The following is a 57,671-nucleotide window of genomic DNA, read 5'->3' on the forward strand; positions in this document are numbered from 1 at the left end:
CGTAGCAGGTCTTGCCAAGCAACTCTAATAATAGCGTCCGATCTTCAGAAAACAACTGAGTATTTTTGTCGGGAATACGGGAAGTGGTAGGAACCACTATCCTCCCCGAGCGACCTTCGCGATACGCACCCGCAGCCGTTGTACATGGCTTTCGACAATGTTGAGAGCGCGCTCGCCCAGTTGTTACGTCCTGCGCTGATTTAGAGCCCTCGGCCCAAGCTTTTCGAGGTTGAAACGCTGGCCGAGTCCCACGCTGCGACGGGAACATCTATCCCGGCGGCAGCGTGGGATGAAGGCGCTACCGAGGCGGCAGCGGCGGGGTCCGCCAGGGGGCTTCGGGATCGTACAGATTCATCTGCCGCTGGTGGTAGCGGCGCAGCTGTACGAAGTAACGGCTTTCGCATGCGACGGCGAGCTGGTTAAGGAATTCACTGAGCACTGCCGCGCTTTCATCGGAGAGCCCATCGGGGAACAACGGGAGAGCAGAGCGGCGGCTCATCGCAATTCCTCGATCGCCAACTGCAAGAGATCGTCCGGCAGATGATTGAGGCCGCGTGGTACCGCTAGGCGCATCGCCGTGCGCAGAATTCTCCCGGCGTGCCGCGGTAGCCCCTTGCTGGCCTGCCGCAAGATCTCCAGACCCGAATCGCTGAGCAGCGTATGCGTGCAACCGGCGCTCTTCAGGCTGTGCTGGATCAGTTGCGCAAAGCGCTCGCGTTCGAGCACCGGTTTGAGCTGCACGCGTACCTGAACGCGCCCGGCCAGCGCCGCATACGGCGCCCGCTCCAGTGTTTGCGCCAGTGCCGGATGGCCGATCAACCAGACCGACATCACATCGCGTGTATCAAAAGCGAAGTTGAGAAAGGCCGGCAAATCGCGGAAGAACTCCAGCGGCAGATTCTGCGCCTCGTCGATGATCCATACCGGCACCAACTGGCGGCCATCGACCAGTTGCAGGATGCGCTCCTTCAGATCGCGCCACAGCTGCGCCCGCCGATAGCCCGCTTCCACTCCCAGAGCGCGCGCCAGACCGCGATAGATATCGAGCCGCCCGAAATCCGTCTCCGCCTGATAGATCACCAGGTGGCGATGCGGATTCAGGCCGCGGGTCAGCTGGCGCAAGGCGGCCGTCTTGCCCACTCCCGGTTCGCCGGTGATCAGGCCGACTCCGGGCGAGTGCAACAACCAGGCGAAGCGCTCCGCCAACAGCCCCAGCGCACCGTCATCCCACAACTCGGCCGCTTCCTTGCCCAGCGGCGAATGCCGCAAACCAAAGTGTTGCAAGTCCATTTCACTCCCCCTTGCAGTCGTAATATTGCTGATAGATCAGCTCGATCAGATTCGGGCCGCTCTTCGTCGGGGGCGCTGGGTCAGTGTTCGCCGGGTCCGGCTGGCGTCGCCGACGTGTGGCGTTGGCCAGTGCATCGAGCGGCGTCGCCGCGCCGATCGCTTTCCCTTCCTCGTCCTCGACGCCGATCACTACCTCGGTATGCGGATCGACCACCAGAGACACCGTTTGACCGGAGAGCTCGAACGGCACCTCGAAGCGTTTGCCGTGATACGACACCGTGCCATCCTTGCGCACCAGACGGCTGACGCGATGCCGGAACAAGAGATCGAGCTTCGCCGCCAACGGCCCGAGCGGGCGAATCCTGGACAGGTCCTGCTGGTAACGTGCCAAAGGGCTGATGCCGTCCAGACTGGCATGCGGGCGGCGGTGATAAACCTGCTCGAGCCAAGCCCACAAACGCGCGTTGAGATCGTCCAGGCTGGCGATATGGCGCTCGTCGAGTTCGCTGAGAAACTGATCGCGGCAGGTACGGTGCCAGCGCTCCAATTTGCCCTTGCCCTCGGGCGCGTACGGCCGGCAGTGAATGAGATGGATGCCCAGCCGGGCGCAGATCCCCTGCAAAGTTTCGGCGCGATAGGCGGCGCCATTATCAACGACCAACTTGAGCGGAATGCCGCGCCTGAGCACCGCCTGCTTGAGCACGCCTTCGATGTCCAGAGCGGTCTCGCCAGGGCAGAAGGCGCTGTGCGTGAGCAACCGGGAAGCGTCGTCGAACAGTGAGACGAGATAGCTCTTGGCGAGTTTGCCGCCGATCGGGACGCGTGGGCCGTGCATCACGTCGCCATACCAGATCGCCCCCGCGGTCGCGGCGACAAAGCTGCGTTTCTCTTCCGGCAGGCTGGCCGAGCCGCTGATTCGTGACAGACCGTGCTGCTGCAGCAGACGGTGAATGGTCGAGCGGGCGAGGCCGCCACGGGCGACGGTGCCGGCCGCTTCGAGCAATTGGCGAATCTGGCACAGCGAGCGCCGCGGGTTGTCGCGCTTGGCGGCAAGAATGGCGGCCTGGGTGGCGGCGGAGAGCTTCGATTGCCCGCGGTCGGCGCGTACCTTGGGCGTCAGCCCATCGAGCTTGTGGAGGCGCCAGGCGTAGTACCAGGCCTGAATCGTCTTCTCGCTCAGATGCCGCCGACGGGTGCCGGGAATGGCGTATTCGCGGCTGGCCAGCTCGCGCAGAATCTGTTGCAGTTCTCCCCGCTCCAGCCGCTCGCGGCTAATCAGCGGACCCAGGACGGACAGGCGAAACAGGGCTTTCGGATCAATCGGGTTCATGACCACTCCTTGTGATAAATCGGAGAGGTGATCAAACCAGAAGGACCCGGATAATGACAGGAGCAAACTGTGTGGGGACCCCGCCCGGGCGGGGTCTGCCCTGTCCGCCGCTCGTTCAGGATCAGGACATCACGGGATGTTCAGCTCTTGATCAAGGAGGGTCATGGCTTGCACCAGGCCCATGGATTCGAATACCCGACGCCAGAAAGCGCCGAAGTCGGCGGCCCGCCCGAGTTCGGCACAGCGGGCGCGCAGGTGAAACTCGAACAGCAGGCTGCTCTTCTGTAGCCAGTCCCACCAGCGACCGGCGGTACGCCGGTCCGGCAGGCTGCCGAGTGCACGGCGCCGATCGGAGCGTTCGCTCAACTGCCGTTCGAGGTGGGCTTGCTGCACCGACCAGTCATACCAGCGGCGCGGTGCGATGCACGCCGGCAGACGTGAACAGGTGCGCCGACAACCAGAGCAACGGTAGCGGCAGATCGGTATCGGGTTGAGGGAAACCTGCCCGGCTCGTCGGTCGGCCTTGCGCTCATAGTGCCCGTGTGGCCAAAGGATCTTGAGCCCGCAATGCGGGCAGCACGGCGGCCGATACACTTCGGGGGCTTGCCTGACGGCCTCAAGATGCTGCTCGATCGTGTCGATGCCGGCTACAATTCGCTGCATGGGCTGGGCTCTCTTCTATCTCGGTTGTCTTGATAACTTCCCACGATAACAGAGGTGTCCCGGCCCATCTTTCGTTCACGTCGTCCCAGCCTCGTTCAGGCAGCACGCCTTCCTTCGCTCTCGCCGTTCATGGGATAGGCGACGCCGTCAGTTACTGGAGAGCGGCGGACGTAACACCAGTGGTGCAGCGTTCATTTGCTTTCTCCCACACTAACGGTTCTCCGAGCTTTCTCGCGACGTGCCACCAATCGGACGTGGGCTCGCTTTCGCGCCAGGAAACCTCAAAACCCGTATCCGTTCGATTACAGAACGGCATTCGATTTTTCCGACATCCTACACCCGCACCGCCATGGGCAGACTTTGCAGCCTGTTGTCCCCGAAGGGAGCGATACGGGGTTTCCACGTTTCCCTGGCAAAGCATATCGGGCTAGGTGCCTGCTAGTGGCCGCGAGCATATGGGTCACGAAAGCGCAGACTTCCGCTGGTTAGGATTCACGACCTTTATCGCAGATTCAAATGCTTTCACCATACCAATTATCTAGCACTCATCCGGCTTGTGGCTGCCAGAAGGGCACGCATCTCACGATTGGTACCATGCACGTTGTCGTGCTTCGTTACGTTGTCAACGCCGCTTCTTGATTCAGGCGTCTAGATTCATCCGATGACACGGGTGGTTCCCTCCTATTGAAGCGGGAACAGTTTTAATCAGCGACTCCGTGTCGCAATAGGTCGTTTCGTGTGGAACCGACCCCGGTGAGGCGGATACTCCTGCCGAGCCCTGCGGGCGCCACCACCCCTAGCCCCGCCCCCGAGGGCGGGGAAGTCCTCTCCGCCGGACGGGCTGGGGTGGTGGCCGCGAAAATCCGCAACCAGCCCCAAGCCCTTGAGCGTATTAGTAGCGTTTCGGCCGCAGTAAAGGGTTCGCTTCGCCGGGCTACGCCCTTGGCAGTGCCCTCAACGCCCACGACGCCGCTTCTCACGGTTGACGTATGCGCATGCTGGCCGAGAGCTGCCGGCGCCTGTTCCACACGAAACGACATAGAGCCCCGAATTGGCCGATGGCCGCTCAACGCAGTACAGCCGGTGCTCAAGGGACATGCCCCCAATGACCGCTTCGGCCGACGAGGGACACTGGAGCCGACTGAGCGTCGAGCTCGTCTACGTCGTACAGCGGACGCTCAGGCCACAATTGACGTTGCGGCACTGCAACCGGCTATTGCCGACGGCCTTTGTTCAGAAGGTGCTTGCCGCTACCCAAGCTCAGCTGCACTGGCCTCGGCGTTTCCTTACTCGCGGCGGCCGCCGGCGATGGCGCGCAGGAATTCGTTGCGCGCCTGTTCGGAGTGTTCGAACTCGCCGCTGAAGGCCTGGGTGATCACTCGTTCGTCGCCGCGCCGATCTTCGCCGAGTAGCAGGCACAGCTGTTCGGCCTCGACGACGCAGGCTGCGCCGCGTGCCTTGCCGTGCCGCATCAGGGCTTCGGCGATGTCGCGGGTCATCCATTCCTGATAGGTGAAGCGGTGGCCGATGGCGTCGACCAGGCGGGCAATGCGGCCAAAGCCGTGCAGCCGGCCGCCGGGTAGGTAGGCGACGTGGGCGAGGCCACGGAAAGGGACCAGGTGGTGCGGACAGACGCCATGCACGGCGATCCCGCGCAGCACGACCATGTCGCCGCGCGGATCGGCAAAGCCTTCGCCGAGCGCTGCGGCGGGGTCGAGGTCGTAGCCGCCGAGCAGGCGGCGCTGCCAGAGTTCGCGCACGCGCTGCGGGGTTTTGCCCATGTGCGGGCCAGCGGCGGCCAGGCCGCAGGCGCTGAGCAGGTCGGCGATGGCGCGCTCGAAAGCGGCCGCGTCGAACCTGCCCTGGCGCGCGATGCCGATGTCTGTGGCGGCGGGGAGTGCTTGATCGTGGCTGCTGCAGTCGGGCATGGCGAGGCTCCGCTTGGCGTCTCCGGGAGTGGGCATGATACACGCCTGCGTGCTTGGCTTCGTCCTGGCGCCTGAGGCTGGCGCCCGTTGCCCTGCGCTGGGTGCTCGCGGATTGCGATTTCCTTGCATCCGGCAAGCCATCGAGGCCCTGGATGAGTGATAATGGCGAGCTCGTGGAAGTTGCCGTGATCACCTGTCGGGCAGGCCGAAGGCGCTTGGCCGAGTTGGGAAGGACATGCATGAAGTGCGTTGATGATTACCGTCTGAAGTTTGGCAGCAAGGAACTGGTGCCGATCATGATCGGCGGCATGGGGGTCGATATTTCGACGGCCGAACTGGCGCTTGAAGCCGCGCGACTGGGTGGGGTCGGGCATATTTCCGATGCGATGGTGAATACCGTTGCCGATCGGCGCTTCAACGCCAAGTTCGTCAAGGACAAACTCAAGCAGTACAAATTCAACGTCGCCAATTCCGACAAGTCGGTCGTCCGCTTCGATCTCGAGCAGCTCGCCGAGGCGACCCGCATGCACGTTGGCAGGACCATGGAGGCGAAGCAAGGCGACGGCCTGATCTTCGTCAACTGCATGGAAAAGCTGACCATGAACTCGCCGCGGGAAACGCTGCGCGTACGCATGCAGGGCGCGCTGGATGCCGGCGCCGACGGCATCACGCTGGCCGCCGGGCTGCATCTCGGCTCATTCGCGCTGATCGAGGATCATCCGCGTTTCCGCGACGCCAAGCTGGGCATCATCGTCTCGTCCTTGCGCGCGCTGCAGCTTTTTCTGCGCAAGACGGCACGCTGCAAGCGCCTGCCCGACTATGTGGTGGTCGAAGGGCCGCTGGCGGGGGGTCACCTGGGATTCGGCATGGATTGGGCAGACTATGATCTGGCGACCATCTTCGCCGAGATTCATCGCTATCTGCAGGCCGAGCAGCTGGATATTCCGCTGATTCCGGCCGGCGGCATCTTCACCGGCAGCGATGCGGTCTCCTTTCTCGAGCAGGGAGCGGCCGCTGTGCAGGTGGCGACGCGCTTTACCGTGTCCCGGGAATGCGGCCTTCCGGAGGACGTCAAGCAACGTTATTTTGAAGCCAGCGAAGATGGGATCGAAGTCAACCAGATTTCACCGACCGGCTATCCGATGCGCATGCTGAGCAACAGCCCGGCGATCGGCGACGGTATTCGACCCAACTGCGAAGCTTACGGCTACCTGCTCGACAGCACCGGCAATTGCTCGTACATCAACGCTTACAATCGCGAAGTGGAAGCGAATCCCGGGGTCAAGCGGATATCGGTCCGGGACAAGACCTGTCTCTGTACGCAAATGCGCAACTTCGATTGCTGGACCTGCGGCCATTACACCTATCGCCTCAAGGATACCTCCCGTCGCTTGCCTGACGGCAGCTACCAACTGCTCAGCGCCGAGCACATCTTCCGCGACTATCAGTTCAGCACCGACGGCAAGATCCTGGCTCCCGAGTAGGGCGCTGGCCATTGACCCCCGCGTTTCCGCGCGCTCGCACGAAAGGGCATTAGTCGATGCTCAGCTATCGTCACGCCTTTCATGCCGGCAACCACGCCGACGTTCTCAAGCATCTGATACTGGTGCAGCTGGCGCGCTACCTTGGCCGCAAGGACAAGGCCTTCTGGTACGTGGATAGCCACGCCGGGGCGGGTTCCTATGCCCTGGATTCAGCGCAGGCGTCCAAGCTTCACGAGTACCGTGAAGGGATCGCTCGGCTATGGGGGCGCCAGGATTTGCCGCCGGCTCTCGCCGAGTATCTGGATCTGCTGCGTGCGATCAACCCCGGCGGCGCTCTGAAAGTCTACCCGGGTTCGCCTGAGCTGGCGTTGGCAACGCTGCGTGCGCAGGACCGCTTGCGGCTTTTCGAGCTGCACAGTCGTGATGTTCTGCACCTGCGCAAGCGCTTCGAGGCCGAGGGAACGCGGGTGATCGTCGAGCACAGCGACGGCTTCGCCGGCCTGAAAGCCGTGTTGCCGCCACCACCGCGGCGCGCGCTGGTGCTGATCGACCCGGCGTACGAAGAAAAGCACGATTACGAGCGCGTCGTGCAGGCGCTCAAGGATTCGTTGCAGCGTTTCCCGGGAGGCACCTACCAGCTGTGGTACCCGCAGCTGACCCGGCTCGAGGCGCACGATCTGCCGGGACGTCTGAAACGTCTGCCGGCGAGCAACTGGCTGCACGTCACGCTGCGCGTCAGGACACCGGCGGCGGACGGTTTCGGGATGCATGGCAGCGGCGTCTTCGTGATCAATCCGCCGTGGACTTTGCAGGCCAGTCTGGAGGAGGCGATGCCGTGGCTGGTCAGGGTGCTCGGGCTGGATGCGGGGGCGGGCTTTACGCTCGAGAGTCAGGCATCGTGAATGTGAATGCCCGGCGAAATAGGGCAGTGCATGAAAGGGCAGTGCATGATCCCGGGTTACTGCCAGCGCCAGGCGATCAGCCTTTGTTGGCCGCCTTGGCCAGATACTTGCGGCTCGATCCGTAGCTGGTTTCGACCGGATATTTCGCTGCGTTTTTGACCAGTTTGGCGTGCGCGGCGGCTTCCAGGTCAATGCCGGCGTGTTCGGCGATCAGCAGCAGATAAATCAGCACGTCGGCGCATTCGTCACGCAGCGCTTCCTGCGCTTCAGCGCTGGCGGCCAGGGCCGCCATGTCGGCGTCGCTCTTCCATTGCGTCAGCTCGAGCAGTTCGCTGGCTTCAAGATTCAGCGAAACGATCAGGTTGCGCAGGCTGTGGAACTGCGCCCAGTTCCTTTGGTCGCGAAACGCCAGGACTTTGGCCGTCAGCGCCGACAGGTCCATGTGCTTTTTCAGGCGAAGAAGCGGCGTTGTGCTTCACCCGGCAGCGTCATGCCGGTGGCCTGGGCACGTGCGAGAAGCTCCCAGTAGTAGCGGTAGGAAGCGCGGTCGTGCAGCAGGCCCTGGTGCTGGATCGGTCCCCAATCGCCATCTTGTGCGGCGATCAGGATTTCGGCTGCGCTTTCAACCTCCGAAAAGTCGGGGCGCATCATCTCGACGATCGGTCGGATCTGGTTGGGATGAATGCTCCACATGCGCAGATAGCCGAATTCGTTGCGCGCGCGGCGAGCATCGTTACGGATGAAGTCGAGATCGCGCAGTTCGGTGGTCACGTTGTGCGAGGGGACGGCGCCGTTGGCCAGCGCAGCGGCCGAGATTTCACACTTGGCGCGGACGATCAGCGGGTGCGCGAACTGCCCGGGGCTGCGCATGGCCGACGCCGGGATGGCGCCGTGGTGGCCGCTGACAAAATCCATCAGCCCGAAATCGAGTGATTCGACTTCCGGAAGCGCGGCGATTTCCCAGACATCACGCAGGGCGCCATAGGTTTCGATCAGTACATGTGCCGGGATCTGGCGCTCGATGCCGGCGGCTGCCGCCGCGCGCCGCAAAGCGTCGAGTTGTATGCGCACGTCCTCGCCGCAACTGACTTTGGGCAGCGTCACGAAGGCCAGGCGCTGGCCGGCGTGGGCGACGATGATCTCGATGTCTTGCTGCCAGCCGTGGTGGGCGATGTCGTGGATGCGCACACCCACCCGTCCATGCCGATTGGCAGCGCTCATGATCAATTCGGCGACCATCGTCGCATGCTCGCGATCGGCGCCTGCTGGTGCGCCGTCCTCACAGTCGCAGGTGATGTCGAAAATCGGGCCCAGCTCGTTCTGCAACAGCAAGGCCTTGTTGATCAGCTTTTCGGAACCCGCGTAGTGGTCGACGGCGGGGATCATCGGAAAGGGCTTTTCGCCTGCAAAGAGGACTTGGCTGGGATGGCGCATGGGCTTGTCGATAGCGTCTGGTTCGTCGGAGAGCTACATTCTACCGCGCTGCGTAGCAAGGTGGCCGGCAAGCTGACCGGCGAAAAAAAACCGCGGCCAGGCCGCGGTTCCTCGTCAACAGTAGAGCCTGCTCAGAGCATGTCTTTTACGGCCTCGGCTTCGTCGGTCAGTTCCTTGAGCGTCTTGTTGATCTTCTCGCGCGAGTAGCCGTCGATCTCGAGGCCCTGGATGATCTTGAAGGAGCCGCCCTTGCACTCGCACGGGAAACCAAAAACGATACCCGCCGGGATGTCGTACGAGCCGTCGGACGGGACGCCCATGGTCACCCATTCGTCGGAACCGAGTACCCAGTCGCGCATGTGGTCGATCGCTGCGTTGGCCGCCGAAGCTGCCGAGGACAGGCCGCGGGCGTCGATGATCGCGGCGCCGCGCTTGCCGACCGTGGGCAGGAAGACGTCGTTGTTCCAGACCGGATCGTTGATCAGGTCCTTGACGTTGTCGCCATTGGACGTGCAGTTGCGGTAATCGGCGTACATCGTCGGCGAATGGTTGCCCCAGACGGTGAGCTGCTTGAAGCTGGCCACTGGCCGGTCGGTTTTTGCGGCGAGTTGCGAGAGGGCGCGGTTGTGATCCAGGCGCAGCATGCCATGGTAGTTGGCAGGGTTGGTGCGACCGACTTTCTTCGCTGCGGAGCCGGCGATCAGGGCGTTGGTATTGCAGGGGTTGCCGACGACCAGAACGCGGACGTCTTCCTTGGCGTTTTCGGCAATTGCCTTGCCCTGAACGGTGAAGATGGCGCCATTGGCGGTCAACAGGTCGGCACGTTCCATGCCCGGGCCGCGCGGACGGGCGCCAACCAGCAGGCAGACGTCGGCATCCTTGAAGGCGACGTTGGGATCGTCGCTGGCGAACATTCCGGCGAGCATCGGGAAGGCACAGTCTTCGAGTTCCATGATCACCCCCTGGCAGGCTTTCTGAGCTTGCGGCAGGTCGAGTAGTTGAAGAATGACTGGCTGATCCTTGCCGAGCATTTCGCCGGAAGCGATCCGGAAAAGCAGGCTGTAACCGATTTGGCCGGCTGCGCCGGTGACCGCGACGCGCATGGGGGCTTTGGACATGATACGGCTCCTGTCGTTAATGGTGAGCGAGAAGAATTGAACGAGAGTAAACAGGCAAGCAAGCAAAACGAGGGATCAAAAAGCGATCGACGATGCCCGCATGCCCGTTCGCTGCGCGGGGCGCCGAATCGGAGTAATCATAAGACCCGGAGGTGTGCACTGTCAAATCAATGGGATCTATCTTATGTCTTATATATGATATCAGTAACAAGAACGGGATGGACGGACGAGCAAAATTGTGCTGAAATAGCTTTCCATGAACCGCGCCTCGTCAATGCACGCTCCGACCTTCAGCCCGCTCTACCGGCAGATCAAGCAGTTGATCATGGGCAATCTGGAGTCCGGGGAATGGGGCCCGGGCGACGCGATTCCCAGTGAGTCGGAGCTCGCCGGCCGCTTTGGCGTCAGTCAGGGAACGGTTCGCAAGGCAATCGACGAAATGGCTGCCGAGAACCTCCTGGTCCGTCAGCAAGGCAAGGGCACTTTCGTTGCGACGCACAAGGATCCCGGCTCCGCCTTCCGTTTTCTGCGCGTGGTTGCCAATGACGGCTTGCCGCGGGTCTCGCAGAGCATTCCGCTCGAATGCTGGCGCGCCAAGGCCGGCCCTGACGTGGCGCGCACGCTGGCCCTCGAGCCGGGAGCGCCGATCACCATTCTGCGCCGTCTCCTGAAACTGGGCGATGAGCCGGTGGTTTTCGACGAAATCTATCTTTCGAGTGAGTTGTTCCCCGACCTGACGCTGGAAGTCGTGCGCGCGGGCGAGTCGCTCTACGGCCTGTTCGAAAGTCGCTATGGTGTTTGCATGGTTCGTGCGGACGAGCGCCTGCGCGCCGTAGCGGCTGACCGCGTCAGCGCCGAGCTCCTGAAAGTTGCTGATGGGAGCCCGCTGCTGTTGGTCGAGCGCGTGACTTTCTCCTATGCTCAGAAGCCGGTCGAGTGGCGGCGGGGCTTCTACTCGACACGCAATCATCATTATCGCAATGAGCTGGGGTGAAGGCCCGTAAACGCCGTTGCGACGAAGTAAGGGGCGCCTGAATGGTTTATAATCGGGCGTGGTTTTCAAGGGGAACGCATGCGGCACGCATGCCGCTGTACTACACATGAGGGATGACGTCCATGGCAGAGATGGCAATTAAGAAAAAGCGTCCAAAGAATCTGGACTTGCCGACGATCAGGCTACCGCTTCCAGGTATTCTGTCGATCATTCACCGAATTAGCGGGGCTGCGCTCTTTCTGCTGCTGCCGCTTCTTTTATGGCTGTTCGAGAGCAGTCTGACCTCGGCGGAGACCTTTGCCAGCTTCAAGGCGGTGGTTGACCACGGCTTGGTGAAGATCATCCTGCTCGGGTTGATCTGGTTCTACATGCACCACTTCTGCGCCGGCATTCGCTATCTGCTGCTTGACGTGGACATCGGTGTCGACCTCAAGGAAGCGATTCTTTCGAGCAAGATTGTCTTCGGCGTCAGCATCGCCCTGACGCTGATCGTGGGAGTGCAAGTGCTATGGTAAATCGTATTCTTGTCGGGGCTCATTACGGCCTCAAGGACTGGGTTATTCAGCGCGCAACGGCCATTGTCATGGCGGTTTACACGGTGATCTTCCTGGTGGTCATCGGTTCCGTTGGTCCCGACTCGCTGGAAAGCTGGCGCGGCGTCTTCGCCGGCGGCTTCATGCGCTTCGCAACCTTCCTTTTCTTCGTCAGCGTTTTCTACCACGCCTGGATCGGCATTCGGGATATCTGGATGGATTACATCAAGCCGGATGGTATACGCCTGCTGCTGATGGTTGCGACGGCGACGGTGCTGGTCGGTTACGCCGGCTGGGCGATTCGGATTCTGTGGAGAACGTAAGTGAGCAATTCAAGCATACCGGTACGTAAGTTCGATGCTGTCATCGTTGGTGCAGGCGGTTCTGGGCTGCGCGCAGCGATTCAGCTATCCGAGGGTGGATTGAAGACGGCCGTGCTGTCAAAAGTCTTCCCGACCCGTTCACACACCGTCGCCGCGCAAGGCGGGGTTTCCGCTTCGCTGGGCAACTCCGAAGAGGATCACTGGCACTGGCACATGTACGATACGGTCAAGGGCTCCGATTGGCTCGGTGACCAGGATGCGATCGAATACATGTGTCGCATGGCGCCCGAGGTGGTCGTCGAGCTCGAGCACTTCGGCATGCCGTTTGACCGCACCGACGAAGGCAAGATCTATCAGCGCCCATTCGGTGGGCATATGTCGAACTTCGGCGAGAAGCCGGTGCGGCGTGCGTGCGCTGCGGCCGATCGCACCGGGCATGCGATGCTGCACGCGCTTTATCAGCGCAACGTGCGCGCCAACACCCAGTTCTTCGTCGAATGGATGGCGCTGGATCTGATTCGTGACGAGTCGGGCCAAGTGCTCGGGGTCATCGCCCTGGAAATGGAAACCGGCGAAGTCGTCGCTTTCCACGCCAAGGCGACGATTTTCGCGACCGGTGGTGCCGGTCGCATCTACTATTCCTCGACCAATGCCTTCATCAATACCGGCGACGGTCTGGGTATGGCGGCGCGGGCCGGCATTGCTCTTGAAGACATGGAGTTCTGGCAGTTCCATCCGACCGGCGTTGCCGGTGCCGGGGTGCTGATTACCGAAGGAGTGCGCGGTGAGGGCGGAATTCTGCGCAACTCGGACAACGAGCGTTTCATGGAGCGCTATGCGCCGAACGCCAAAGATCTGGCGTCGCGCGACGTGGTTTCCCGGGCCATGGTCACCGAAATCAACGAGGGCCGTGGTTGCGGGCCGAACAAGGATTTCGTGCTCCTCGATATTACCCACCTCGACCCGGCAACGATCATGAAGCGCTTGCCCGGCATTCGCGAGATTTCGATCCAGTTCGCCGGTATCGACCCGATCCAGGCGCCGATTCCGGTGGTGCCGACCTGCCACTATCAGATGGGTGGTATTCCGACCAACTACAAAGGACAGGTGGTCGCCGCCGACGGAGTACCGGTCAAGGGCTTCTACGCGGCTGGCGAGGTGGCCTGTGCCTCGGTCCATGGTGCCAATCGATTGGGAACCAATTCGCTGCTCGACCTGCTGGTCTTCGGCAAGTCTTCCGGCGATTCGGTGATCGAGGACCTGGCTTCGGGCAAGGTCGCGCATCAGGACTTGCCGGAAAACTTCGCGGAACGCACCCTGGCGCGCCTGCATCGCCTCAATACTCAGACTGGCGGCAGTGACGTCAACGAAACCCGTCTCGAGTTGCAGCGCACGATGCAGAAGCACTGCGGCGTCTTCCGTTTCAAGGACATGCTGGTCGAAGGGGTCGCCAAGATCGTCGAGATCGAGAAAGCGGTCGCCAGGACCGAGATCAAGGACAAGTCGCAGGTCTGGAATACGGCACGCGTCGAAGCGCTGGAGCTCGACAACCTGATTGAGGTCGCCAAGGCGACGCTGGTTTCGGCAGAGGCGCGCAAGGAATCGCGCGGTGCGCATGTGCGGGACGACGCGCCCGACACGGCAGAAAACCCGAACGGGCGCGATGACGCCAACTGGCACAAGCATACGCTCTGGCAACGCGAGGGTAGCAGTCTCAGCTACAAGCCGGTGACCATGACCCCGCTGACTGTCGAAACCATCGCGCTGAAGACGCGCTCCTACTGATCGTATGCCACGGAGTTAATGATTATGGCCACCAGTACCATGGAGTTCAAGATTTACCGCTACGATCCTGACCGGGACGCTGCGCCCTATATGCAGGACATCTCGGTTCAGGTTGATTTCGAGATCGATCGCAAATTGCTCGACATCCTCACCCGCCTGAAAGGGAAGGACGATACCCTGTCCTATCGCCGCTCGTGTCGTGAGGGTATTTGCGGCTCGGATGCGATGAACATCAACGGCAAGAACGGCCTCGCCTGTCTCACCGACATTCGGGAGCTCAAGCAGCCGGTCGTGTTGCGGCCGTTGCCCGGCCTGCCGGTAATCCGCGACCTGATCGTCGATATGACGCAGTTTTTTAAACAGTACCACTCGGTCAAGCCCTATCTGATCAACGACAGCCCGCGCCCGGAGCGCGAGCGGCTGCAGTCGCCCGAGGAGCGCGACGAACTCAACGGTCTTTACGAGTGCATCCTGTGCGCTTGCTGTTCGACCTCTTGTCCTTCCTTCTGGTGGAATCCGGACAAGTTCGTCGGCCCTGCCGGTCTGCTGAACGCTTATCGCTTCATCGCCGACACCCGCGACGAGGCCACCAACGAGCGTCTGGACGACCTTGAGGATCCGTATCGGCTGTTCCGCTGTCACTCGATCATGAACTGTGTCGATGTCTGTCCGAAGAATCTGAATCCGACGCGGGCGATAGGCAAGATCAAGGAAATGATGCTTCGTCGCGCAATTTGATGGACGAACGCGAGAGAATCAACCGTCTGCGCTGGCGTTGTACCCGGCGTGCGATGCTGGAAATGGATTTGCTGCTCGGGGAGTTCCTCGAGCGCATTTTCCCGACCCTTGGTCCCGCGCAGGCGGATGCCTTTATCATTCTGGCGGATATGGAAGACCTGGAACTGTGGCCGCTGATCAACGGTAGCCGCGAATGTACGGACTCTGTACAGGCCGAAGTCGTTGCCTTGCTGCGCGACGTAAGAGTTAAGTAAGGAAGCTGCCCTAATCTGGCGCTTTTATGATCCATGCTGTGCCTTCAATACCTGAACGGGGATAAACCATGACGACCGAACGTAAAGCAATTGTGAACATCGAAGGGCGCGACCCCGTCGAGTTTCCCATCATGACGCCTACCCACGGCAATGATTGCATCGACATCCGCACCTTGGGCGCCAAGACCGGCTTGTTCACCTACGATTCCGGCTACCTGTCGACGGCGAGCTGCCGGTCAAAGATCACCTTCATCGACGGTGACAAGGGCGAGCTGTTGTATCGCGGTTATCCAATCGAGCAACTGGCCCAGAGCTGCAACTTCCTTGAGGTCGCCTATCTGCTGTGGAATGGCGAGTTGCCGACACCTGCCGAGAAAGCCGGTTTCGAGAAGAACATCAAGAACCACACCATGGTGCACGAGCAACTGGTGAAGTTCTACCAGGGCTTCCGTCGTGACGCTCACCCGATGGCCATTCTGGTCGGGGTGGTTGGCGCGCTGTCTGCCTTCTACCATGAGGCCGAGGATTTCTCCGACCTCGAACACCAGAACATCAGTTTCAACCGGATTGTCGCCAAGCTGCCGACCATCGTCGCCATGGCTTACAAGTATCACGTCGGCGAGCCGTTCATGTACCCGCGTAACGATCTCGATTACACGGCGAACTTCATGCACATGATGTTCGGCAATCCCTGCGAGGAGTACCAGCCGAACCCGGTGCTGGTGCGTGCGCTGGATACCATCTTCACCCTGCACGCCGATCACGAACAGAATGCCTCGACCTCGACCGTGCGTCTGTCGGGTTCTTCCGGCGCCAACCCCTATGCCTGTATCTCGGCGGGCATCGCCTGCCTGTGGGGCCCGGCGCACGGTGGTGCCAACGAGGCCTGCCTGCAGATGCTCGAAGAAATTCACGACGTCTCGCGCGTTCCCGAGTACATCGCTCGGGCCAAGGACAAGAACGACTCCTTCAAGTTGATGGGCTTCGGGCACCGCGTCTACAAGAACTTCGATCCACGCGCCACCCTGATGAGGAATGTTTGCAACGAAGTTCTGCAGGAGCTGGGGCTGGAAAATGACCGCCTGTTCAAGCTGGCGATGGAACTCGAAAGGATCGCTCTCGAGGACAACTACTTCATCGAGAAGAAACTTTATCCGAACGTTGATTTCTACTCAGGTATCGTCCAGAAGGCGCTCGGTATCCCGAACTCGATGTTCACCTGTATTTTTGCCCTGGCACGTACGGTGGGCTGGATGACGCAATGGGAAGAGATGATCAACGATCCGGAGTACAAGATCGGTCGTCCCCGTCAGCTCTACGTGGGGGCAGCACGGCGCGACGTTATTCCGGCTGACCAGCGCTAGAGCTGATATCGACTCCGAGGGGCGGCGACGGTAGCCGCCCTTTTTTCATGCTGTGGCTTTCGGCCACAGGTTTTCGCTCTCCACACCAGGACCGTGACGACAGGTAAAGCCATGATGAATCAGCTTTTTGGTAACTCCCTCCTCTTTGGCGGCAACGCGCCCTTCGTCGAGGAGTTGTACGAAAACTACCTCGATAATCCCGGTTCCGTCTCCGAGCAGTGGCGCGAGTATTTCGACAAGCTGGCGCAGCTTCCCGGTCACGTCGCGCGCGATGTGCCGCACTTGCCGGTGATCAACGCTTTTGCCGAGCAGGCGAAGAAAGGCGGCTACCGCGCAGCAGCGGTGGCGCCGGCCGATGACAAGAAGCAGGTCGGCATTCTGCAGATGATCACTGCCTATCGTTTTGCGGGTGATCGTTGGGCCAACCTGGACCCACTCAAGCGCACCCCCCGTCCGGAGCTGCCACAGCTTGACCCGGCCTACTACGGGCTTTCCGACGCCGACCTCAACACCATGTTCGCCGTCGGTTCGTTCAAGGGCGTGCCTGAGCATGCGACCTTCGGGCAGATTCTCGATGCCCTGAAAGCCACCTATTGCGGCTCTATCGGTGTCGAGTACATGTACCTCAGCACGCTCGCCGAAAAGCGCTGGGTGCAGGATCGCCTCGAGCGCATCCACTCCAAACCCAGCTATACCTCCGAGCAGCGCCTGCGCATGCTCGAGCGCCTGACGGCTGCCGAAACGCTCGAACGCTATCTGCACACACGCTACGTCGGTCAGAAGCGTTTCTCGCTCGAAGGCGGCGAGTCGCTGATTGTGTCGCTCGACGAACTGATCCGGGTGGCGGGAAGCGGCGGCGTTGACGAAATCGTCGTCGGCATGGCCCACCGTGGTCGCCTCAACGTTCTCGTGAACACGCTGGGTAAAGCGCCGTCGATGCTCTTCGACGAGTTCGAGGGCAAGAAGGCGCAGGATCTGACCGCTGGCGACGTCAAGTATCACATGGGTTACTCGTCCGATGTCTCGACACCCGGCGGACCGTGCCATCTGACGCTGTCGTTCAATCCCTCGCATCTGGAAATCGTTAACCCGGTGGTCGCTGGCTCGGTGTTTTCACGCCAGCTTCGTCGCGGCGAGGACGGCAAGGACAAGGTGCTGGCGGTGCTCATTCACGGTGACGCTGCCGTGGCTGGCCAGGGCGTGAACCAGGAGATGCTCAACTTCGCGCAAACGCGGGGCTATGGAGTCGGTGGTACGGTGCACATCGTGGTCAATAACCAGATCGGCTTTACCACCTCCGACCCCCGCGACTACCGTTCATCGCTGTACTGCACCGACATCTTCAAGATGGCCGAGGCGCCGATTTTCCACGTCAATGGCGACGACCCCGAAGCAGTGGCGCTGGTCACCGGTATCGCCATGGACTATCGTCGGACCTTCAAGAAAGATGTCGTCGTCGACATCGTCTGCTACCGCAAGCTCGGGCATAACGAGCAAGACGAGCCAATGGTCACGCAACCCTTGATGTACAAGAAGATCAGGCTGCATCCAGGGACACGCAAGCTGTACGCAGACAAGCTGGTTGACGAAGGGGTTCTGGTGGTCGAAGGCCCCGACGAGATCATTGCCGATTACCGCGCACACCTCGACCGCGGCGAACTCTTGTACAACCCGGTGCTCGCCGGCTACAAGCATCCGATGACCATCGACTGGACGCCTTTTCTTTCGCCGCGCTATATCGAAACCTGCGATACCAAGGTGCCAATCACGGAATTGCGGCGCCTGTGCGAACGCTTGTCGACTCTGCCCGAGGGTTTTACCCTGCACAGTCGGGTCAAGAAAATCATCGACGACCGTCGTGCGATGGGCGAGGGGCAGCTGCCGGTAGACTGGGGGATGGCCGAAAACCTCGCCTACGCGTCCTTGCTGGTGTCCAGTTACGGCATTCGTGTCTCGGGTGAAGACGTTTGCCGCAGCACTTTCTTCCATCGCCACGCGATGCTGCACGACCAGAATCGTGAAGATTGGGACGACGGCACCTATGTTCCCCTGGCTAAACTCCAGGAAAAGCAGGCCAATTTCCAGTGCTATGACTCGGTCCTCTCGGAGGAGGCCGTTCTGGCCTTCGAGTACGGCTACTCGACTGCCAACCCCCACGAACTGGTGGTCTGGGAAGCGCAATTCGGCGACTTTGTTAACGGCGCGCAGGTGGTCATCGATCAGTTTATTGCTGCCGGTGAAGCCAAATGGGGTCGTGCCAGCGGCTTGGTCCTCCTTCTGCCGCACGGTTATGAAGGGCAGGGCCCGGAGCATTCTTCGGCGCGCATCGAACGCTTCATGCAGTTGTCTGCCGAGATGAACATGGAAGTTTGCCAGCCGACGACGCCAGCGCAGATTTTCCACCTGCTGCGTCGTCAGGCCGTGCGCAATCAGCGCAAGCCGCTGATCGTCTTCTCGCCCAAGTCCTTGCTACGCCACAAAGACGCAACATCGAGCCTCGAAGAGTTGAGCGACGGCGAGTTTCAGCGTGTTATCGGCGAAGTCGAGCCGATCAACGCCAAGAAAGTGACCCGCGTCATCTTCTGTTCCGGCAAGATCTATTACGATCTGGTCGCCGCGCGGCACGAGAAGAAAGTTGCCCATGTCGCGATTGCCCGCCTTGAGCAACTCTATCCCTTCCCGGAGACGTCCTTCCACGAAGAAGTGGCCAAGTATCCGAAGGCAACAGAAATCGTCTGGTGTCAGGACGAGCCGCGCAATCAGGGTCCCTGGTACTGGATCGCCTCACGCCAGCATCTGTCGCGCGAGCTCAACGACAAGCAGCATTTGCTGCTCGTCTCCCGCCCGGCGGCCGCTTCCCCCGCAGTTGGCTATGCCAGCAAGCATAATGCCCAACAAAAGGCTCTGATCGACTCCGCGCTTGGTGAGATCGAGTACTACAAATTGCCCTAGAACGGAGAGAACATGATCATCGACGTCAAAGTTCCACAGCTCTCGGAATCGGTCGCTGAAGCGACGCTGGTTTCGTGGCACAAAAAAGCCGGTGAAGCGGTTGCCCGGGATGAGAACCTGATCGACATCGAGACCGACAAGGTGGTTCTCGAACTGCCGGCACCGGATAGTGGCGTACTGGTTGAGATCGTCAAGGGCGACGGCGACACGGTTGTTGCGGGCGAAGTCATTGCACGTATCGATACCACGGCGCAGGCGGGTGCTGTGGTCGCGCCAGTAGCGAAAGCGGCGCCGGCGACAGCGGCGCCTGCGAAAGTGGCGGTGGCGGCTGCCGGGGAGGCTCCTGGAGCCGCAGCGGCGGGTGTGGCCATGCCGGCGGCACGCAAAATCCTCGAGGAAAAGGGTATTGCGGCTGGCGACGTTGTCGGTACGGGCCGAGGTGGGCGGGTAAGCAAGGCTGATGCCGTGGCCGCCGAGCGTCCGGCGGTGAGGCCGGTTGCCGCCGGCCTTGCCGCTAGCCTTGCTGCCGCGCCAGTTGCTGCGGCTGCGAAAGCGAGCGCACCGGCCTTGGCCACTGCACCGATGGTGACCGTGGCGCTCGGTGATCGCCCGGAGCAGCGCGTACCGATGTCCCGCCTGCGCGCGCGCGTTGCCGAGCGTCTGTTGCAGTCCCAGGCCAGCAACGCCATCCTGACCACCTTCAATGAAGTGAATATGGGTCCGGTCATGGCCTTGCGCAAACAGTACGGAGAGCGCTTCGAGAAGGCCCACGGCGTTCGCCTGGGCTTCATGGGCTTCTTCGTCAAGGCTGCCGTCGCCGCGCTGCAGAAGTTTCCGATCATCAACTCTTCGGTTGATGGCAGCGACATCGTCTACCACGGCTACATCGATATCGGTATCGCCGTGGGCAGCCCGCGCGGTCTGGTCGTCCCGATTCTGCGCGACGCCGACCAGATGTCGATTGCCGATATCGAAAAGAAAATCGGGGAGTTTGGCGCCAAAGCCAAGGACGGCAAGCTGTCGATGGAGGATCTGACCGGTGGTACCTTCTCGATCTCCAACGGGGGGGTTTTCGGTTCGATGTTGTCGACGCCGATCATCAACCCGCCGCAGTCGGCGATCCTCGGTATTCACGCCACCAAGGATCGTCCTGTGGTGGAGAACGGTCAGATTGTCATTCGCCCGATCAACTATCTGGCAATGTCCTACGACCACCGTATCGTCGATGGTCGTGAAGCCGTACTTGGCCTGGTGACCATGAAGGAGGCGCTGGAGGATCCGGCCCGCCTGCTACTCGGCGTATAACCACTCACCACCGGGGCACGGAGTCGCAGAGTTTCGCTGTGCGAAGTCCGTGCCTCGCTGTCTCTGCGGCTGGAAAGGGAAACTATCATGTCCAAGCAATTTGACGTTCTCGTTATCGGTGGTGGGCCCGGTGGCTATATTGCCGCCATCCGAGCGGCGCAACTGGGTTTCAGTGTCGCCTGTTGTGAATCCAATCCCTACGCCGATCCGAAGGGCGAGCCGCGCCTCGGTGGCACCTGCCTGAACGTTGGCTGCATCCCGTCGAAAGCCCTGTTGCACACTTCGCATCTTTTCGAGGAAGCGTCGCACGGCTTTGCTGCGCAGGGAATCGATGTCGGGACGCCGAGCATTGACGTCGCCAAGATGCTGGGCCGCAAGAACGGCATCGTCAAACAGCTCACCGGTGGTATCAAGATGCTGTTCAAGAAGAACAAGGTCACCCTGCTCAACGGCCATGGCGCGTTCCTTGGCCAGAAAGGCGAGAACTGGCAGGTCAAGGTGGGTGACAGTGTCGTCGAGGCGAAGCAGGTGATTGTTGCCACCGGCTCCAGGGCGCGTCACCTGCCCGGTGTTCCGGTCGATAACGAGATCGTTTGCGACAACGAAGGCGCGCTCGACATTGGTGTTGTGCCGAAGAAGCTCGCGGTCATCGGCGCTGGCGTCATTGGCCTCGAAATGGGCAGCGTCTGGCGCCGTCTCGGTGCCGAAGTGACGCTCCTCGAGGCCTTGCCCGAGTTTCTTTCGCTAGCCGACATCGATGTGGCCAAGGAAGCAGCCAAGCTGTTTGCCAAACAGGGCTTGCAGATCATCACCGGCATCGAGATTGGTGACGTCAAGATTTCGCAGAAAGGTGTTTCGATCGACTATACGGACAAGGACGGGCAGGAGCAGCGACTCGACGCCGATCGCCTGATTGTCTCGATCGGTCGCATCCCCAATACCGAAGGTCTGGATGCCGACAAGGTCGGGCTCAAGCTCACCGAACGCGGCCAGGTCGAGGTCGACGCACACTGCCGTACCAATCTACCCGGGGTGTGGGCGGTTGGCGATGTGGTGGCTGGCCCGATGCTCGCGCACAAGGCCATGGAAGAGGGCGTGATGGTCGCCGAAATCATGGCCGGGCAGGCCGGACACTGCAATTTCGACACGATTCCCTGGGTGATTTACACCAGCCCGGAGATCGCCTGGGTTGGCAAGACCGAGCAGCAGTTGAAGGCCGAAGGCACGGCCTTCAAGGCCGGCAAGATCCCGTTTGCCTCGAATGGTCGGGCGCTGGGGATGGGCGATTCGAGCGGCTTCGCCAAGATCCTGGCCTGTGCGCAGACGGATCGTATCCTTGGCGTCCACATCATTGGCCCGAATGCTTCGGAATTGATCTCCGAAGGTGTCGTGGCCATGGAGTTCGGTGCCGCATCCGAAGATCTGGCGCGCATCTGTCATGCCCATCCGACGCTGTCGGAAGTGGTTCACGAAGCGGCCCTGGCCTGCGACAAGCGGCCCTTGCACTTTTAAGGGGGCTGTGCCCGGCTAAGGGGAGGGCGAGGGGAGCGACAAGCGCCTCTCAGCTCTCAGCTCTCACGTCTCGTTTCGCCGCCCCCAGGTTACGGTATAGCTAGTCGCCGCAGAAAGGGTTGCTGCGGCGCTCGGCACCGAAAGTCGAGCTCGGGCCGTGGCCCGGCAGAAAGATCACGTCATCGCCAAGTGGCCAGAGTTGGCCGCGGATCGACGCGATCAAGGTGTCGAAATCGCCTTTCGGGAAATCCGTACGACCGATAGAACCCTGGAAAAGCACGTCGCCGACGATCGCCAGACGGTCTGCCTTGCTGAAAAAGACCACGTGCCCCGGCGTATGTCCCGGGCAATGCAAGACCTCCAATTCGACCTCGCCGAAGCCTACCGTATCGCCCTGCTCGAGCCAGCGGTCGGGTGTGAAAGGGCGCGCTGCCGGCAGGCCGAACATCTTGCTCTGTTGCAGCATGCCATCGATCCAGAACTGATCCTCGCGTTGTGGTCCCTCGATCGGCAGCGACAGGCGCTCGGCCAGTTCGGCAACCGCGCCGGCGTGATCGACATGGCCATGGGTGACGAGAATTTTCTCCAGGGTCACGCCGTTTGCCGCCACCGCCCGCAGAATGCTCGCCATGTTGCCGCCCGGATCAACCACGGCGCCACGTTTTGTTTGCTCGCACCACAGCAGGCTGCAGTTCTGTGCGAAAGGCGTTACCGGGATGATCTGATATTTCATGGTCAAGGCGTGTATTGGCTTGGTTTCGAGGGATCGCGCAGTATACCTCCTGGCGCCCCGCTTGATTGAACCGCGGCATGCTGCCTTCCCCGAGCGCGATGAGCTAACTCAGAAGTGCGTTCGGAGAAGGCAGCGGCGGGCGGGCGTCGAGCGACGCCACGCCTGTCGCCGACGCTGTTACTGGCAGCGCTTCGGTTGCGGGATGCCAGGTTGCACCGCTGGGTTGTGGCCCGCATCCTTGCCCAGCACCTGCGCAGCTTCTGGCGCTGCCGCCGCCTGCATCGCCAGCGGCAGTGCTTTGATCATCACGTCATACTGCCTGTCCAGGCACTCCTGATTCAAGGGATCCTGTTGCGAGCAACTCGCTTCGCTTGCCAGCGCCTCTTTCACCGCGGGAACGTTGCCGAGGTAGGCGGCCCACTTGAATTCGAGGAAATAGACGTTGGCCGGTGCGCAGGTCGCGCTCTCGTGAAACTTGTCGTCGCAGCTCAGCTCGTCGTCGTCCAGGCTGACTCCGGGAGCGTCACACTTGATGTAGCCGCAACTGTTTCGCACCCACGCCGACAGCGTCCGCAAGGGGTCGTCCTGCAGGGCGCCGATGCTTTTCGGAAGCTGGCTGGGCAGGATGTCCTCGCCGGCCGGATTCTTCAGCCAGGTATCGTGCCTCTCCACCATCTGCGCCCAGAAGTCGTCATCCTTCAGGTCGGACCAGTCGGCAATGAGGTAGCCGTAGACCTTCTTGTCCCTGTTCTTCAGGTCTGCGTTCCACACGGCGGTGGACAGGTGATGGTGGTCGGTGAGGTAAAACACTTCGCCCGGCCCGCGCACCAACGGCACCCAGCGCTTCTCGCCAAGCAGATACTTATCCAGTTTCCCTTTCCCGGCCTTGGCTTTCCACGTAATCTTCGCGGCCTTGCACTCGACGGCATCCATCCCGACTGCTGACTGTGTCGGATGAAGATCCTTGACCTCGATGACGCAGCCTCGCTTCATTTTTTCCTTCAGGCTGATGATCCCATCGTCATCCGCTCTGGCGACTTTTGTATGCTTGCCGCACTCCGCAATCTTGTCGTCGTCCTTGTCTTTCTTCGCTTCCGCTGTTCCTGCCAGGCCGATTGCCAGTAATCCAGAAAGCATGATCGTAATAGCGCGCATCTCGTTCCTCCTTGGTTAATGTGAAAGTCGCGTACGCGACTCACGAAACTCCCTTCTCCCCCTGCGGGAGAAGGGCCGGGGGAGGAGGGGGGCGGTCATGACTTTCATGATCCGGGGTGTCTCGAAAGGCCATGACCGTTAAAACAACGTGAAACACATGTGAGGCAAGCTTTAAGGAGTGCCGCAGGCAGTATCGGGGGCGCCAGCAGGCAAGTCAATTGTTTGCCGACATGGCGCAAGAAGAGTGCGCAGGACGGTCGCTGGCAAACTGCGCGGCGTCCGCCAGCGTCGGCCAGCGTCTGCGAAGGCCGTGGAGTGGAGTGGATTGGTGTGGTGCGAGCGCGATCAGCGCTTTTGCAGCGTGGCGATTCGGTATTCGGCGAGCTGGCGATCGGCGCGGGCCGAGTGTGTGCGGTTCTTCATTTTTGTCCGGTAGGCCTCGTTCGCTTCCCGGCCGCACCAGGCGACGATGATTTCCGGCTCGCTCGGGTGCTCGGGCAGATAGCTGCTGAGGTCGTAGACTTCGCCGTTGATCGCCATCCAGCAATCGTCGGCAGTCTTGTGCCTGGCCACTTCGCCGAGCGTACGGAAGTCGCCGCTGGCGACCAGCAGGGGTGCCTGAACTTGGCTGGGCAGCCATCGATCGCTGCTGGCGAAGCCGAGTAGCAGCAGCCAGAAGGAAGCGGTGGCGATGATGAATAATTGCCGCATCAGCGGAAATCGAAGCTCTCGAAATGGATGGCAGCGGCGCTGACTCCGCGCTCACGCAGGGCTGCGGTGAGCGTTGCCAGCAGCGGCTGCGGACCGCACATGTGCACCTGCCGCTCGCGCAGCCGGGACACCTGTGCCAGCAGGCGGTCGACATCCGGCAGGCCGGAGCCGGAGGCGTCAGTGAGCAATACGAATTGCGCATCCGCGCGGCTCGCGGCGGCGAGTTCTTCGAGAAAAATGGCATCGGCGGCGTGGCGATAGAGGTAGAGCAGCGTCGTCGGCTGGCTGCAGCGCTGCGCACGCAGCTCGGCGATGAACGGGGTGATGCCGATGCCGCCCGCAATCCAGAGTTGGGGCGCCCATCGAACATTGTCCAAAAAGCTGCCGAAGGGACCTTGGAGGCGCACCAGAACGCCCGCTTCGAGTTCCTGGATATGTCGAGAACAGGGGCCAAGTGCGCGCACGCTGATTCGTAGTCGGCCCTGGTGGTCAATGCCGCTGACCGTGAAGGGATGGTATTCGCCGCAGCCGTGAAAGCTTGGGCCGTCGCCGAAAGCGGCGAGAACGAACTGGCCTGGGCTAAGCGCCAGTGCTGCGGCACAGGGCGCCAGCGCGGCCTCGATCACTCCTGCAGCCGGCTTTTCGACCTGCGTTACCCGGTAGGGGTGAGCGCTCAGACCGAGATCGCTGGCCAGCAGGCGCCAGCCAAGGGCCAGCGTCGCGATGAGCAGCAAAGCGAGGAGTAGTTGCTCGTTGCCGAGGAGCACGTACACATGCGTCAAGCCGAGCAGGACGCCGCCGCCAAGCAGGAAATGAAAGCTGCGCCAGCGCCGGTACGGCAGGTGCACGGCGAAAGTGCTGGCCAGGCCGAGCATCAGCAAGAGTAGTCCGGCCCAGCCGAGCCACAGTGGCCAGGACTGCGCACGCGGATCGAGCGTTTGCCAGGCGAGTTGCGGTGCCTCTCCCCAGCCGTCGAGCGCCAGCGCCAAGGGGTGGCAGAGGAGCAGCAGATAGGCGATCACGCCGCAGCGGTGGTGCCAGCGATAGCTCAGCTCAAGGCCGCCGAGCAGGCGCGCCAGACGGGCCTCGCGAACCATCAGCAGGAGACTGGCCACCAGCAGGCCGGTACCCGCCCATCCGGCGACGATGCCGGCGCTGCGCCAGGCGGTCAAATCCTCCGGGAGCGCCCAGTAGACGCTGGCGAGAGCGATGGACAAGGCCAGCGTCGGGGCGACGAAGCGACGGGCTGAGGCGGCGCCTGGCGCGGAGCTTGGCCACGTGCTCATTGCAGCCGGCCGCGCGCGCGCAGCTTGTCACAGCCGGATTCCGGCGACGGTTCGAGAACCACACCCACCGCACGGGCGCGCTCGGACATTTCGGCGTGCCGTTTCGTCTGGTAGGCCTTGCATTCCTGGTAAGTCGCAAAGCCGCGCATCAGCCGCTGGTGCTCGACACGCTCGTCCGGGGTCATGAACTGCCAGCCGTAGGTGTTCTGGCGAGCGGCGTGCCAGGGCCCCGCGGCCAGAGCGACGGTGAGCAAGGGCAGGAGCAGCACGCCTGCCAGCAGCCACCTGCGTGTGAATGGCTTCATCGCTTACGGCCCGGGAAGGATTTTCACGGCCTCAAGGCGCGATTTGCAGTTGCGCCGGGTCGAGAAGCAGGAAGCGGGCGAAGCGTTGTTGCTCGCGCTTGCCGTCGTCACTGACGATGACGATTCGCGGCTGGCCATCGATGACTGCTGCGGTGATTCCCTCGGCGTGCTCGAAGCCGGGCAAGCCGGCGACCGTCACCCGGCGTGCCGGGTCACGGGCATCGCCACTCCAGAACCAGAGTTCGAACTGCACCTGCGCGCGGGCCAGCGGACCAGCGATCACGAGATAGCCATTCAGCAAGGGGATGTAGGCCATGCCGCGGATACCATTGCCGCCAAGATCGAGGCTGATCAGCGAGGCCGCGATCCTGGCTTCGGCGCCCGCTTCAAACAGCGTTTCGGGTTCATGAAGACAAGCGATAATCGCCCGGCCGTTGAGCAGTGGCCCACGAAATCCGAGCAGTAGGGCACGCTGGTCGGAACTCATGGTCAGCCCTTCGATATTCAGCCCGCCGTCGGCCTTTACGTCGCGGATCCTGGCCGCCGCCGCAAGCACCGGGTGTGCAGCGGTCAGGGCCCGTTTCACCCCCGTTGCGACGCCGGCGTCGACGACGCGCTCGCCGTCGATGCGAAAGCGGATCAGTTTTTCCCGCGCCGCCCGCACCTCGCCATCCTTGTTGCGGGAGTGCGAGGTGATCGCATAGATGACTCCCGCGCGGTCGACGGCGACCCCTTCGAGGTCGTCGAGTTCACCCAGTTCACCGAGTTCAGCCATTGCGCCTTGTTGCGCGTCCTTGTCGGGCACGCCGAGGGCGAGGCTGATCTGGTCGAACAGGCTCAGCTCGCGCTTGGCGTCGTCCGTTGCCAAGGGCGCACTACTGACGTGGCCATCAGCGCCGATGGTGATCACGCTGAGCGGTTGCGTGCTGTCATCCTCGACGACAATAAAACGGCCGTCGGGGAGCTGCTGGATACCCGACGGCTCATAGACGCCAGGCAAGGTACGGAAACTGGGGGTGTCGTGCGGTGACAATTGAGTGCTCTCCGGCCAAGGGTAAGAGTCAGCGGGCGGCGTGCGCTGCGTGCGCTGTAGGAGCTGTTTTCTTTCTATGCTTTGTTCGCTGTGCCGTCCAGTATCCATGTCTGCGGGAGTGCTCGTCAATCGCGCCCTCTCGGCGTCAGCCCTGACGCATGACCCAGCCGAATCAGGCTCATTTGCCGGTAACGCCCGCTTTTGCGGTCGAGGCGGTCAAATTGCGGTTGGCTAGCGGCAAAGGACGGGTGGTGGAGTCAGCCAGGAGGATGCCGAAAGAATTTTTTGGACGGCGGTACGATCGCCAGGCGAGCCTTTCCGAACGCGGCGTACGCCGCGCTCGAGAGGATGTTTCGGGTACGCCTGTGTGAGGTCACTCAAGTTGAAGCAGGAATGGAGCGGCGAGGAGCGCGCGGATTCGTGCTGGGTCGAGCCAGGGGGCGGCGCAGGAGCTTCGGATGAAGGCGATGGCACCGCGCACGCCGAGTTGCTGATAGAGATCGCGTAGCTGTCGGGTGAAGCGTGCCAGGGTATTGAACACATGCGCCAGGCGCATGAGGAGGTGATAGCCTTTCATGGCATTCCAGTCGAGGGCAAAGGCATGCTCGTAGTGGTAGCCCTGATGTTTTTCGACGAGGAAGCCCGCTTCGATGCCCCAGCGGTGGCGGGCCCCGAGGTTGCAGCGCTCATGGACATTGTCTTGGCTGAGCGGTTGGCTGGAGAGCCAGGCGTGGCGCGATGTTTCGGTGACGGTCCTGGCCTGTTCATCGATCTTCTCCCAGCTTTCCTCACAGACCACCAGGTTCAGCTTGAGACGCTGACGCCCGTTGGCCGCGAAGGCGTAGTCGATGCCGTTGACCCAGCTGAAGTGTTGTCGGCGTCTTCCCCAACCGCGCTGCACAACTTGTGGCTTCAGGGCGTGGAGCGCGCGGAACTCCTGCCAGACCGTGGACAAATCCTTGTCCTTGAGCACGATCATGAACTGCCAGTGGGCGCGCAAGCAGCGCCGCATCACCGGCCCGTTGGCGTAGAGGCCGTCGAGCAGGAGCAGGATCGGCAGGCGGGGGAACAGCGTCTTGAGCCGGTCGCTCAAGCGCACAAAGCCGCGCAGCTCGCAGTCCTGCTTTTGCGCTTCGGTATCGCCCAGCGCGTGTTCGAGGAACTCGCTGAGCAGTGGGATGACCAGGCCGTTGTGGAAGGCAAAGCTGGCCTCGAGGACGTAGACGAAGTACTGGGTGTGGCGGGTTTCCTCCTTGCCGACGGTGCGCTGCAGGAGTTCCTCCGCCCAGAGGGTGTCGCCGGCGACCTTCTGCGAGCCGTCTATGGCGATGGGGTAGCAGTGGTTGATCAGATAGCGGCGGAAGCTCTTGCCGCGGATCAGCCGCTTCACCAGATCGACGTGGGCCTGCTCAAGGTGGTCAAGGTCGATGTCGCGCAGCAGCCGAAACAGGGTGTCGGCGTGTGGCAGGGTATCGATCTCCGGGAACAGCAGGTGGAGGTTGGCCATGAACTGGGGACGGGATATTTCGCGGTTGGTCTCGCGCCGGGAGGAGAACTGAAAGACGAACATCAGCAAGCCGTAGAGCAGAAGCACGGTCAGCTTGTGCCGGCGCTTTTTGGGATCTCTCGGGTCGGGAATTTGTTCCAGTTGAGCGAGCAAGGCGGGCAGCTCTTTGCGCAGGAGGCGCATCTGTTTGCTCACGGCGTCCTCGCGGGCCTTTTGTTCCTCGTCGACGGTCGCGAAGGCCGAGCTTCTGTTGGGCAATGGAGCGGCTGAGTGGGGGACTTGTCCCGTTGCGCGCAGCTTCGCGTTCAGTACCTTCTCCTGCCGTTTCTTTTCCGAGCGCAGTTTCTTGATGGCAACGCGTGTCGGGCGACGGCAAGGTTTGCTCATGACCGCGGGCTCCCCGGCGCGGCGCACAGCGAGGCGCAAGCATCCGAGGTCAGCGCTTTGACCCACACCTGGCGGGGCGTGCTGTGATAGGACTGGCCAGGGCGGGCCAGCCCGCGCCCGCTGCTTGCCCCAAGCAACTGCCAACCGGCGGCACGGTAGCAGGTGCCGGCATAGTGACGCGGATCGACGAAGGTCTCCAGCAGCAGGGGCTCGAAGCCCCAGTGTTCGAGCCAGTCCGCGCGTGCGCGGCGCGCGAGTTGTCCGAGCACATGACTGGCCAGATGCGGCACCCGGACGTGCGGAAAGATCAGGAAGCGGCTGTTGTTCACCACCCGCGCCAGGTTCTCGCGGCGGGCCTGGGGCGTCCAGCCGATCCACTGATCACGCACGGCCACCGCGCGGGCAGCACCGGACAGCAGGACGCAGCCCAGCCGCCGGTCGCCCGCCTTGATGAAGTAGCGCAGCCGGTAACCGAAGGCCCCCTGGAAACCCAGCGGGTGCCAACGCGCCACCAGCGCATCCCACTGCGCCACCCGGGTCGCGTCGCGAACCACTGCCAGGGACACCGGCGCGAGCGCCGACAGGGCGCAGTGCACCGCCGGCTCGGCAACGGGGGTGGCGGATGCCGAGGGCGGCGCGCAACGGCGCGGCGGCGAGGGCCTCAACGCAGGTAGGACCAGCAATCCGGCCGCCTGCAAACGTTCCAGGAGCTCCAGGCAGGCGCTGATCTTCGCCGTCCCCGTCAGGGTGGTCCACCCCAGGTGCTCGCAGACCGTCGCCGCCAACTCCTTGCGTGCCAATCCCGGCAGCCACGCGACCGTCGCGCAGAGCTCGGCAATCTCCGTCGCGCTGAACACGCGACCACAGTGCACCCATTCCCCCGCACTCGTTGCAAGCATCGCAAAACCTCCGACTGAAGCGCAGATTGATTACGCTCCACCTATCCTGCCAGAAGTCCGCCCGGCTGTCTAGCCCTCTTGTGCGAAGGTTTTTTTTGCCTGCCCACCGCAACGCCTTGCCACTACTGGGCCGGCGTCGTCATGCTTCAGCGCTGTCTCGGCGTCCTTTCTGCGCCCTCAAGTCTCTCCGCTCTCAGATGTGACACATGCCGACGTTGTCGGCGATCAAACAGCCAAGTCACTGGTCTCGGGCGATTCGGCGACGCCGCCGTGCAGCTGCTGGCGGAAGGCGTCGTCGGCCAGCACAGCGGCGGACAGGTCGAGCAGCTGCCTAGCCACGGCGCCAGGCGTGGAAGCGTGCGACCCATGCGAGCAGCTTTTGCGGCGCGTGCGCTTTCTTCCAGTTGCCGGCAACGTACTTGTTGGCTTCGGCGAGGGTCGGGTAGATGTGGATGGTGCCGAGAATCTTGTTCAGGCCGATGCCGTGGCGCATCGCCAGGACATACTCGGCGATCAGGTCGCCGCCGTGCTCGCCGACGATGGTGACGCCGAGAATGCGGTCCTTGCCGGGAACGGTGAGGACCTTGATGAAGCCATGCGCTTCGCCGTCGGCGATCGCCCGGTCGAGATCGTCGATGCCGTAGCGAGTCACTTCGTAGGGGATATTGCGTTTCCTGGCGTCGCTCTCGTTGAGCCCGACGCGCGCCACTTCCGGTTCGACGAAGGTCGCCCAGGGAATCACCGAGTAATCGGTACGGAACTTCTTGAAGGGGTCGAAGAGCGCATTGAGCGCCGCGTACCAGGCCTGGTGCGCGGCCGTGTGGGTGAACTGGAAGGGCCCGGCGACGTCGCCGGCGGCGTAAATGTTCGGGTATTTCGTTTGCAGGTAGGCGTTGGTCTCGATCGTCCGATTGGCCGCGATGCCCAGTTCCTCGAGGCCGTAGCCGTGCAGCTTGGCTGCCCGGCCGACCGCCACCAGCAGGGTGTCGAAGGGAATGCGCACTTCCTCGCCCTGGTGTTCGGCGAGCAGGATTTTCTCGCCGTCTTCGATGATAAAGGCTTGCGCCTGGTGATTGAGCAGCACGCTGATGCCTTCGTCGCGGAAGCGCTGGGTGACCATTGCCGAGACCTCGGGATCTTCGCGGACCATGATCCGTGGCCCCTGCTGGACCTGCGTGACTTGCGCACCGAAACGGGCGAAGGCCTGGGTCAGTTCGCAGCCGATCGGGCCGCCGCCGAGGACCAGCAGTCGGCGCGGCAGTTGGCGCAGCTCCCAGATGGTGTCGGAGGTGACATAGCCGACCTCTTCGAGACCGGGAAGCGGCGGTACGAAGGGGCGACCGCCGGTGGCGATGACGATGCTGCGCGTCGTCAGCCGCTCGCGCTCGCCGCTGTTGCGCAGCAACTCGACTTCCCACGGCGAGATGAGCTTGGCGCTGGCGGCGATCACTTCCACGCCGAGTTCGCTGTAACGCTCGGCCGAGTCATGCGGTTCGACGGTCTTGATCACCCGCTGCACGCGCTCCATCACGTCGGCGAAGTCGAACTCGGCCTTTGCTTCGCGGATGCCGAACTCCTGAGAGCGTTGCATGTGCGAGAGCAGTTTGGCCGAACGAATCACCGCTTTCGAGGGCACACAACGAATAAGGATAGATCGTGCGCAGCCACGATCTGATCCGTTTGTTGGACGAGCCCGGGCCGGAGGGCTGAGCGCCCCTTCTGCAAATATCTTTTTTGGATTTACCACGCAGGCATAAACGCCGGAGGGCCGGGAGCGAGAAGTCCCGGCGCGCTGCTGGACAGGCAACGAAGATCTTGCGAATCCGGCCGTTTTGGCGTCCCGGCCACCGAACTCCGGGCGACCGCATCAATCAGCTTGGGGAAACTGAAGTCCCGAACGCGGCCAGATAGCGCTGTGAAGGCGGATTACATGATCAGATGGCGACCGCAACGACCGGTGGCACAGCAACGACACCGGACGACGTCGATCGAATCCGCGTCCTGACGATCACCATCACGGCGCCACAGCACGAGCAAAGCATCGCTGGCCGCTCCTTGCGCGGTGGCGTGAAGCGGCTGGGATCGAACTTCAGCAAGAGATGCAGCAAGCCGATCAGGCGCTTGCAATTGGCGTGCAGGAAGCCGAAATTGCGCGCGCGGCGAAAGCCTTTGGGCAGCACGTGCTGGAGAATCAGCCAGAGGAAATCAGCACCGGTGAGCGAGCGCTTTTCCGACTTGCCGGTTTTCGCGTTGCGATAGCGGAAGCTCACCCGGCCATTCTCGCAGGCAAGGATGTCCTGTTCACGGATGACACCGCGGTAGAGGTAGCGACCGAGGTAGATCAGCGCCTTCTCGCCGCTGCCCACCGATTGGCAGTGCGCCACCCATTCCCGCGGATAGCACGCCGGCAAGCAAATGCCGGCCGCCTCGATCGCCGCCAGCATTTTTGCCCGGAACACCTTGGCCATCGCCTTCTCGTTGAACAGATAGACGCCGTTCTTGCCGCGCCGCTTGCGTCGCCAGCGCTGCTTCGCTGCATCGAGCGCCGCCGCAGGGACGACGAGATGGACATGCGGGTGGAAGTCGAGCCGGCGCGAGTGCGTGTGCAGGACCGCGATCGCCCCCGGCGTGCCTTGTAACTGCCGGTCGTTCTGGCTAAAGCGGTGCACCGTTTCCCAGGCACAGCGCATCAACAAATCGAAGACGACGTCGGCGTGCGCTGCAGCGAGCCCACGCAATTCAGCCGGCAGCGTGAAGGTCAGCAAAAAGTAGTCGGCCGGGACGAGGCGCTGCATCTGACGTTCCAGCCATTGCTGGCTCTCGTGGTGCTGGCAGTGCGGGCAAAGGCGATGGCCGCAGGAATGCGGAACGAGTTTTTGGTGATCGCAGCCTTCGCACTGGACCTGCATCATCGGGCTGGCCGGGCTGCGGCAATCGCGCATCGCCGAGAGCGCCCGAAGCTGCTCGAAGCTCAGCCGGTGGCGAAATTGCGTCATGAAGTCCGCTTCGAACTGGGCGATGACAGAGCCGAAGCGGATCATCGCGGCGTCCCCTTGCCCACGCGATAGCCGTCCATCAGCGCGTTGATGCGCTCGATGGCGTGATGCCTGGTTTGATCCGTCAGATGGGTGTAGCGAACGGTCGTGAGAATCGAGTGATGGCCGAGAATGCGCTGCACCTCGGTGAGCTCGACGCCGGCCTCGACCAGGTGCGTGGCATAAGCGTGGCGCAAACTGTGTGGCGAAATGTTTTTTTTAGCCCGCAGGATTCGACCACCGCTTTCAGTGCTTTCTGAACGCCGCCGCGGTCGAGCGGCGTCCTGGCCGTGCGTGCTCCCGCCGAGCCGCCGCGGCGATTGGGAAACAGCAGGACGGGATGACGGTGGCGCTGCCAGAAACGGCGCAGGAGTTGGTAGGTGGCCGTCGGCAGCGGCACCAGGCGATCCTTGTTGCCCTTGGCATCGCGGATATGCACACGCCCGCGCGCGCCGTCGATGTCGGCGACCGTCAGCCGCAAGCCTTCGCCCAGGCGCAGGCCGAGACTGTAGAGGGTGAAGAAGAAGACCCGGTAACTGAGCACCTGCGTGGCCAAAAAAATCCGCTCGGTCTCCTCGACCGTGACGATGTCCGGCAGGCGCTGCGAGCGCGGCGGTTTGATCAGACCGGGCGCCACCCAGGGTTTCTTCAGCACGTGCTCGTAGTAGAACTTGAGCCCGTACAGATCGAGCTTGAGCGAACTCCAGGAGTGCGTCTCACGCAGGTCGGCGAAGTAATCCAACAGGTCGGACTCGCTCAGATCGTCGATCTGATGAGCGAAGTAGTCTCCCACCCGGCGCACGGCGCGCGAATACGCCTCGATCGTCTTCGGCTGCAAGCCCTTGAGCGTCAGGTGCTTCTGGTGGAGCTCGTAGTTCGTGTCAAAATTCGTCGTTGCGACAGCGGATATGTCTTCCATCTTGCGGTAACCTCGCATTCATCATGAACATCCCTCGGATGAGGGGCGAGGTGACATCTTGACTTCAACACGACTACAGCGCCGCCGTTTCCTCCGCGTAGCGGCTTCGTCCAACCGGTGTTCAGGCAGTCGCCACCGAGTTTGTGTTTTTCGATCAGCGTCACCTTGGCTTTCACAGCCGCGGCGATGTAGGCGGTGACCAGTCCCGCCGAGCCGGCACCGATGACGATCAGATTGCGATCGAAGCGCGCCGGCTTTGTCCAGCCCGCATAGACTTTGCGGGCCGCCAGGGCGTCGACGATTTTCTTGGCGAGCAGCGGAAAGATGCCGAGCAGCACAAAGGAGCCGAGCAGCGCCGGCGAGAGAATCCCGGCCAGCGAGTCGATCCTGGCGAGCTGCGTGCCGGCATTCACATAGACCAGGGTGCCGGCCAGCATGCCGAGCTGACTGACCCAGTAGAAAGTGCGCGTCTTGAGCGGCGTTAGCCCCATCACCAGGTTGATGACGAAGAAGGGGAAGAGCGGTACCAGGCGCAGGGTGAACAGATAGAAGCCGCCTTCCTTGGCGATGCCGGCGTTGATGGCGCGCATGCGGTCGCCGAAGCGCTTCTGTACCCAGTCGTGCAAGAGGAAGCGCGATGCCAGGAAAGCCAGGGTGGCGCCCAGCGAGGAGGCAAAGGAGACCAGCAGCAGCCCCCAGAAGAGACCGAAAATGGCGCCGCCGGCGAGCGTCATCACCGCGGCACCGGGCAGCGAGAGCCCGGTCACGGCCACGTAGGCGACGAAGAACAGCAAGCCCGCCTTGAGCGGCTGCGCGGCGCGCCAGGCTTCGATCGTTTCCTGCTGGCTTTTGAAGTAGTCGAGGCTCAGGAAGCGACCGAGGTCAAGCGCGAAGTAGGCGAGCAGCAGGCCAGCCAGGGCAGCAATCAGCAGCAGTCGTCGAGTTTTCATTACCGCCTTTCCGATCTTGGGGTGTCAGTCGACTGCACTGTCGCGCGTTGCGTCGTAGTTCTTACATGCCTGGCGGGTCGACTGCTCGCGTCCTTGAATTCCGGGAATCCCGGGATCAGCTGCCGCAAGTCGGCGCGGCAGCGATTTGGTCGCCGAGCGCGCCGCCGAGCGCGCCGCCGCAACTCGACCCCTGGCCGGCGGTACAACCATAGCAGTGATCGGCGACGCGGATCGCGCGCCCTTCGAGGGCCGCGGCGCTGACCTCGGTGATATGCAGGCGTGGCTGGCCGGGCTGGCCAGCGGCAAGGCCAAGGGGCAGGCCGAGCTGCTGGTTGAAGTCACAATCGTAAAGATATCCCTGCCAGTCGATCGACAGCAGATTGCGGCACATCACCTGTTCGACGTTCTCGTCGCGATGGGCGCCGCGCAGCAGTTGCATGTAGCTGTTGAACTGACCTTTCGAGATCAGCATCGATCCGAAACGCTGGATCGGCATGTTGCTGAGCGTGTACAGCTCGTTGAAGGCGATGCCGAACTCCTGCCCGAGATGCTCGCGATAGGCGGCGGTCAGCGCTTCCTGCGGCGGCGGCAGCGTCGGTCCCTGCGGGTTGAAAACCAGATTCAGCATCAGGCCGCTGTCGGGAGCCGCGTAGCCGAGCGCATTGAGTCGCTGCAGGCCGCGAATGCTGGCGTCGAAAGTGCCCTTGCCGCGTTGTCGGTCGACGTTCTCTTCGAGATAGCAGGGCAGCGAGGCGACCACTTCGACGCCATGTTCGGCCAGGAAGTCGGCCAGATCCTCATGACCTGGCTCCTCCAGGATGGTCAGATTGCAGCGGTCAATGACCCGCAGACCACGTTGCCGACCGGCGACCACCAGGCGACGGAAATGCCTGTTCAGTTCCGGCGCGCCGCCGGTCAGGTCGAGCACCTTGACTTCGGGGCTGGCGGCAATGAAAGCCAGCAGCGCGTCGATCGTCTCGGCGGTCATTTCTTCCTTGCGCTGCGGGCCGGCATTGACGTGGCAATGCAGGCAACTTTGATTGCAGCGATAGCCCAGATTGACCTGCAGGGTTTCCACCGAGCGCCGGCGCAAGGCCGGGAAAGTGCTGATTGCGAGAAGGGGGAGGGTGGCGTGCATCTTGTTTTTCTCCGGTTGATCGTCCTGCCTTCGTCGAGCGCAAGCGGCGTTTCCTTACAGCGCGTTCGGCGCCAGGCAGGACTCTCAACGCTCAACGCGCAGACGACAAGCCGTCCCGGGAGCTTGCACTTTGATCGCCGCTCGTGCCGGCCACCGGAAAGGGAGAACGGCGCCACACCAACCCGCGGGTGGGTGGCTGTTTGCCGACGGTCTCATCAAGAATGCAGCACACGACACTAGGGTGCGAGAGCGGCTTGCGCCAGGCCGGCCAGGGCTTTGCTCAGCTTCTCGGCGACCGGACACTGCGCGACGCCGTGCCGTTGGGCCAGGAAGAGGGGATCGTTATAGCCCAGCCAGACCTGCGCACTGTCGTCCTCCCAGATCAGCGCCTTGAGGGGCAAATCGATGCCGACCGTTTGCGCACATTCCATGAACGGCGTGCCGCCTTCCGGATTGCCGAAGATAATGACCTCGGTGGCGCGCAGGGACTTGCCGATCTTCGCCGCGCCCGCGGCGTGATCGATACGCGAGAAGACGATGAGTCCGCGGTCCTTGACGACTTTTTCGAAGCGGTTCATCGTCTCGACGGTGCTGTAGGGACTCTTGACGACCACCAGTCCTTCCGCGGCGGAGGCCAGCGAGACGATGGCCATGAGGGCGATGGCGACGAGCGAGTGCAGGGTCTTCATGATGAACTCCTTTCAGGTTGGCTTAGGGTTCATTTACTATGCCAGCAAATCAAGCAGCCGAGAAGCCCGGCACTGCGTCGTCCTTTGGCAAACTCCTGTGCAGGCGCTGCGCGGTGGACGATGGCGGTGGCGGCTTCGCCCGCGGTGCTCACTGCGAAAAGGGTGATTGGCAGGTCGACGCCCTTGACTTCGCCGACACTGGAGCAAAAAATCCGGCGATCCTAAAAAAGGCATGAGACCCCAAAACGCATGACCCCAAAAAGTGCCGTTCATCGTCGGCCGCCGCAGCAGAACTCCCGGCCGACGTTTCCGACCGCTTATGGCCTGATACCATTCGCCCATGAGCAACGATCACGACAGCGGCTACAAGTTTCTCTTCTCCACTCCGGAACTGGTGCGCGACCTGATCATCGGCTTCGTCCCCGACGAATGGCTGCACAGCCTGGACTACAGCACCCTCGAGCGCGTCCCCGGCAGCTATGTCAGCGAAGACTTCCGCTACCGCGCCGACGACATCGTCTGGCGGGTCAGAGTCGGTGGCGAATGGGTCTACCTGTATCTGCTGCTCGAATTCCAGAGCCGCGTCGACCGCTACATGGCGCTGCGCATGATGGTCTATGTCGGGCTGCTCTATCAGGACCTGATCAAGCGCGGCGAGGCTCTGGCCGACGGCCGCCTGCCGCCCGTCCTGCCGATCGTCCTCTACAACGGCAGCCAGCGCTGGACCGCGTCAAACGACGTCTTTGAACTAATACCGCCGGTGCCGGGGCTGGTCGAGCAGTTCAAGCCCCGGCTGAAATACCTGCTGATCGACGAGAACGCCTATACCGACGGCGAACTGGCCTCGCTCAACAACCTCGTCGCAGCCGTCTTCCGCATCGAACACCCGGCGTCGCCGGCCGCCATCGGCGTCTTGCTCGCTCTGCTCGACGAGTGGCTGGTAGACCGCCCCGACCTGCGTCGGATGTTCGCCCTCTGGATTCGGGCGACGTTGATGCGCAAGGCCGAATATCGTATCGTATTGCCACGGATGGATGACCTACAGGAGCTGAATGTCATGTTGGCCGAACGACTCGAAGAATGGGCGCACGCCTATAAGGCCGAAGGAATTGCTGAGGGCAAAGCAGCGGGCAAGGTCGAAGGGAAAGCGGAAGGGAAAGCGGAAGGGAAAGCCGAGGGTGAAGCGCTGGCCTTGCAGAAGCTGCTGCAGAAGCGTTTTGGTACCGTACCGTCGCCTGTTCTGGCGATGATCTCGGTGGCTTCCCTTGATCAGGTCGACCTTTGGCTTGATCAAGTGCTTGACGCGGCCAGCCTCGAGGAGATCTTCGGAGCAGGCAGGTCCTGAGACTTTGCAGGGCGGACAGCGATCGCGTCAGTATTTGCTTTCCAACTGTCCTGCTAGTCGGCCGCCGCCGCAGGGCAGCCGACCGATTTTCCGACCGACCGCGGCCTGTGTACCATTCGCCCATCAGCAACGATCACGACAGCGGCTACAAGTTTCTCTTCTCCACTCCGGAACTGGTGCGTGACCCGATCATCGGCTTCGTCCCCGACAAATGGCTGCACAGCCTGGACTACAGCACTCTCGAGCGCGTCCCCGGCAGCTATGTCGCGAAGACTTCCGCTACTGTGCCGACGACATCGTCTGGCGGGTCAGAGTCGGTGGCGAATGGGCCCAAGTGCCGGCAAGCCGGCTTGGGTGAGTACACGGGCGACGCTGTCGCGATGCACGTGCAGTTGGGTCGCGATGGTGCCGATACGCCAGCGTTCGGCGTGGTAATAACGCAGGATCTGCGCTTCAATCTCGGGGCTGAGAGCCATGTCTTCTCCGGTCGGGTGGGTGACGGCGAATCCGACGCTGCAGAAAGTCCTGGCGCACCCCGTCCGGCAAGGGACGATGACAACGACAGCAGTGCCCTGGCAGGGGTGCGACCGGCAACGTCGGTTCAAAGGGGCGTTGATCAGGAGCAACGCTGGGTGGGGAACCCTGATGCGTTACTTTCTGTTGCCGGGCCCGGTAACGACGCTGGCGTTCGGCGTGGGCGTGACGGCCGCGCCGGCTCTCTTGATAGCGGCGACCCGAAGCACCCGTGGCCTGTCGGCGTGCCTCGTCGGCACAGTGCGCAGTGCAGTAGCGCTGGCCACGATCACAGTGGCTGCAAATGAGCACCGCCGTGCGACAACCGGCGCACAGGTAACGTCTTCCAGGGAGATCCATTGGTCGTCCCGGCCAATGGGAATCTGACGGCGAGGTGCGCTTCGTGAAATACTAGGCAGGCAACGTCGCCACTGTGGAGGCTACGGGGCGCGGCATCGGGTCTGGCTTCGCGGTTGGGACCGGTGTCGCGCCTGCCTTTCCACCGGCCGCTCCGCTTTCTACCGCATTGGCAACGCGAACGCTACTGCCACGCGGGTCATGCCGAGCCGCAGATCACTTCCCGTTCAAATCCCGTGCGTCGATGGCCGACGGCGCTTACTGATCGCTGGTCGCCCATTCCTGCCGCGCTTCGCTTGCCAGACGACGGTTTGCTGCGCAACCCGTCCGCCGGGAGCCTGGCCGGCGGCAAACCGGAAAACCGGCATATTCATGCTTGGCTGAAAGTCAAAAGCGAAAGCAAACCAACCGGCCTTCTCACCCCGTCAGGCTGTCGACGCCAGATTTCTACGGAAAAGCGACACCGCTAACAAGGGGAAGGGGAACGGTCATGGCTTTCATCATCAGGGGTGTCTCGACATGTCATGACCGTTAGCCGTGTAGCAGGAACGCGCTGCACGGGAGCTGTCAGGAAGGCGGGCAGGAAACGCCTGGGTGTGCGCTGGCCCACCGAAGCAATCGGTCGCCTGTGTGCTGCCGCCGGTACAATAATAGGGGAGTCGCCACAATTTCGGCGGCTCTTGAAGGACGCTGGGGCGAAGCTCGTTTCGGAATCATCGTCCACGCTACTGGCGAAGTCGCCGACGTAAATCGCCAAGCCGATTCCCGAGCGTACGAAACAGGAGCAGGCAAGCACTGTGCCGAGGTCTGAACCCCCGCGGCCTGGTGCTGTTCGAGCTTTGATTTGCGCAGCCATTTCCACAGAAGGAAGGTGCCATGGGTATTCTCGACTGGTTCAAGAACAGGCCGGGTCAATTCGATCCGGATTGGGTGTCTGACGAGATGGTTCGCGGGGCCGTCGACAAGGCGATTACGCTGACCAACCCACGCCTCAAGCTGCTGCCCAACTGCCCCAAGCGTCTGACGCCCGCCGTCAAGACGACGATCGAATACCTGCGCACGCTGGTCCAGGCGCTGCCCGCCGCACGACCGCTTTCGTTGGCCCTGTGGTCCTGCGATCCGGCTCTAAAGGCGTTCTTTGTCGCTTCCTCCGACATTTCGTCTGTTCTCGGCCGCTCGGACAATTTGCGCATCCTGTTCGACAAGTTTCCGGAACTCGATGAAGCTTGCCTGGTTCTGGGCATGGCGCTCAATGAAAAGCGGGTCCTGGGAATGGCGCTGCAAGGTGGCATGGTGCAGCGCGACGTTGCCCAGACCAGCGTCAGCTTCTCGGACCACGGGACACGCATCTGCGGCAGCGACGAGGCGCGTTTGCGCCGCATCGTCGGCGTCGAGGCTTTCGAATACCTGCTTGGCCAGGCCTTGTCGGAGATTGGCCGGGAGCGTGTCGAAAGGCAGGAGCTGCAAGGAAGTCGTGCGCTGATGCGGGCACGCCTGCGGCTTCTTCAACAGCAAGGTCCGGGCCTGGGGTCAATGTTCGGCGGAGCTCCGGCGGCAGCAAGCGAGCAGGCCAGGCTGCAAGCGGAATTGCTGGAAAACGAGCGGCAACTGGAAGCCATCGGGGGAAGTGAATCGGTCCTGGATGCCGAACTCGAAAGCCTGAAAACGGTGCTCGAAAATCCGCAGCGCTATCTGCACGTCGAGACAAAGCGCTTGCGGCTCAGCCCGATGAACGTGGTGATCGATGCGGCCAGCGCGGACGCTGCTGCCGACGTCGATTTCGGCCTGGCAGAACTCAGGGGATCGCCGCCGATGCGCCGAGCTTTCGTGCTGGCACGCGTCGCGCGCAGCGAATTGCCGCCTCCGAAAAAGATCAATTTTGACGACGCGACGCGCTACCTTTGAGGCGTCGACCTGGGCCGGCGTGTGCGAGGGTCGTTAACACTGCCGCACAGGCCCTTCGTCCTTGAGATTGACCGCGATTCAGCTGAGCCCATATACTACTTTCCACATCTTTGGCTTGGCCATCGTTTTGGGCAGGAGGGGTGGATGGCGGGGATGTCGGGAGGAGGGTGTGCCTGAGGGCGCATGCCGGCCTTCGACTCGCGATCAGGGGAACTGGCGTTTTGGTAAAATTTTCCTCGCGCGGGGAAAGAGCAGGGGCGTGCCGCCTCGCAGCCAGGCAACAACTACCAGGAGAACTGCACATGTTCAAAAACATCCTTATCCCCACCGACGGTTCGGTCGTGTCGCGCAAGGCCATCAAGGCCGGCATCCAGTTCGCGAAGTCGCTGGGAGCGAAAGTCACCGGCTACTACGGCATCGTGACGCTGCCGTATTCCATGTTTGGCGACGGTGATATTATCGACAAGGGCATGGCGAGTAAGCTCGACCGGCTGCAGCGGGCCACCGGTGAGAAATTCCTTGAGGAGATATCCAAGGCCGCTGCAGCTGCCGGTGTCGAGTATGCTGGATTCACCACCAAGCCAGCGTCGGCGTTCGAGGGCATCATCGAAACCGCACGGAAGAAGAAGTGCGACGCCATCTTCATCGCCTCGCGTGGTCGCAGCGAGATCAAAAAGCTGCTACTTGGCAGCGTCACCCAGAAGGTGCTTTCACACTCCAAGGTGCCGGTGATCGTCTACCGCTAAGGGCGAGCGTTTTTTTGTATCCGGCAAGCTGCCGCTGCGGGCAGCGCTAGCGGCTTGGCGCCGCTTGTAGGCGCCCGTTCGACCCGTGCGCACACCAAGCCGACAGCTACCTCAAGAGCCTTCGCGGCGACGGCGGCAAGGCCGGGAATCATTCCCGTCAGATCACTCGCTACAGCTTCGCTCGCGAGCCACATTCGCTCGCCCCGTCTTCGTGGCGAGCTGGACCAGGTCTGCGAAAAGCGAACTGTCGATCAGTGACTTCGCTAAATTGGTAGCAGCATTATCTCAATAAGTGGTTCGTTATTGCACCGATCGCCCGTGTAAAGTGGCGCCACTTCGGGGTGCGCAGTTCGCGGCCGGCTTCGGCCCTGATGACCGTTTCTGCAGATTGACCCGGCCAACAGGAGATAAGTCTTTGGAGCTTGCCGATAAATCACTGCTCAGGCAGTTGTGCTACATCGATGGAGAATGGGTTGGCGCCGATAGTGCGCTGACCTTCGCCGTCACCAACCCGGCTACCGGGGAGCAGCTGGCGGACGTACCCGACGCGGGCGCGGCCGAGACCCGTCGCGCCATCGAGGCGGCGCAGCTTGCGCAGCGCAGCTGGAGTGCCAGGACTGCAGGTGAGAGAGCGAAGGTGCTCCGCCGTTGGTGTGAGTTGCTGCTTGCCAATCAGGAAGATCTCGCTCGAATCATGACCGCGGAGCAGGGCAAGCCACTTGCCGAATCGCGTGGCGAGATCACCTACGCCGCCTCGTTCATCGAGTGGTTTGCCGAGGAAGGAAAGCGCATCTACGGCGACATGATTCCCCCGCATCACGCCGACAAACGTATCCTGGTAAGCAAGGAAGCGATCGGCGTCTGTGCCGCGATCACGCCATGGAATTTTCCGGCCGCGATGATTACCCGCAAGGTTGGTCCGGCGCTGGCGGCGGGCTGCTCGGTAGTGCTCAAGCCCGCTGAAGCGACGCCACTGTCGGCGCTTGCGCTGGCCGAGCTGGCGGAACGCGCCGGAGTTCCCAAAGGGGTCTTCAATGTGCTCACCGGAGACCCGATCGCTATTGGTGGCGAGTTGTGCGCCAATGCGACGGTCCGCAAGCTCAGCTTTACCGGGTCTACGGAGGTTGGTCGGATTCTCATGCAGCAGTGTGCGCCGACGATCAAGAAGCTGTCGCTCGAGTTGGGCGGCAATGCACCGTTCATTGTCTTCGACGATGCCGATCTGGATGCCGCCGTGCAGGGAGCGATGCTCTCAAAGTATCGCAATACGGGCCAGACCTGCGTCTGTGCGAACCGCTTGCTGGTCCAGGAAGGCGTCCTCGATCAATTTGTCGAAAAACTCGCTGCCGCAGTTGGCGCTCTGCGCGTCGGTAATGGGGCGGAAGAGGGGGTCACGCAAGGTCCGCTGATCGATGACGCGGCGATCGCCAAGGTGGAGGAACTGGTCGCCGATGCGCTTGGCAAGGGGGCTCGTATCGTTTGTGGCGGCAAGCCCCACAGCCTCGGCAAGACCTATTACGAGCCAACGATACTGGCGGGGGTGACGGCGCAGATGCGCATCGCTCGCGAAGAGGTCTTCGGGCCGGTGGCGCCGGTGTTCGCTTTCAAGACCGAGGCCGATGCGTTGGCCATGGCCAACGATACCGAGTATGGCCTGGCATCCTATTTCTACACCGAGAATCTGGCGCGCAGCTTGCGGGTAGCCAGCGCCCTCGAATACGGCATGGTCGGCATCAACACCGGCCTGATCTCGACCGAGCTTGCACCGTTCGGCGGCATGAAGTCGTCCGGGCTGGGTCGCGAAGGTTCCAAGTACGGGATCGAGGACTACCTGGAAATCAAATACATCTGTATCGGCGGTATCGTTTGAGCCGCCAAGTCAAACTTGCAAAGGAAATGAACATGAATGCACCGAGCGAAAAACTGAACCTCAAAACCAATTCCGAGCTGATGGCCCGGCGCACGGCAGCGCTGCCCAAAGGTGTCGGCCAGGGGCACGCGCTGTTTGCCGAAACTGCCAGGAATGCCGAAATCTGGGACGTCGAAGGTCGGCGCTGGATCGACTTCTGCGCGGGTATTGCGGTGGTCAATACCGGGCATTGCCACCCCCGGGTCGTCGAGGCGGCGCGCCAGCAACTGGCGGCCTTCACCCATACCTGTTTTCAGGTAGTGGCCTACGAATCCTACGTCGAACTGTGCGAGCGGCTCAATGCGGCCGCCCCGGGCAGTACGCCGAAGAAGTCGTTTCTGGTCAACACCGGCGCCGAAGCCGTCGAGAATGCCGTCAAGATCGCCCGTGCGGCAACTGGGCGTTCGGGCATGATTGCCTTCGGTGGCGGCTTCCATGGTCGCACCATGTTCGGTCTCGCACTGACCGGCAAGGTGGCTCCCTACAAGATCAAGTTCGGGCCATTCCCCGGCGAGATCTTCCACGTTCCCTTCCCGAATGCCCTGCAGGGTGTCTCGGAGGACGATGCCATCGCGGCTATCGAGCGGCTTTTCACGACCAGTATCGAAGCTTCGCGCGTCGCGGCAATCTTCATTGAACCGGTGCAGGGAGAAGGTGGCTATGTCCCGGCGCCCCGCGGCTTCCTGCGCCGCCTGCGGGCACTATGCGACACGCACGGAATTCTTCTCGTTGCCGACGAAGTGCAGACCGGCATTGGCCGCTGCGGCAAGCTGTTTGCCAGCGAGCACTATGATGTCGAGCCCGACATCATTACCTTGGCCAAAGGCCTCGGCGGTGGCCTGCCAATCGCCGCGGTAGTCGGCAAGGCGGCGATAATGGACGCTGCAGAGGTCGGCGGTCTGGGTTCCACCTACGCCGGAAATCCGATGGCCGTTGCCGGCGCCCTGGCGGTACTCGACGTGGTCGAGGAAGAACAACTCTGTGCGCGCTCGATCGCTCTTGGCGAACATATGCGCGAGCGATTTACCGCCATGCAGGAGAAATTCTCGACGATCATCGAGGTGCGCGGACTGGGGGCGATGACGGCCGTGGAGTTCTGCCGCAACGGCGATGCAAAGCAGCCGGCAGCGGACATCGCTGTCGCCCTGAAGAATGAAGCGGCGCAACGCGGCTTGCTGCTGCTCTTGTGCGGGCCGCATGGCAATGTCTTGCGGGTAATGGTGCCGCTGACCATTTCCGATGCCGTGCTCAACGAAGGCCTGGATATCATCGAGGCATCGCTGCGGGCGGTGGGCGCCTGAACTGACCGTCCGTGAGTGGCCCGTGCGACCGACCTTGCAAGGGTCGAGGCCACTGAGCTGTAGCGGATGCGGGCAGTCCGGCCATCTGCGTGGGCCTCAGGCTGATCAGCGGAGGCGGGTGCCCGCAGCGGTTTAGTCCGGTGCGGGAAAGTAAGAAAGGCCAGGCAGCGACGCTGCCTGGCCTTTCTTCAGTACACGAACGGTAGGTGCCGAATGCGTGCTTGCCCTTGCTGCCCTAATCGTAGGCCTTGTCGTTGGGCGATTTGTACAGCTTCTTGAGCGCGTACGAGAGGGCAAAGTTGAGGTTCAAGCCCTTCGGCGGGATCGGCTGCAGGAACCACTTGGCGTAGAGCTTGTCGGCTTCGCCTGAGGTCATCACTTTGGCCAGCGCCGCATCGACGACCTTCTTGAACGCCGGGTCGTCCTTGCGCATCATGCAGCCATAGGCTTCATACGATTGCGGCGTACCGACCACGGTCCATTCGCGGGCGTTCTTGGCTTTGGCCATTTCCCCAAAGAGCAACACCTCGTCCAAGACGAAAGCCGCCGCGCGGCCGCTTTCCAGGATCAGGAACGCTTCCCCGTGATCTTTGGCGCTGATTATCTTCATCTTCATATTGTTGTCTTCGTTCATCTTGCGCAGCAGACGCTCGGAGGTGGTGCCAGCGGTGGTCACGACGTTCTTGCCAGCCAGATCGGGAAAATCCTTGATCCCGGAGCTGGTCTTGGTCATTAGTCGAGTGCCGGCGACGAAGATGCTGTACGAGAAACTGACCTGTTCCCGACGTTCGGCGGTGTTGGTCGTCGAACCGCATTCGAGGTCGACGCTTCCATTCTGGACGAGCGTGATGCGATTCTCGGAGGTTACCGGCAGCAGCTTGATATCGAGCTTGGCAAGCTGTAAGTCGGCCTTGATTGCCTCCACCGCCTTGAGCATCATGTCCTGCGAGTAGCCGACCACCTGCCGCTTGTCGTCGTAGTACGAGAACGGAATCGACGATTCGCGATGGCCCAACGTGATCAACCCGGTCTCCTTGATTTTCTTGAGCGTACCGGTCAATTCCTGAGCCAAGACCGGAGCCGACAGCAGGGTGGCAGTGGCAAGCGTTACAGCAATGGCGAGGCGCCGCGAAATAGTGAACATCGTCTTTGTCTCCTCTTCAAACGGATAATTGGTCACCGGTCGGCTTCAGTTCGGGCCGCTCGGGAACACGATTTCGCGCTCGCCGGCATGCGGCGCGAGCACGGACTGCTGCCAACGCTGGTCTTGCCAGAGCAACTCGACACGGCGGTCTGTCGGTTGGTACACGGCACTGTACAGCGTGCCGTAACCGCGTCGGTAACTGGTCTGGAACAGCGGCGGCTGCAGCAGTGCTGTCGTGAGTTCCAGCAAGGAATGCTTTTTGTCGACCAGATGTTCCAGAGCGGCGAAGCGCTCGACGGCACAAGTTGCCTTGGCGTGCTGCGGCCAATCGACCTTGTGCTGGAAGTTGGTGACCGCCCGCCGGCGACTGACATAGGGGGCTTCGTCGGGTCCGACGAACACGGTGGCCCAATTTCCGGAAGTGTCAAGCAGCGTGATGCTGTACGACATGTGTACGGGGAGGCGTTTGAGGATCGCGCAGGCATCCTCTACCGTGCTCGATACCTCCAGCACGTAGCGCATCACCAGCGGGATGCCGAAGCCCTTGCCGGTTTGCGTTCTGCCGCCGAAGCTCAGTGAAGCGGCCAGGCCCGCCTCGTTCATGCCATCCAGCGCTCCCCATAGACAATCGCCCATGGCCAGCACCCGCTGGCCGCACCAGCGGGTGGCCAGCCAGTTGCCTTCCAGCAAGGCCGGGGCGTAGTCGTAGTTGCGCACCAGCGCCGGGTTTTGGGCGCCGCAAGGATCGATCCACACTGCTTGCGAGCAACCGGCAATATAAGCCGGCGGGCACCACAAGGAAAGCGCGCGCGCCTCAATGTCGCCACCGCCGGCCAACTCGACCAGTCGCTCCCAGGTGGGCACCAGCTCCGGCATGTGCTGGCGCAGCGCGCGCCGGCTTTCAAGGTAGCTGGGGCGATCGAAGACGCCGCTGCGCAGGTACCAGTCGCGGTAACCCGGCCAGCAGCGTTCGAAAAGCGCCTGCCACGAGGGGCCGGGAGCGTCCTCGACCAGCGCCGTAAATCGCTGGTGGATAGGCAGGTCCGCGTGCGGCACGGCGGTCAAAGGATCTTGAACGCGCCGGGCTCCGGTGCCGCCTCGTGCTCGGTGGTAACGATTGGTTTGCCGGCATAGTACTGCTTGATGCCGCGAATCCAGTCACGGGCGCGCAGGTTGAGCTTGAAGTTATCGTCCATCGAACGGCCACGCGTAATCAGGATACCGAGGTCGGCGCCCTCATAGCGATAGTCACCCGAACCGGTGATGCGCAGGAAGAAGGCCTCGCGTTCGCTGTCGATCGCCTGGCGGTTATAGTCGAAGCGCTGGAAGCTGACGCTGCCATCTTCGCTCATGCGGTAAATGCCGGTGCCCGGCGCGTGCGTGACCTGATCGACGTTCTTGTCAGTGTACTTCATCACCACCTGCGACCACGAATCGATGAAGTGCGGCTGTGCCCAGCGCTCGTTGATTTCGCTGACGTTGAGATCGAAGGGTACGCCCGAGAATTCCAGCAGGTGGAAGAGGAAAAGCGGCGCATCGGCATAGGCAAAGGCCGCGTGGTTGGTCATCGGGCTGGCTCCACAGACGCGTGGGTTCAGTTCGCCGAGATAGACGTCGCCGCTGTCCTGGTCGATCAGGAAATCGAGGTCGAAGTACCCTCGGTAACCTTCCTCGATCAACTGGTTGCCAAAACGCTCGGTCATGTCTCTGACCTGGGCGCGCACGGCTTCCGAGAAGGAACCGGGGAAAACCTCGTTGCCACACCAGCCGCCCTTGTAGGGCGTCAGTTCGCTGGCACCGACGACTTCGGTAAGCATCGGTCCGACCAGCGTTCCCGACTGCGTGGCACAGGCTTCGAGCGTTGCCCCACGGCAGTTGATGCGCTTCATGATCTTGATTTCAGGATCTTTGCAGATATCTTCCTTGTGCTTGTTGAAATCGTCTTCGCAAGAGATGAAGAAAGTCGTGTGGCCGGAATCACCGAAGGCTGACTGCAGGACCAGGTGCTTGCCCAGTCCGTGGCGCTCGGCAATTTCCATAAGGTTGGCGAAGCTGCTCACCTTCTCGAGCGCGTTCGGTACCGACAACACGCCGGCCTTGTTGCCGATGCGTACCGTCTCCATCTTGTTGTCGCAACGCTGGCGCAGTTTGGCCGGCGGAAACCAGACTTCCATGCCGAGTTCCTTGGCCAGCTCCTCGGTCTTTTCGTCAAACATCAGGAAGGTTGCCGCCGGGCTGCCACCGCGGCGCTCAATGAAGTCGATCACGTCCTTGTGCTGCAACATGTGGTTGTTGATGTCTTCGATCGACGTGAACTCGTCGTGCGGCGTCTCCTGCGGGACGAAGACGTTCGGATGCCGGCCATCGAAGCAATCGATGTAGCTGATGAAGCGGAAGCGATTCACCCACTGGTCGATTCCCAGCAGATTGAAGTTGGTGGCGCTGATGAAATAGATCGGTCGCTCGTTGCGATGAAACATGAGCCGCAGGTCGGAAATTGTCTTTACTTTGAAAGTCATTATTTTCTCCTCTTCGTTGTCACCACAAAAAGACTGCTGTGTTGGCGCTCGCCAGCGGTCATTTCATTCGCCTTCTGCCGCTTCGGCGCTGGCATTGACCTGCGCTTTCCAGACTGCGTTTGCCTGCCCGGCCAGTTCGAGTGCCGGTTCGGTAAAGATGCGAAAGCCCAGTTCAGGCCGGAAACCATGGATTTCGCGCACATCGAGTGCCTGCATGAATTGCAATATTTCGGCACTGATCACCTGTCCCGGTACGAGAATCGGGAAGCCCGGCGGGTAAGGGATGACGAACTGAGCGGAGACGCATTCGCGTGCGTTCCTGATCGCCTTGGCCGTATCGTCCATGGTCAGGTACTCGCAGTTGGCATCATCGTAGCTAAGGAAGAAGGCGCTGCGGACGTCGCCATCGCGCGTCTCGCTCTGCCCGTCCAGGCTGTGGCCGCGGAAGGCTTGGTGGAAGCACGAGAAGTTGGGCAACGGCGGCAGTTCCTGGGTGAGGGAGCGCACGCGTTTTTCATGGATACGAAGTTCCGGAGTGCTCATGTCGCGCACCCTGTTGTCCACGTCGCGGGCGATCTTGACCAGCACGCCGAGCAGGTAGGCGATCGTCGAGCGGGTGGTGCCGATGTTGGTCATGAACAGCACTGTATTGCGCGAGGTCTTGTTGATCTGGATGTCGTACTTGTCCATCAGATACTTGTTCTTGATGGTGTCGCCATCCATCCCGGTCAGGCCGATAGCCAGCGTGGCGCGGCTCGGGTCAAGCGCAAACTCGTCCGACTGCCAGGCTTTCAACAGGTTTTCCCAGCCGGTCTCCATGTTGTACAGCGATTCGACGTGCGACTCGCGAAACTCCTCCGGCACCATGTCGGTCACGGTCAGGAAACGGAAGTGGCTGTTGAGCTGGGGATTGGCGGCCACCTGGTCGCGCAGGTTCATCGCCAGCTCGAGCTGGCGCTGCACCAGTTCGTAGCCTTCCATTTCCACTTGCCGCCGCCCGACATCGAGGGTCGCGAGGATCTGGTAGTTGGGCGAAGTCGAGGTGTGCGTCATGTAGGCTTCATGGAAGGCTTCCTCGGCCTTGTCCTTGAAGTCCTGGTCCCAGACGTGGATCATCGAGCCCTGGCGCAGCGCGGTCAGCGTCTTGTGGGTCGAATGCGTGGCGTAGACGCGCACCCGCGCCTTGCCGGGGTCGGGCAGCAGGCGGGTGTTCAGGACTTTCTCGTCGTCAGCCCAGTCGGCCTCGTCAAAACTGCTGGCGAATTCCGCATAGCGTTTGGCATAGGCCTCGCTCTTGAACATCTCGGTCAGCTTGGCGGCGGCACCCATGGCCGTGCGTGGGCGGTAGACCGGGTGGAAACGCGCGAAGGCGAACCACGCCTCGTCCCACAGGAACACCAGGTCAGGCTTGATGGCCAGGCACTCGAGCATCAGCCGCTCGACGTTGTAGACGATGCCATCGAAGGTGCAGTTGGTCAGCAGCACCATGCGTACGCGGTTCAGCGTCCCGGCGCGGCGCAAGTCGAGCAGCGTTTCCTTGATGTGGCGAATCGGCACCGCACCGTACATCGAGTACTCGTGCAGCGGATAGGCCTCCAGGTAGGTGACCTGTGCGCCGGCCAGGACCATCCCGTAGTGGTGCGATTTGTGGCAATTGCGGTCAACCAGAACAATGTCGTCGGGCCGGACGATGGCCTGGACAACGACCTTGTTGGCCGTTGATGTGCCGTTGGTGACCAGGAAAGTGCGGCGTGAGCCGAAGGCCCGCGCGGCATACTCCTGGGCCAGTTTCAGCGAGCCCGTGGGTTCGAGCAGCGAATCGAGCCCGCCTGAGGTGGCCGAGGTCTCGGCCATGAACAGGTTCATGCCATAGAATTGGCCGAGGTCGCCGATCCAGTTCGAATTCATGATCGACTTGCCACGCGCCAGCGGCAGGGCGTGGAAAACGCCGGTAGGCTGCTTCGCGTACTTGCACAAGGCGTCGAAGAACGGGGTGTGATAGCGCTCGGCAACCCCTTGCATGATCGAATGGTTGAGTTCGAGCTTGTCTTCTTCGCCGAAAAATATGCGGTTGAAGGTTTCCCCCGCCTTCGCGGCTACGTCTTCGACATTGACGTCGGTGACCAGATAGAGATCCAGCTCCGGGCGCAACTTCGCGATCTGTCGACCGAGCAGCGGACCGCGCTCTGACTCGGGCAGCAGCTCGCCGTCGACGTCCGCACCATCAATGTAGCGCCGCCCGACGAGTTCGCGGAAGTAGCGCGACCGGTAGGGAAAGCCGTAGCGGATCACCACTGCCTGCAGGTTGAAGTTCACCCACGATGCAACCAGTGCATCCTCAAAGGTCGGCACGACGACCACGTCGTAAACGAAATCGTCGTCAGGTCTGCGCTCGTTGCGCACCTGGCGATGCAGCGCTTCCTCTTCTTCGACCAGCATGTCGTCGACGACCAGAACCTCGAAGTATGGGCAGCGCAGCTGCGCCTGATACTCCTGCTCGCTTTCGATCTGCGAGGGCAAATCGGCATCGTTCTTGGCCCCCGTGCCCTCGTGGCGATAGGTCAGCGAGGCCAGCGTGCGATGAAAGCGGCGAGCGATGATTGCGGCATGCGCCAGATTGCCGCGATCGATGTGGCTACAGAGCTCGGCGAAGGCGCGGCGGCCTGGATACGCCCAACAGGCTTCAATCGGCCGCAAGGCTTCGGTCAAGGCGCCGATCTTGGTCAAGCGCTCTTCCCGACCGGGGTCATCCTGTGCCAGCTTGGCGAGCTGCGAGAGGACGTCGACCAGCCCGATCCAGCTTTCCGATCGTACGTCCCAAACGCTGCGGTGGCGACTCAATGAGGTCGAGTCGGGGCCAGCGGTGCCTGAATCTAGGTTCATGACTTGTCTCCAGAGGTGCTGGCGGTCGTTGCCGCCGGCTATGTGGGCTGCTCGATCGCGCTACCCGTGGCGAGCGCGGGTAGCGCCTCCGCGGTCTGTTCGGACTAGCCGACCCAGAGTATCCAGGGGGTGCCGATGACCAGAAACACCAGGGTGCAGAAGGCGGTTGTCGTCAGCCCCAGGCGGTACAGTTCGCTCTGCTTGAGATAGCCGCTGGCGACGAAGATGATGTTCTGGCTGCCGCCTTGTGGCGTAATGACCGAGAAGTAGCTACTGGCAAACAGCAGCGCGTAGGCCATCAAATGGACGGGAACGCCCGACTTCACGCCGACGTCGAGAAACACCCCGAGCAGCGCCAGAACCTGCGCGTTCTGACTGACGAAACCGAAGTGGAGCAACACATAAATGACCAGCAAGGCAACGTAGGCGACCGGCCAGGCGAGGCCTTCCAGCCCGACAGCCAGTCGCTCGCCGACGTAGCCCATGAAGCCCATTTCGTTGAGCTGCCCACTCATGCCAAAAAGTATGGCCAGCCAGATGAAAGTGACCAGCGTGCCGCCCTGCTTGTTGATGTCTTCAAGCGTCAAAACGCCGCTGATCATCAGCGTGGCGAGACCGGCCAGGGCAATTGCCGTCAGGTTCAGCTTGTAGGGAGCCGCCAGTATCCAGCCGGTGACCATGATCACGAAAGTCACCGCCGTGATCCACTCGTTGCGCGACATCGGCCCCATTGTCTGCAGTTCTTTGCGGGCGATGCCTGGAGCTTCCGGAGTGGCGGTGATTCCTGGCGGAAAAACACGATAGAGCAGCAGCCGGGAGCAGGGCGATCACCACCAGACAGGGTACGCTGGAGGCAAGCAGCCAGGAGCCGAAATCAATCCTCATCCCGTGTTCGGCGGCGAGTGCTGCTCCGACCGGGTTGCCCGAGGTGGCGGTGAACCACAGTGCCGAGGTGATGGCCAGGCTGGCCATGCCGCAAAACATCAGGTAGCCGCCGAGGCGTCGCAGGTTCTCGTCGTCGGGTGTCGAGCCCCTGCTTTGCGCCAGGGCCAGGATCACCGGGAAGAGAACGCCACCGCGTGCGGTATTGCTCGGGAAGCCGGGGGCAATCAGGGTGTCGGTAATGAAGATGCTGTACGCCAGGCCGAGCGTCGATTTCCCGAACAGCGAAATCACATAGAGACTGATGCGTTTGCCGAGTCCGCTCTTGACCACCGCCTGCGAGACCAGGAAAGCGGTCACCACCAGGAGCACGATGGCGTTGGCAAAGGCACCGTAGGCCTTCTCCGGAGTCAGTGTGCCGGTGAGCACGACGATCGCACAAGCCAACACCGCCGAAGTGAAGAGCGGGAAGACATTGAGGACCACGGAGGTGATTGCCGAGGCGAAGACGGCAAACAGATGCCAGGCCTCAACGGTCAGGCCCGCGGGAACCGGCGCGAACCAGAGGCCGAAAAACATGATCAGGAGGATCACCAGTTTCACGATCCTTCCCGTTCCGAAAGCGGCTGTACTCATTGTTGACCTCCTGCAGTGGTGGGAGCAACCGCACTGGGCGACCCGAGGCGAGCCCAGCCATTCAGATCGACGACCCGGCCGGTCAGTTCGCTGCCTTCGAAAGCGCCGATGCGCTTCCATTTGAAGCTGTATTCACCGCTAACGCCGGCGTAGCGACCGGTACCGCCAATAAGCTTGCCTTCGATCAGCAGGCCCGGGCCGAGCCCTTCACCGCTTAACTCGCTGAAGACCTTGTCGCCCTTCTCGTCGGTCCACACGCTGCGCCCCTGCAGGCCGGTGGTAGTGTCGGAAAAGCCGATGACCTGGGCTTGGAAACCGCGATTTATTCGCTGCTTGCCGTTCAGCAGCAGCGAACCGCTGAGTTGGAAAATGACGGCTTGCTGGCCAGGTCCGAGGTCGAGGACTTGGCGTGTGCCGATGGTTGTCCAGTCGCCGGTGAAGCCTTGCTTCTCGTCGGTCGCCACGGTGCCCTCGGTGCTTGCAGCGCTAACTTTCGTCGCCGGTGGCGTCGCTGGCTGGCCGCAGGCGGTCACCAGTAGCACGCCGAGCAGGGCAATGCTTCTCGCGCAATGGTGTTTGCATGATGCATGTGGAAAACGCATAGTCTTGCCTCCCGTCGGTAAAAGAAGCGGCAAAACGCAAGCGACCGGTTCCTACGACCTCTGTAGGTGGCCCCCGCGTCCACTGCTTTGAAGACTAGCACTTTGTCTTTTGGCTAGCGAATATTTTTTTTGAGCATCAACTGCCCCGATGATTGCCAACGTCTTAGTGGTCTGTCGTACTGTGGAATCCAGAATATGCCATATGCAGCATAGGGATTGAATGCCGTTGTTATCGGAAAGCTCGCCGATTTGCGGTCGTCGAGGCACAAGAGGATGGCTGCGGGATGCTGTGCTATGGCATTCCCGCGGGGCTGTACTTCCCGCTGGCCAACACGCTTGCTTCGCCAGCGGGCAGGCCGTCATCGTCGGTGGTGGCACGCTGACCTACAAGGGCGAAGTCCATGACTTCAAGATTGGTGGCCTCACCACAGGAGTAAACGTCGGCATGTCGACGATGAGTGCCGCAGGCGAGGTCTACGACCTGACGGACGTGGCCAACTTTCCGGGCACCTACACGATACTCGACGCAAGCGCGAGGGTGGGCGGCGGGGTTGGTGAAGAACGAACACGGCGTAATCATGAAGCTGACGTCGCGTACAAAGACCTTCAGCTGAACGCGGGCTCGGCAACCGGCGTCACTGTCACGATGAAGCAGGTCGCCTCGGCGCGTTGCTCTACTGGCGACACAGCGTTTCGCGCACCCCGGCATGAGCGAAGGTCCGCTTGTCGCGGCGGCCTCGGCCCGTTCGGGAAGCAGCCGGTCAGCGATGCTTCAGAACATTTCCGGGATGTACTTCACGGGATGGTCGCTTTTCTGGTACTTGCCAGCGCTTTGCCGTTTGGGCAGCTTGATGTCCAGTGGCTTGGCCACTTCGTAGGGGATGCTGCTCAGGATGTGCTTGATGATGTTCAGGCGCACCCGCTTCTTGTCGTCGGATCGCGCCGCGAACCACGGCGCCCATTCGGAATCGGTGGCCTCGAACATGTCGTCCCGGCTTTGCGAATAGTCGTACCAGCGGCTGTACGACTTGAGGTCCATCGGCGACAGCTTCCAGCGCTTGCGCGGGTCGGTGATGCGCGCTTCGAGGCGGCGCGTCTGCTCGTCCATGTCGACTTCCAGCCAGTACTTGAGCAGGATGATGCCGTTCTTGCTGACCATGAGTCTTTCGAACAGGGGAGCTCCCTTGAGGAAATCCTCGACCTGCTCGTCGCTGGCGAAACCCATGACGCGTTCGACGCCGGCGCGGTTGTACCAGCTGCGGTCGAAGATCACCACTTCGCCGGCTGCCGGCAAGTGCGGCAGGTAGCGCTGCACATACATCTGGGTCTTCTCGCGCTCCGTTGGCGCGGGTAGCGCGACGACGCGGAAAACGCGCGGGCTGACGCGGCCGGTGATGGCCTTGATCGTGCCGCCCTTGCCGGCGCCATCGCGGCCTTCAAAAACGATGACCACCTTGAGGCCTTTCTGGATTATCCATTCCTGGAGGTGCACCAACTCGGCTTCGAGCTTTTCGAGCTCCTTCAGGTAGGCCTTGTTCGACAACTTTTTGTGCGTCGAGGCCGCGGCCGTTTCGGCCGCGTCGCTGTTCAATGCTGCCAAGGGCATGTCGGGACTGATGTTGCCCAGGATTTTGCCTTTCTCTTGTGCCTTCTTTTTCTTGCCCATCGTTCCGATCTCTCCAATCGCTGTTGTCAACAGAAAAATCATCTTGCCACCAGAAGCCGGGTTATGCCGCCGCGCAAGCACGTCGGCGGCAAGGCCCTGCCACCACGGTTCGCCGCCTAAAAGACTTCCGGAACGTACTTCAGAGACAGCTTGGGTTCCTTGTAGTCGCCCTTCTTCTGCCTTGCTGGCAGCTTGATCTTGGGAGTCTTGGGTACTTCGTAGGGGATGCTGCTCAGGATGTGCTGGATGATGTTCAGGCGAACGCGCTTCTTGTCGTTGGAGTTGGCGACGAACCAGGGTGCCCAATGGGTATCGGTTTCCCTGAACATTCGGTCGCGCGAGCGCGAATAATCGTACCAGCGGCTGAAGGACTTGAGGTCCATCGGCGAGAGCTTCCACTGCTTGCGCGGGTCGGTGATGCGTGCCTCGAGGCGCCGCTCCTGCTCGTCCATGTCGACTTCCAGCCAGTACTTGAGCAGGATGATGCCGTTTTCCTCGACCGCTGCCTTCTCGAACATCGGCGCCATCTTGAGGAAATGCTGCACCTGATCCTCGGTGGCGAAGCCCATTACCGTTTCGACGCCTATCCGGTTGTACCAGCTGCGATCGAAGATGACCACTTCGCCGGCGGCCGGGAAGTGCTCTATGTAGCGCTGTACGTACATCTGGCTCTTCTGGCGATCGGTCGGCGCGGGCAGGGCGACGACGCGGAAAATCCGCGGGCTGACACGTGCGGTGATCGCCTTGATCGTTCCGCCCTTGCCGGCGGCATCGCGGCCTTCGAAGACCAGGATGACTTTGAGGCCTTCTCTGATGACCCAGGACTGGAGATGAACGAGTTCCGCCTCGAGTTTCTCTAGGGCCTTGAGGTAGGCCTGATTGGACATCTTCTTCTTCGCTTTCTTGGCCTTTCCGCTTACTTCGGCGCTAACGATCACCTCGGGTGTCCCGCCGACCTCCGCCTCCGGCGGCATGTCCGGATTGATGTTTTCCTCGACTGGGGATTCCGTGCTCGGTTTTTGCTTCTGGCTCATTGTCGTCTCCTTTGGATCTCTCTGAGGAACTTCCCTGCTGGAAAATCGCCGGCGATGAAACCGGCGAAAAGCTGCGGCGCCGTTCAGTGCACCGCAGATTGCCAATGACGAGGCGGTCGGCAGCGCGTCGCAAGCTCAACGACGATCACTGCCCTTCGCTCGTACCGGTCAACTTGTTGGCTTCGTTCACCCAGCCGCCGCCCATCGCCAGGTAGAGGTTGATCATCGCCTGGAACTGCGTCTGCTGCGTTTGCGTGTATTGTAGCTGGACGTTGAACAGGCTGCGCTCGGCGTCAATGACTTCGATGTAGCTGCTGTAGCCATTGTCGTAGCGCAGTCGGGCGGTCGCGGAGTACTGCTCGAGCGCCTCCACCTGCTGCTTCTGCGCCCGCAGTTGTTCGCGTGTCCGGTCCTGATCGACGAGCGCGTCATTGACTTCGCGAAAGCCTTGCTGGATGGCCCTCTGATAGGCGAACAGCGCTTGCTGTTGCACGGCCTCGGCGGACTGGACCTGGCCGGCGATGGCGCCGGCGGTGAAGATCGGCATGGTGATCGGCAGGCCGTAGCTCCACACCTTGTTGTCGCCCTGGAACAGATTGCTCAGGCTGGTGCTGGAGTAGCCGAAGAGACCGGTCAGCGAGATGGTCGGGAAATAAGCCGCCTTGGCGGCGCCGATCAGCGCATTGGCGGCGATCAGGTCCTGCTCGGCGCGCCGGATGTCGGGGCGTCGCTCGAGCAGTTCGGATGGCAGGCCTGCCGGGATCGCCGGCAAGCGCAGTTGATCGATATTCTTGCCACGCGGAATCGGGCCGGGGTTGCGGCCGAGCAGCACGCTCAGGCCATTCTCCTGCTGGGCAATTGCTTTTTCGATCGGCGGGATGCTGGCCAGCGCTTCGTCGTACTGCGACTTGTTCTGGCTCAACTCGAGCATCGAGATGACGCCACCCATGTAGCGATCCTTGAAGATGTCGTACGACTCGCCGCGGATTTTAGCCGTCGCCCGGGCAATTTGCAGCTGGCGATCGAGGTCGCGGAGGTTGACGTAGGCGCCGGCAACGCTGCCGACCAGGGACAGAATCACGCCCCGTCGGCCCTCTTCGCTGGCCAGCAGCTGCGCGCGCGCCGCCTCGGTTTGGCGGCGGATGCGGCCCCAGATGTCGATTTCCCAACTGGCGTTCAAGACGGCGTTGTAGCTGTTGTAGGTGGTGCCGTTGCCGGCGCCGATCACCACCGCGCTGATGTCCCGCTGCCGCCTCGCTTCGTAACTGGCATCCACTTGCGGGAAAAGACCGGCGCGAACGAAACCGTAGTTACCGGCGAATTCCTCGATGCGTGCGGCGGCGATCATCAGATCGTGGTTTTCACGCAGCGCAGTGCTCACCAGATCGTCGAGCACCGGGTCGTCGAACTGTTGCCACCAGGCGGTGTTGGCGAGGTCATTGGCGGCCTCGTCGCTGAGCCGCCAGGCTGGCGGCGTCTCGACCTGCGGGCGAAGGTAGTCGGGGCCGACCATGCAGCCACCGGCGAGCAGCGCGAGCAGCGCGGCAATCAAGGACTTACGCATGATGGCCAT

Annotated in this window: 48 protein-coding genes and 4 pseudogenes (1 of these 52 only partly in view); 17 read left to right on the plus strand and 35 right to left on the minus strand. The window is 61.9% G+C overall.

From position 1 onward, the window contains the following. Positions 1-298: 298 nt before the first annotated feature. From V5B40_RS21315 to folE, 5 genes are all read right to left on the minus strand, one after another. The gene (locus V5B40_RS21315) at positions 299-499 is read right to left on the minus strand and encodes a hypothetical protein (RefSeq protein ID WP_332354232.1); all 201 of its coding nucleotides are present in this window, start codon (positions 497-499) and stop codon (positions 299-301) included. After that, the gene (locus V5B40_RS21320) at positions 496-1,290 is read right to left on the minus strand and encodes an ExeA family protein (RefSeq protein WP_332353730.1); all 795 of its coding nucleotides are present in this window, start codon (positions 1,288-1,290) and stop codon (positions 496-498) included. Before V5B40_RS21320 ends, V5B40_RS21315 begins: the two co-directional genes overlap by 4 nt. Position 1,291: 1 nt before the next feature. Next, entirely contained in the window at positions 1,292-2,620 is a 1,329-nt protein-coding gene (locus V5B40_RS21325; RefSeq protein ID WP_332353652.1) for a DDE-type integrase/transposase/recombinase, read from the minus strand. A 129-nt stretch (positions 2,621-2,749) separates the two neighbouring features. Beyond that, positions 2,750-3,283 (minus strand): DUF6431 domain-containing protein, encoded by a 534-nt coding sequence (locus V5B40_RS21330; RefSeq protein ID WP_332353731.1) that lies wholly within the window; start codon positions 3,281-3,283, stop codon positions 2,750-2,752. Between the two features lie 1,286 nt (positions 3,284-4,569). Beyond that, positions 4,570-5,211: a GTP cyclohydrolase I FolE gene (gene folE, locus V5B40_RS21335; RefSeq protein WP_332356514.1), complete on the minus strand. Its 642-nt coding sequence runs from the start codon at positions 5,209-5,211 to the stop codon at positions 4,570-4,572. Positions 5,212-5,450: 239 nt separating this feature from the next. On the opposite strand from folE, the gene V5B40_RS21340 reads away from it, so the two are divergent. Both V5B40_RS21340 and V5B40_RS21345 read left to right on the plus strand, forming a co-directional pair. Beyond that, positions 5,451-6,695 (plus strand): nitronate monooxygenase, encoded by a 1,245-nt coding sequence (locus V5B40_RS21340; protein WP_332356445.1) that lies wholly within the window; start codon positions 5,451-5,453, stop codon positions 6,693-6,695. A 56-nt stretch (positions 6,696-6,751) separates the two neighbouring features. Next, positions 6,752-7,597: a 23S rRNA (adenine(2030)-N(6))-methyltransferase RlmJ gene (locus V5B40_RS21345; protein ID WP_332356446.1), complete on the plus strand. Its 846-nt coding sequence runs from the start codon at positions 6,752-6,754 to the stop codon at positions 7,595-7,597. Positions 7,598-7,673: 76 nt separating this feature from the next. Here V5B40_RS21345 and V5B40_RS21350 read toward each other — a convergent pair whose 3' ends face one another. The 3 genes from V5B40_RS21350 to V5B40_RS21360 all read right to left on the minus strand — a co-directional run bounded on the left by V5B40_RS21350 (position 7,674) and on the right by V5B40_RS21360 (position 10,149). After that, positions 7,674-8,039 carry a nucleotide pyrophosphohydrolase gene (locus V5B40_RS21350; protein WP_332356447.1) on the minus strand — a complete coding sequence of 122 codons (366 nt, stop codon included), beginning with the start codon at positions 8,037-8,039 and terminating at the stop codon, positions 7,674-7,676. 8 nt (positions 8,040-8,047) lie between these two features. Next, positions 8,048-9,031, minus strand: a complete 984-nt coding sequence (locus V5B40_RS21355; protein WP_332356448.1) for an HpcH/HpaI aldolase/citrate lyase family protein — start codon at positions 9,029-9,031, stop codon at positions 8,048-8,050. A gap of 131 nt (positions 9,032-9,162) precedes the next feature. Further along, positions 9,163-10,149, minus strand: a complete 987-nt coding sequence (locus V5B40_RS21360; protein ID WP_332356449.1) for a malate dehydrogenase — start codon at positions 10,147-10,149, stop codon at positions 9,163-9,165. A gap of 256 nt (positions 10,150-10,405) precedes the next feature. On the opposite strand from V5B40_RS21360, the gene V5B40_RS21365 reads away from it, so the two are divergent. The 10 genes from V5B40_RS21365 to lpdA all read left to right on the plus strand — a co-directional run bounded on the left by V5B40_RS21365 (position 10,406) and on the right by lpdA (position 21,909). After that, a complete protein-coding gene (locus V5B40_RS21365; protein ID WP_332356450.1) occupies positions 10,406-11,143 on the plus strand; it encodes a GntR family transcriptional regulator in 738 nt (245 codons plus the stop codon). Between the two features lie 122 nt (positions 11,144-11,265). Further along, positions 11,266-11,658 (plus strand): succinate dehydrogenase, cytochrome b556 subunit, encoded by a 393-nt coding sequence (sdhC, locus tag V5B40_RS21370; RefSeq protein WP_332356451.1) that lies wholly within the window; start codon positions 11,266-11,268, stop codon positions 11,656-11,658. Next, positions 11,652-11,999, plus strand: a complete 348-nt coding sequence (sdhD, locus tag V5B40_RS21375; RefSeq protein WP_332356452.1) for a succinate dehydrogenase, hydrophobic membrane anchor protein — start codon at positions 11,652-11,654, stop codon at positions 11,997-11,999. The genes sdhC and sdhD overlap by 7 nt, the downstream gene beginning before the upstream one ends. Beyond that, positions 12,000-13,784 carry a succinate dehydrogenase flavoprotein subunit gene (gene sdhA, locus V5B40_RS21380; RefSeq protein WP_332356453.1) on the plus strand — a complete coding sequence of 595 codons (1,785 nt, stop codon included), beginning with the start codon at positions 12,000-12,002 and terminating at the stop codon, positions 13,782-13,784. A gap of 24 nt (positions 13,785-13,808) precedes the next feature. Further along, positions 13,809-14,522 (plus strand): succinate dehydrogenase iron-sulfur subunit, encoded by a 714-nt coding sequence (locus tag V5B40_RS21385; RefSeq protein WP_332356454.1) that lies wholly within the window; start codon positions 13,809-13,811, stop codon positions 14,520-14,522. Beyond that, positions 14,522-14,776, plus strand: coding sequence for a succinate dehydrogenase assembly factor 2 (locus V5B40_RS21390; RefSeq protein ID WP_332356455.1), 255 nt, complete (start codon positions 14,522-14,524; stop codon positions 14,774-14,776). The genes V5B40_RS21385 and V5B40_RS21390 overlap by 1 nt, the downstream gene beginning before the upstream one ends. Before the next feature lie 68 nt (positions 14,777-14,844). Beyond that, complete coding sequence (gltA, locus tag V5B40_RS21395; RefSeq protein ID WP_332356456.1) at positions 14,845-16,140, plus strand: citrate synthase; 1,296 nt, start codon at positions 14,845-14,847, stop codon at positions 16,138-16,140. A 111-nt stretch (positions 16,141-16,251) separates the two neighbouring features. After that, positions 16,252-19,092 carry a 2-oxoglutarate dehydrogenase E1 component gene (locus V5B40_RS21400; RefSeq protein WP_332356457.1) on the plus strand — a complete coding sequence of 947 codons (2,841 nt, stop codon included), beginning with the start codon at positions 16,252-16,254 and terminating at the stop codon, positions 19,090-19,092. Positions 19,093-19,104: 12 nt separating this feature from the next. Next, positions 19,105-20,397 carry a 2-oxoglutarate dehydrogenase complex dihydrolipoyllysine-residue succinyltransferase gene (odhB, locus tag V5B40_RS21405; RefSeq protein ID WP_332356458.1) on the plus strand — a complete coding sequence of 431 codons (1,293 nt, stop codon included), beginning with the start codon at positions 19,105-19,107 and terminating at the stop codon, positions 20,395-20,397. A gap of 87 nt (positions 20,398-20,484) precedes the next feature. Continuing rightward, positions 20,485-21,909 (plus strand): dihydrolipoyl dehydrogenase, encoded by a 1,425-nt coding sequence (lpdA, locus tag V5B40_RS21410; protein WP_332356459.1) that lies wholly within the window; start codon positions 20,485-20,487, stop codon positions 21,907-21,909. A 100-nt stretch (positions 21,910-22,009) separates the two neighbouring features. Here the strand turns inward: lpdA and V5B40_RS21415 are convergent, their stop codons facing one another. From V5B40_RS21415 to V5B40_RS21485, 15 genes and pseudogenes are all read right to left on the minus strand, one after another. Continuing rightward, entirely contained in the window at positions 22,010-22,642 is a 633-nt protein-coding gene (locus tag V5B40_RS21415; protein WP_332356460.1) for an MBL fold metallo-hydrolase, read from the minus strand. Between the two features lie 177 nt (positions 22,643-22,819). Further along, positions 22,820-23,797, minus strand: coding sequence for a ParB/Srx family N-terminal domain-containing protein (locus tag V5B40_RS21420; RefSeq protein ID WP_332356461.1), 978 nt, complete (start codon positions 23,795-23,797; stop codon positions 22,820-22,822). Positions 23,798-24,142: 345 nt separating this feature from the next. Next, a complete protein-coding gene (locus V5B40_RS21425) occupies positions 24,143-24,508 on the minus strand; it encodes a cytochrome b5 domain-containing protein (protein ID WP_332356462.1) in 366 nt (121 codons plus the stop codon). After that, entirely contained in the window at positions 24,508-25,794 is a 1,287-nt protein-coding gene (locus tag V5B40_RS21430; protein ID WP_332356463.1) for a ferric reductase-like transmembrane domain-containing protein, read from the minus strand. Before V5B40_RS21430 ends, V5B40_RS21425 begins: the two co-directional genes overlap by 1 nt. Next, entirely contained in the window at positions 25,791-26,099 is a 309-nt protein-coding gene (locus tag V5B40_RS21435) for a hypothetical protein (protein ID WP_332356464.1), read from the minus strand. Before V5B40_RS21435 ends, V5B40_RS21430 begins: the two co-directional genes overlap by 4 nt. Before the next feature lie 31 nt (positions 26,100-26,130). Then, on the minus strand, positions 26,131-27,132 hold the full coding sequence (locus tag V5B40_RS21440) for a DUF3616 domain-containing protein (RefSeq protein ID WP_332356465.1): 1,002 nt from the start codon (positions 27,130-27,132) through the stop codon (positions 26,131-26,133). A 373-nt stretch (positions 27,133-27,505) separates the two neighbouring features. After that, positions 27,506-29,026 (minus strand): transposase family protein, encoded by a 1,521-nt coding sequence (locus tag V5B40_RS21445; RefSeq protein ID WP_332353148.1) that lies wholly within the window; start codon positions 29,024-29,026, stop codon positions 27,506-27,508. After that, the gene (locus V5B40_RS21450) at positions 29,023-29,925 is read right to left on the minus strand and encodes a DUF4338 domain-containing protein (protein WP_332353147.1); all 903 of its coding nucleotides are present in this window, start codon (positions 29,923-29,925) and stop codon (positions 29,023-29,025) included. Before V5B40_RS21450 ends, V5B40_RS21445 begins: the two co-directional genes overlap by 4 nt. A gap of 331 nt (positions 29,926-30,256) precedes the next feature. Then, positions 30,257-31,564, minus strand: a pseudogene (locus tag V5B40_RS21455) (dihydrolipoyl dehydrogenase family protein); the annotation flags it as partial. Between the two features lie 295 nt (positions 31,565-31,859). After that, on the minus strand, positions 31,860-32,966 hold the full coding sequence (locus V5B40_RS21460) for an IS91 family transposase (protein ID WP_332353824.1): 1,107 nt from the start codon (positions 32,964-32,966) through the stop codon (positions 31,860-31,862). Beyond that, positions 32,963-33,103, minus strand: a complete 141-nt coding sequence (locus V5B40_RS21465) for a hypothetical protein (protein ID WP_434735846.1) — start codon at positions 33,101-33,103, stop codon at positions 32,963-32,965. Before V5B40_RS21465 ends, V5B40_RS21460 begins: the two co-directional genes overlap by 4 nt. Beyond that, positions 33,046-33,879, minus strand: a complete 834-nt coding sequence (locus V5B40_RS21470; protein ID WP_332353823.1) for a tyrosine-type recombinase/integrase — start codon at positions 33,877-33,879, stop codon at positions 33,046-33,048. The genes V5B40_RS21465 and V5B40_RS21470 overlap by 58 nt, the downstream gene beginning before the upstream one ends. Before the next feature lie 113 nt (positions 33,880-33,992). Then, positions 33,993-34,829, minus strand: a pseudogene (locus tag V5B40_RS21475) (VTT domain-containing protein); the annotation flags it as partial. 115 nt (positions 34,830-34,944) lie between these two features. Next, positions 34,945-35,967, minus strand: a complete 1,023-nt coding sequence (gene arsS, locus V5B40_RS21480; protein WP_332356466.1) for an arsenosugar biosynthesis radical SAM (seleno)protein ArsS — start codon at positions 35,965-35,967, stop codon at positions 34,945-34,947. 236 nt (positions 35,968-36,203) lie between these two features. Next, on the minus strand, positions 36,204-36,656 hold the full coding sequence (locus tag V5B40_RS21485; RefSeq protein WP_332356467.1) for a DUF302 domain-containing protein: 453 nt from the start codon (positions 36,654-36,656) through the stop codon (positions 36,204-36,206). Between the two features lie 340 nt (positions 36,657-36,996). Between V5B40_RS21485 and V5B40_RS21490 the strand changes: the two genes are divergently transcribed. Beyond that, positions 36,997-38,001 carry an Rpn family recombination-promoting nuclease/putative transposase gene (locus V5B40_RS21490; protein WP_332356468.1) on the plus strand — a complete coding sequence of 335 codons (1,005 nt, stop codon included), beginning with the start codon at positions 36,997-36,999 and terminating at the stop codon, positions 37,999-38,001. Between the two features lie 320 nt (positions 38,002-38,321). On the opposite strand, the pseudogene V5B40_RS25345 reads toward V5B40_RS21490, so the two are convergent. Then, positions 38,322-38,477 (minus strand): annotated as a pseudogene (locus tag V5B40_RS25345) (transposase); the annotation flags it as partial. 1,270 nt (positions 38,478-39,747) lie between these two features. Here V5B40_RS25345 and V5B40_RS21500 point away from each other — a divergent pair. The 4 genes from V5B40_RS21500 (at position 39,748) to gabT (ending at position 44,732) form a co-directional block, all read left to right on the plus strand. Further along, positions 39,748-40,776, plus strand: coding sequence for a hypothetical protein (locus V5B40_RS21500; protein WP_332356470.1), 1,029 nt, complete (start codon positions 39,748-39,750; stop codon positions 40,774-40,776). A gap of 302 nt (positions 40,777-41,078) precedes the next feature. Further along, positions 41,079-41,522 (plus strand): universal stress protein, encoded by a 444-nt coding sequence (locus tag V5B40_RS21505; RefSeq protein WP_332356471.1) that lies wholly within the window; start codon positions 41,079-41,081, stop codon positions 41,520-41,522. Between the two features lie 415 nt (positions 41,523-41,937). Next, positions 41,938-43,392 (plus strand): NAD-dependent succinate-semialdehyde dehydrogenase, encoded by a 1,455-nt coding sequence (locus V5B40_RS21510; RefSeq protein ID WP_332356472.1) that lies wholly within the window; start codon positions 41,938-41,940, stop codon positions 43,390-43,392. Positions 43,393-43,424: 32 nt separating this feature from the next. Next, on the plus strand, positions 43,425-44,732 hold the full coding sequence (gabT, locus tag V5B40_RS21515; protein ID WP_332356473.1) for a 4-aminobutyrate--2-oxoglutarate transaminase: 1,308 nt from the start codon (positions 43,425-43,427) through the stop codon (positions 44,730-44,732). A gap of 235 nt (positions 44,733-44,967) precedes the next feature. On the opposite strand, the gene V5B40_RS21520 is transcribed toward gabT, so the two are convergent. From V5B40_RS21520 to V5B40_RS21570, 11 genes and pseudogenes are all read right to left on the minus strand, one after another. After that, on the minus strand, positions 44,968-45,876 hold the full coding sequence (locus V5B40_RS21520; protein ID WP_332356474.1) for a glutamate/aspartate ABC transporter substrate-binding protein: 909 nt from the start codon (positions 45,874-45,876) through the stop codon (positions 44,968-44,970). Positions 45,877-45,921: 45 nt separating this feature from the next. Continuing rightward, positions 45,922-46,917, minus strand: a complete 996-nt coding sequence (locus tag V5B40_RS21525; RefSeq protein WP_434735900.1) for a C45 family autoproteolytic acyltransferase/hydolase — start codon at positions 46,915-46,917, stop codon at positions 45,922-45,924. A gap of 20 nt (positions 46,918-46,937) precedes the next feature. Further along, a complete protein-coding gene (locus V5B40_RS21530; protein ID WP_291996457.1) occupies positions 46,938-48,395 on the minus strand; it encodes a biotin carboxylase in 1,458 nt (485 codons plus the stop codon). A gap of 63 nt (positions 48,396-48,458) precedes the next feature. Then, the gene (locus V5B40_RS21535) at positions 48,459-51,278 is read right to left on the minus strand and encodes an aminotransferase class I/II-fold pyridoxal phosphate-dependent enzyme (protein ID WP_332356475.1); all 2,820 of its coding nucleotides are present in this window, start codon (positions 51,276-51,278) and stop codon (positions 48,459-48,461) included. A 104-nt stretch (positions 51,279-51,382) separates the two neighbouring features. Next, entirely contained in the window at positions 51,383-52,009 is a 627-nt protein-coding gene (locus V5B40_RS21540) for an anion permease (protein ID WP_434735898.1), read from the minus strand. 100 nt (positions 52,010-52,109) lie between these two features. Continuing rightward, positions 52,110-52,796: pseudogene (locus tag V5B40_RS21545) on the minus strand (SLC13 family permease); the annotation flags it as partial. Continuing rightward, entirely contained in the window at positions 52,793-53,398 is a 606-nt protein-coding gene (locus V5B40_RS21550) for a hypothetical protein (RefSeq protein WP_332356476.1), read from the minus strand. The pseudogene V5B40_RS21545 and the gene V5B40_RS21550, both read right to left, overlap by 4 nt. Before the next feature lie 772 nt (positions 53,399-54,170). Beyond that, the gene (gene ppk2, locus V5B40_RS21555; protein ID WP_332356517.1) at positions 54,171-55,004 is read right to left on the minus strand and encodes a polyphosphate kinase 2; all 834 of its coding nucleotides are present in this window, start codon (positions 55,002-55,004) and stop codon (positions 54,171-54,173) included. 176 nt (positions 55,005-55,180) lie between these two features. Then, on the minus strand, positions 55,181-55,999 hold the full coding sequence (ppk2, locus tag V5B40_RS21560) for a polyphosphate kinase 2 (protein WP_434735901.1): 819 nt from the start codon (positions 55,997-55,999) through the stop codon (positions 55,181-55,183). Between the two features lie 244 nt (positions 56,000-56,243). Beyond that, positions 56,244-57,662 (minus strand): efflux transporter outer membrane subunit, encoded by a 1,419-nt coding sequence (locus V5B40_RS21565; protein WP_332356477.1) that lies wholly within the window; start codon positions 57,660-57,662, stop codon positions 56,244-56,246. After that, positions 57,655-57,671, minus strand: partial view of an efflux RND transporter permease subunit gene (locus tag V5B40_RS21570; RefSeq protein WP_332356478.1) — the final stretch only. It continues 3,181 nt past the right edge of the window; the window shows 17 of its 3,198 coding nt (coding positions 3,182-3,198); the start codon falls outside the window, past its right edge — the gene reads right to left on this strand; the stop codon is at positions 57,655-57,657. The genes V5B40_RS21565 and V5B40_RS21570 overlap by 8 nt, the downstream gene beginning before the upstream one ends.

Origin of the sequence: Candidatus Accumulibacter meliphilus (assembly GCF_036625345.1) — a bacterium.
GTDB classification, from domain to species: Bacteria; Pseudomonadota; Gammaproteobacteria; order Burkholderiales; family Rhodocyclaceae; genus Accumulibacter; species Accumulibacter meliphilus.

Bases quoted from the DNA above. Each gene is read 5' to 3' on its own strand.
- V5B40_RS21500 (WP_332356470.1), top strand. From the start codon at position 39,748: ATGGGTATTCTCGACTGGTTCAAGAACAGGCCGGGTCAATTCGATCCG.
- sdhD (WP_332356452.1), top strand. From the start codon at position 11,652: ATGGTAAATCGTATTCTTGTCGGGGCTCATTACGGCCTCAAGGACTGG.
- V5B40_RS21430 (WP_332356463.1), bottom strand. From the start codon at position 25,794: ATGAGCACGTGGCCAAGCTCCGCGCCAGGCGCCGCCTCAGCCCGTCGC.
- V5B40_RS21450 (WP_332353147.1), bottom strand. From the start codon at position 29,925: ATGCTTGCAACGAGTGCGGGGGAATGGGTGCACTGTGGTCGCGTGTTC.
- V5B40_RS21470 (WP_332353823.1), bottom strand. From the start codon at position 33,879: ATGGAAGACATATCCGCTGTCGCAACGACGAATTTTGACACGAACTAC.
- V5B40_RS21550 (WP_332356476.1), bottom strand. From the start codon at position 53,398: ATGCGTTTTCCACATGCATCATGCAAACACCATTGCGCGAGAAGCATT.
- V5B40_RS21460 (WP_332353824.1), bottom strand. From the start codon at position 32,966: ATGATCCGCTTCGGCTCTGTCATCGCCCAGTTCGAAGCGGACTTCATG.
- V5B40_RS21320 (WP_332353730.1), bottom strand. From the start codon at position 1,290: ATGGACTTGCAACACTTTGGTTTGCGGCATTCGCCGCTGGGCAAGGAA.
- V5B40_RS21540 (WP_434735898.1), bottom strand. From the start codon at position 52,009: ATGGGGCCGATGTCGCGCAACGAGTGGATCACGGCGGTGACTTTCGTG.
- V5B40_RS21400 (WP_332356457.1), top strand. From the start codon at position 16,252: ATGATGAATCAGCTTTTTGGTAACTCCCTCCTCTTTGGCGGCAACGCG.
- V5B40_RS21535 (WP_332356475.1), bottom strand. From the start codon at position 51,278: ATGAACCTAGATTCAGGCACCGCTGGCCCCGACTCGACCTCATTGAGT.
- odhB (WP_332356458.1), top strand. From the start codon at position 19,105: ATGATCATCGACGTCAAAGTTCCACAGCTCTCGGAATCGGTCGCTGAA.
- V5B40_RS21490 (WP_332356468.1), top strand. From the start codon at position 36,997: ATGAGCAACGATCACGACAGCGGCTACAAGTTTCTCTTCTCCACTCCG.
- V5B40_RS21530 (WP_291996457.1), bottom strand. From the start codon at position 48,395: ATGACTTTCAAAGTAAAGACAATTTCCGACCTGCGGCTCATGTTTCAT.
- V5B40_RS21425 (WP_332356462.1), bottom strand. From the start codon at position 24,508: ATGCGGCAATTATTCATCATCGCCACCGCTTCCTTCTGGCTGCTGCTA.
- lpdA (WP_332356459.1), top strand. From the start codon at position 20,485: ATGTCCAAGCAATTTGACGTTCTCGTTATCGGTGGTGGGCCCGGTGGC.
- V5B40_RS21360 (WP_332356449.1), bottom strand. From the start codon at position 10,149: ATGTCCAAAGCCCCCATGCGCGTCGCGGTCACCGGCGCAGCCGGCCAA.
- gabT (WP_332356473.1), top strand. From the start codon at position 43,425: ATGAATGCACCGAGCGAAAAACTGAACCTCAAAACCAATTCCGAGCTG.
- ppk2 (WP_332356517.1), bottom strand. From the start codon at position 55,004: ATGCCCTTGGCAGCATTGAACAGCGACGCGGCCGAAACGGCCGCGGCC.
- V5B40_RS21445 (WP_332353148.1), bottom strand. From the start codon at position 29,026: ATGAGCAAACCTTGCCGTCGCCCGACACGCGTTGCCATCAAGAAACTG.
- V5B40_RS21420 (WP_332356461.1), bottom strand. From the start codon at position 23,797: ATGCGCGCTATTACGATCATGCTTTCTGGATTACTGGCAATCGGCCTG.
- V5B40_RS21345 (WP_332356446.1), top strand. From the start codon at position 6,752: ATGCTCAGCTATCGTCACGCCTTTCATGCCGGCAACCACGCCGACGTT.
- V5B40_RS21390 (WP_332356455.1), top strand. From the start codon at position 14,522: ATGGACGAACGCGAGAGAATCAACCGTCTGCGCTGGCGTTGTACCCGG.
- V5B40_RS21365 (WP_332356450.1), top strand. From the start codon at position 10,406: ATGAACCGCGCCTCGTCAATGCACGCTCCGACCTTCAGCCCGCTCTAC.
- V5B40_RS21355 (WP_332356448.1), bottom strand. From the start codon at position 9,031: ATGCGCCATCCCAGCCAAGTCCTCTTTGCAGGCGAAAAGCCCTTTCCG.
- V5B40_RS21350 (WP_332356447.1), bottom strand. From the start codon at position 8,039: ATGGACCTGTCGGCGCTGACGGCCAAAGTCCTGGCGTTTCGCGACCAA.
- V5B40_RS21330 (WP_332353731.1), bottom strand. From the start codon at position 3,283: ATGCAGCGAATTGTAGCCGGCATCGACACGATCGAGCAGCATCTTGAG.
- gltA (WP_332356456.1), top strand. From the start codon at position 14,845: ATGACGACCGAACGTAAAGCAATTGTGAACATCGAAGGGCGCGACCCC.
- V5B40_RS21565 (WP_332356477.1), bottom strand. From the start codon at position 57,662: ATGCGTAAGTCCTTGATTGCCGCGCTGCTCGCGCTGCTCGCCGGTGGC.
- V5B40_RS21485 (WP_332356467.1), bottom strand. From the start codon at position 36,656: ATGAAGACCCTGCACTCGCTCGTCGCCATCGCCCTCATGGCCATCGTC.
- arsS (WP_332356466.1), bottom strand. From the start codon at position 35,967: ATGCACGCCACCCTCCCCCTTCTCGCAATCAGCACTTTCCCGGCCTTG.
- V5B40_RS21505 (WP_332356471.1), top strand. From the start codon at position 41,079: ATGTTCAAAAACATCCTTATCCCCACCGACGGTTCGGTCGTGTCGCGC.
- V5B40_RS21520 (WP_332356474.1), bottom strand. From the start codon at position 45,876: ATGTTCACTATTTCGCGGCGCCTCGCCATTGCTGTAACGCTTGCCACT.
- V5B40_RS21315 (WP_332354232.1), bottom strand. From the start codon at position 499: ATGAGCCGCCGCTCTGCTCTCCCGTTGTTCCCCGATGGGCTCTCCGAT.
- folE (WP_332356514.1), bottom strand. From the start codon at position 5,211: ATGCCCGACTGCAGCAGCCACGATCAAGCACTCCCCGCCGCCACAGAC.
- V5B40_RS21415 (WP_332356460.1), bottom strand. From the start codon at position 22,642: ATGAAATATCAGATCATCCCGGTAACGCCTTTCGCACAGAACTGCAGC.
- V5B40_RS21435 (WP_332356464.1), bottom strand. From the start codon at position 26,099: ATGAAGCCATTCACACGCAGGTGGCTGCTGGCAGGCGTGCTGCTCCTG.
- V5B40_RS21385 (WP_332356454.1), top strand. From the start codon at position 13,809: ATGGCCACCAGTACCATGGAGTTCAAGATTTACCGCTACGATCCTGAC.
- V5B40_RS21325 (WP_332353652.1), bottom strand. From the start codon at position 2,620: ATGAACCCGATTGATCCGAAAGCCCTGTTTCGCCTGTCCGTCCTGGGT.
- sdhC (WP_332356451.1), top strand. From the start codon at position 11,266: ATGGCAGAGATGGCAATTAAGAAAAAGCGTCCAAAGAATCTGGACTTG.
- V5B40_RS21340 (WP_332356445.1), top strand. From the start codon at position 5,451: ATGAAGTGCGTTGATGATTACCGTCTGAAGTTTGGCAGCAAGGAACTG.